Source organism: Pseudoalteromonas ardens, from assembly GCF_030125445.1.
Taxonomy (GTDB): domain Bacteria; phylum Pseudomonadota; class Gammaproteobacteria; order Enterobacterales; family Alteromonadaceae; genus Pseudoalteromonas; species Pseudoalteromonas ardens.
The window spans coordinates 115,343-173,013 of the sequence record NZ_JASJUV010000001.1 but is presented as its reverse complement, the minus strand read 5'-3'; the positions used below and the strand labels follow the sequence as shown (position 1 = coordinate 173,013).

42 protein-coding genes (2 of these 42 running past the window's edge) are annotated in these 57,671 nt (G+C 48.1%); 30 read left to right on the top strand and 12 right to left on the bottom strand.

The window, feature by feature from the left end:
* Both QNM19_RS00690 and QNM19_RS00685 read right to left on the bottom strand, forming a co-directional pair.
* Positions 1–6,832, bottom strand: partial view of a non-ribosomal peptide synthetase gene (locus QNM19_RS00690; RefSeq protein ID WP_284026172.1) — the 5' portion only. Its footprint begins 3,080 nt before the window's first position; only the first 6,832 of its 9,912 coding nucleotides appear in the window; it begins with the start codon at positions 6,830–6,832; the stop codon falls past the left edge of the window.
* A gap of 2 nt (positions 6,833–6,834) precedes the next feature.
* Positions 6,835–16,851, bottom strand: coding sequence for a non-ribosomal peptide synthetase/type I polyketide synthase (locus QNM19_RS00685; protein WP_284026171.1), 10,017 nt, complete (start codon positions 16,849–16,851; stop codon positions 6,835–6,837).
* A gap of 964 nt (positions 16,852–17,815) precedes the next feature.
* Between QNM19_RS00685 and adhP the strand changes: the two genes are divergently transcribed.
* Complete coding sequence (gene adhP, locus QNM19_RS00680; protein WP_049864054.1) at positions 17,816–18,832, top strand: alcohol dehydrogenase AdhP; 1,017 nt, start codon at positions 17,816–17,818, stop codon at positions 18,830–18,832.
* Positions 18,833–18,902: 70 nt separating this feature from the next.
* On the opposite strand, the gene QNM19_RS00675 is transcribed toward adhP, so the two are convergent.
* A complete protein-coding gene (locus QNM19_RS00675) occupies positions 18,903–21,071 on the bottom strand; it encodes a fasciclin domain-containing protein (RefSeq protein ID WP_284026170.1) in 2,169 nt (722 codons plus the stop codon).
* 459 nt (positions 21,072–21,530) lie between these two features.
* On the opposite strand from QNM19_RS00675, the gene QNM19_RS00670 reads away from it, so the two are divergent.
* The 16 genes from QNM19_RS00670 to QNM19_RS00595 all read left to right on the top strand — a co-directional run bounded on the left by QNM19_RS00670 (position 21,531) and on the right by QNM19_RS00595 (position 32,996).
* On the top strand, positions 21,531–22,841 hold the full coding sequence (locus QNM19_RS00670; protein ID WP_049864055.1) for an AAA family ATPase: 1,311 nt from the start codon (positions 21,531–21,533) through the stop codon (positions 22,839–22,841).
* Between the two features lie 111 nt (positions 22,842–22,952).
* Positions 22,953–24,179: an AraC family transcriptional regulator gene (locus tag QNM19_RS00665; RefSeq protein ID WP_049864056.1), complete on the top strand. Its 1,227-nt coding sequence runs from the start codon at positions 22,953–22,955 to the stop codon at positions 24,177–24,179.
* Between the two features lie 229 nt (positions 24,180–24,408).
* Entirely contained in the window at positions 24,409–24,708 is a 300-nt protein-coding gene (locus tag QNM19_RS00660) for a RebB family R body protein (protein WP_049864057.1), read from the top strand.
* Positions 24,709–24,842: 134 nt separating this feature from the next.
* A complete protein-coding gene (locus QNM19_RS00655) occupies positions 24,843–25,109 on the top strand; it encodes a RebB family R body protein (RefSeq protein ID WP_010380819.1) in 267 nt (88 codons plus the stop codon).
* 70 nt (positions 25,110–25,179) lie between these two features.
* On the top strand, positions 25,180–25,446 hold the full coding sequence (locus QNM19_RS00650; protein ID WP_010380817.1) for a RebB family R body protein: 267 nt from the start codon (positions 25,180–25,182) through the stop codon (positions 25,444–25,446).
* Between the two features lie 78 nt (positions 25,447–25,524).
* Positions 25,525–25,716, top strand: coding sequence for a RebB family R body protein (locus QNM19_RS00645; protein ID WP_010380815.1), 192 nt, complete (start codon positions 25,525–25,527; stop codon positions 25,714–25,716).
* A gap of 14 nt (positions 25,717–25,730) precedes the next feature.
* On the top strand, positions 25,731–26,066 hold the full coding sequence (locus tag QNM19_RS00640; protein ID WP_049864058.1) for a RebB family R body protein: 336 nt from the start codon (positions 25,731–25,733) through the stop codon (positions 26,064–26,066).
* A gap of 41 nt (positions 26,067–26,107) precedes the next feature.
* Positions 26,108–26,467, top strand: a complete 360-nt coding sequence (locus QNM19_RS00635; protein ID WP_010380813.1) for a hypothetical protein — start codon at positions 26,108–26,110, stop codon at positions 26,465–26,467.
* Between the two features lie 39 nt (positions 26,468–26,506).
* A complete protein-coding gene (locus QNM19_RS00630; RefSeq protein WP_049864059.1) occupies positions 26,507–27,514 on the top strand; it encodes a hypothetical protein in 1,008 nt (335 codons plus the stop codon).
* A 14-nt stretch (positions 27,515–27,528) separates the two neighbouring features.
* Positions 27,529–28,035 carry a hypothetical protein gene (locus QNM19_RS00625; RefSeq protein WP_284026169.1) on the top strand — a complete coding sequence of 169 codons (507 nt, stop codon included), beginning with the start codon at positions 27,529–27,531 and terminating at the stop codon, positions 28,033–28,035.
* A 25-nt stretch (positions 28,036–28,060) separates the two neighbouring features.
* Complete coding sequence (locus QNM19_RS00620) at positions 28,061–29,494, top strand: hypothetical protein (protein ID WP_049864061.1); 1,434 nt, start codon at positions 28,061–28,063, stop codon at positions 29,492–29,494.
* Positions 29,495–29,521: 27 nt separating this feature from the next.
* Entirely contained in the window at positions 29,522–29,779 is a 258-nt protein-coding gene (locus QNM19_RS00615; RefSeq protein WP_049864062.1) for a hypothetical protein, read from the top strand.
* A gap of 162 nt (positions 29,780–29,941) precedes the next feature.
* Entirely contained in the window at positions 29,942–30,430 is a 489-nt protein-coding gene (locus QNM19_RS00610) for an eCIS core domain-containing protein (protein ID WP_049864063.1), read from the top strand.
* A 51-nt stretch (positions 30,431–30,481) separates the two neighbouring features.
* Complete coding sequence (locus tag QNM19_RS00605; RefSeq protein WP_049864064.1) at positions 30,482–31,243, top strand: DUF4765 family protein; 762 nt, start codon at positions 30,482–30,484, stop codon at positions 31,241–31,243.
* 398 nt (positions 31,244–31,641) lie between these two features.
* Positions 31,642–32,718 (top strand): hypothetical protein, encoded by a 1,077-nt coding sequence (locus QNM19_RS00600; RefSeq protein ID WP_284026168.1) that lies wholly within the window; start codon positions 31,642–31,644, stop codon positions 32,716–32,718.
* Positions 32,719–32,801: 83 nt separating this feature from the next.
* Positions 32,802–32,996, top strand: coding sequence for a hypothetical protein (locus QNM19_RS00595; protein WP_049864067.1), 195 nt, complete (start codon positions 32,802–32,804; stop codon positions 32,994–32,996).
* Positions 32,997–33,878: 882 nt separating this feature from the next.
* Here the strand turns inward: QNM19_RS00595 and QNM19_RS00590 are convergent.
* Entirely contained in the window at positions 33,879–34,340 is a 462-nt protein-coding gene (locus QNM19_RS00590; protein WP_156202232.1) for a hypothetical protein, read from the bottom strand.
* Positions 34,341–34,855: 515 nt separating this feature from the next.
* Between QNM19_RS00590 and QNM19_RS00585 the strand changes: the two genes are divergently transcribed.
* The 9 genes from QNM19_RS00585 to QNM19_RS00545 all read left to right on the top strand — a co-directional run bounded on the left by QNM19_RS00585 (position 34,856) and on the right by QNM19_RS00545 (position 43,980).
* On the top strand, positions 34,856–35,455 hold the full coding sequence (locus tag QNM19_RS00585; RefSeq protein ID WP_156202233.1) for a hypothetical protein: 600 nt from the start codon (positions 34,856–34,858) through the stop codon (positions 35,453–35,455).
* A 481-nt stretch (positions 35,456–35,936) separates the two neighbouring features.
* On the top strand, positions 35,937–36,326 hold the full coding sequence (locus QNM19_RS00580) for a hypothetical protein (protein ID WP_156202234.1): 390 nt from the start codon (positions 35,937–35,939) through the stop codon (positions 36,324–36,326).
* 422 nt (positions 36,327–36,748) lie between these two features.
* Positions 36,749–37,606: a glycosyl hydrolase family 18 protein gene (locus QNM19_RS00575; protein WP_049864072.1), complete on the top strand. Its 858-nt coding sequence runs from the start codon at positions 36,749–36,751 to the stop codon at positions 37,604–37,606.
* Positions 37,607–37,815: 209 nt separating this feature from the next.
* Positions 37,816–38,478, top strand: coding sequence for a hypothetical protein (locus QNM19_RS00570; RefSeq protein ID WP_284026167.1), 663 nt, complete (start codon positions 37,816–37,818; stop codon positions 38,476–38,478).
* Between the two features lie 561 nt (positions 38,479–39,039).
* On the top strand, positions 39,040–40,446 hold the full coding sequence (locus QNM19_RS00565; RefSeq protein WP_049864074.1) for an ATP-binding protein: 1,407 nt from the start codon (positions 39,040–39,042) through the stop codon (positions 40,444–40,446).
* Between the two features lie 404 nt (positions 40,447–40,850).
* Positions 40,851–41,120, top strand: coding sequence for a RebB family R body protein (locus QNM19_RS00560; RefSeq protein WP_049864075.1), 270 nt, complete (start codon positions 40,851–40,853; stop codon positions 41,118–41,120).
* 101 nt (positions 41,121–41,221) lie between these two features.
* Entirely contained in the window at positions 41,222–42,226 is a 1,005-nt protein-coding gene (locus QNM19_RS00555; protein WP_284026166.1) for a cyanobactin maturation protease PatG family protein, read from the top strand.
* A 29-nt stretch (positions 42,227–42,255) separates the two neighbouring features.
* Positions 42,256–43,047 (top strand): hypothetical protein, encoded by a 792-nt coding sequence (locus QNM19_RS00550; protein ID WP_049864076.1) that lies wholly within the window; start codon positions 42,256–42,258, stop codon positions 43,045–43,047.
* Positions 43,048–43,056: 9 nt separating this feature from the next.
* On the top strand, positions 43,057–43,980 hold the full coding sequence (locus QNM19_RS00545; RefSeq protein ID WP_049864077.1) for a cyanobactin maturation protease PatG family protein: 924 nt from the start codon (positions 43,057–43,059) through the stop codon (positions 43,978–43,980).
* A gap of 168 nt (positions 43,981–44,148) precedes the next feature.
* Here the strand turns inward: QNM19_RS00545 and wrbA are convergent, their stop codons facing one another.
* From wrbA to QNM19_RS00510, 7 genes are all read right to left on the bottom strand, one after another.
* Positions 44,149–44,745 (bottom strand): NAD(P)H:quinone oxidoreductase, encoded by a 597-nt coding sequence (gene wrbA / locus QNM19_RS00540; protein ID WP_284026165.1) that lies wholly within the window; start codon positions 44,743–44,745, stop codon positions 44,149–44,151.
* Between the two features lie 203 nt (positions 44,746–44,948).
* Positions 44,949–45,245, bottom strand: coding sequence for a DUF3325 domain-containing protein (locus QNM19_RS00535; protein WP_049866094.1), 297 nt, complete (start codon positions 45,243–45,245; stop codon positions 44,949–44,951).
* Complete coding sequence (locus QNM19_RS00530; protein WP_284026164.1) at positions 45,239–46,807, bottom strand: PepSY-associated TM helix domain-containing protein; 1,569 nt, start codon at positions 46,805–46,807, stop codon at positions 45,239–45,241. Before QNM19_RS00530 ends, QNM19_RS00535 begins: the two co-directional genes overlap by 7 nt.
* Positions 46,804–47,100 (bottom strand): hypothetical protein, encoded by a 297-nt coding sequence (locus QNM19_RS00525; protein WP_156202450.1) that lies wholly within the window; start codon positions 47,098–47,100, stop codon positions 46,804–46,806. Before QNM19_RS00525 ends, QNM19_RS00530 begins: the two co-directional genes overlap by 4 nt.
* A gap of 81 nt (positions 47,101–47,181) precedes the next feature.
* Positions 47,182–49,326: a TonB-dependent receptor gene (locus tag QNM19_RS00520; RefSeq protein ID WP_049866092.1), complete on the bottom strand. Its 2,145-nt coding sequence runs from the start codon at positions 49,324–49,326 to the stop codon at positions 47,182–47,184.
* Between the two features lie 87 nt (positions 49,327–49,413).
* Positions 49,414–50,757, bottom strand: coding sequence for a histidine kinase sensor domain-containing protein (locus tag QNM19_RS00515; RefSeq protein WP_284026163.1), 1,344 nt, complete (start codon positions 50,755–50,757; stop codon positions 49,414–49,416).
* Entirely contained in the window at positions 50,754–51,437 is a 684-nt protein-coding gene (locus QNM19_RS00510; protein ID WP_284026162.1) for a response regulator transcription factor, read from the bottom strand. Before QNM19_RS00510 ends, QNM19_RS00515 begins: the two co-directional genes overlap by 4 nt.
* 208 nt (positions 51,438–51,645) lie before the next feature.
* Here QNM19_RS00510 and QNM19_RS00505 point away from each other — a divergent pair, with 208 nt between their 5' ends.
* The 3 genes from QNM19_RS00505 to QNM19_RS00495 all read left to right on the top strand — a co-directional run bounded on the left by QNM19_RS00505 (position 51,646) and on the right by QNM19_RS00495 (position 54,208).
* Positions 51,646–51,888, top strand: coding sequence for a RebB family R body protein (locus QNM19_RS00505; protein WP_284026161.1), 243 nt, complete (start codon positions 51,646–51,648; stop codon positions 51,886–51,888).
* 37 nt (positions 51,889–51,925) lie between these two features.
* On the top strand, positions 51,926–52,177 hold the full coding sequence (locus QNM19_RS00500) for an alpha/beta hydrolase family protein (RefSeq protein ID WP_284026160.1): 252 nt from the start codon (positions 51,926–51,928) through the stop codon (positions 52,175–52,177).
* 180 nt (positions 52,178–52,357) lie between these two features.
* A complete protein-coding gene (locus QNM19_RS00495) occupies positions 52,358–54,208 on the top strand; it encodes a S41 family peptidase (protein WP_284026159.1) in 1,851 nt (616 codons plus the stop codon).
* A 205-nt stretch (positions 54,209–54,413) separates the two neighbouring features.
* Here the strand turns inward: QNM19_RS00495 and QNM19_RS00490 are convergent, their stop codons facing one another.
* Positions 54,414–55,547 carry an alpha/beta hydrolase gene (locus QNM19_RS00490; protein ID WP_284026158.1) on the bottom strand — a complete coding sequence of 378 codons (1,134 nt, stop codon included), beginning with the start codon at positions 55,545–55,547 and terminating at the stop codon, positions 54,414–54,416.
* Between the two features lie 242 nt (positions 55,548–55,789).
* On the opposite strand from QNM19_RS00490, the gene QNM19_RS00485 reads away from it, so the two are divergent.
* On the top strand, positions 55,790–57,671 hold the 5' portion of the coding sequence (locus tag QNM19_RS00485) for a winged helix-turn-helix domain-containing protein (protein WP_049863588.1). The gene runs 113 nt beyond the window's last position; 1,882 of the gene's 1,995 nt are visible here — the first part of the coding sequence; its start codon is at positions 55,790–55,792; its stop codon lies off the right edge, out of view.

The following is a 57,671-nucleotide window of genomic DNA, read 5'->3' as shown; positions in this document are numbered from 1 at the left end:
GCAACTCGAATTGATCACGCACCTGCTGAACAGGTTCAACTGCCCCCGCCGCTTTAACTATATGCGACCTCAGCACCTCATGACGTGAGATTAGCGCCTTCAGCGCTTCACTGAAAGCGGCCTTATCGAGCGTGCCACTGAATTTAAATCCGGCTGGCATATGGTATTGCGTGCTCGACTCATGAAGCTGTTCAATCAACCACAGCCGCTGCTGAGCAAACGATAACGGCAATGCCTGTTCCCGTGATACAGGCTGAATAGCATGCATAGCTGCGATAGGCTCACAATGCTCCAGTGCCTGCGCCAATGACGCTATGGTCGGTGTTTTAAACAGCTGAGGTAACGTCACCTCAAGGTGTTTTTGTTGACGAATTTGACTGATCAGCTTGATGGCCAGTAAGGAATGACCACCGAGGTCAAAAAAGCTGTCGTGCAGATCGATATGCTCTGTCAGCAATGTGTCGCGATAGAGCTGATACAAATAAGATTGCATGGCTGTCAGCGCTGCCAGATCTATACTTCTGCTGGCTCTGCCTTCTCCTTGTTGCGCCAGGGCTTTTAGGGCTTTGCTATCTACTTTGCCATTGGCGGTAAGCGGGATAGCCTCAACGCGATTGAACTGTCCGGGGATCATATACGGCGGCAGATATTGCGCCAGATGATTACGCAAATGGCTGTCCGGTGGAACATTGCCGTTAAGGTAGAGGAGGTGGGCCTGCAACAACTGCTGCCCTTCATCGACGGTCACCGCACAGTCACGAACACCATCCAGTTCGCGTAGATAATGACAAATCGCATTAAGGTCGATGCGATAACCGCGCAGTTTAATTTGCTCATCGGTACGCCCACAGTATCTTAAATAACTCAGCCTGCCCTGCTCATCGCTTTGCCACTGTACCAAATCCCCACTGCGGTAGAAGCGCATTGGCGGCTGTTCAGCCACACTCAAAGTAACAAACTTGGTTTGATTCAGCTCGTCCAGATTGACGTAACCCGGGCTGACTACTGCCCCTCCAATCAATAACTCACCTGGTGTATTAGCAGGCACCGGCTGATCACACTGGTCAACGACCAGCATTGCAACACCGGGGTTGGGCAGACCGATAGGTACATCCGGATAACGCAGTGCGGCCTGCAGATTCAGATCCGGGGTCAGCGAAAAAACGCTACAACCTACGGTTGCCTCAGTCGGACCATATTCGTTAACCCAGGTACATGCAGGCAACTTAGCGCGCAGCGCAATCAATAAATCGCTATCCAATGCCTCGCCCCCAATCACTAAAGTATGGGGTGCGCTGTTGCTGCCCAGTTCATCCATCAACGCCTGTACAGCCCGCAAATGTGCCGGTGTCAGTTTGAATAAACGCGGTCGGATGGCATTGAACAGGAGCTCAGTAATGGCTGCGAGCTGATGAGGGCCCTGAGTCACGATCTCAACTTCTCCGCCACACAGCAAGGGAGGGACCAGCGCGGTGATCGTGGCGTCAAATGCCAAAGGTGTGCTTACCACCGCAAGCGGTAAGGTCGCGTCGGCATCAAGATACGTATCCATGGCATGAGATAAGTAAACATTCAGATTGCCATGGCTGATCATCACCCCTTTTGGCCGCCCGGTAGAACCCGACGTATAAATGATGTAACACAAGCGCTGGGCATCTGAGACCTGTGATTCCCCTAACTCCTCCATGCCAGGAACAGACACTGGGTAACCGGCAAAATTTGACTCAACGTCAAATAAATCGTCCAGAAACAGAAAGTCGGTGCCGCTGTCGATGAGTTTTTCGGTATCTTCGCTGAGTGCCAAAATCATCACGATATCGGCATCCTCTACGATATACGATAGGGACTTCTCTGGTGTATCGTAATGCAAAGGCACATAGACGTGGCGTGTTTTAAGAATAGCCAGCACCGCAATAACCATGGCAGGGCCTGACGGGAGTAATAAAGCAATCCGGCTTTGCTCGTCAAATCCCATTTCAAGCAGACAGTGCGCCAGCTGATTGGCACGCTGCTCCACTTCCAGGTAACTGTATGATTCACCATTACATCGCAGCGCAATGCTATGAGGCTGGATCTCAGCAATCGCGCTGAAGTGATGATGCCAGCCAATATCACTGCTGTCTTGTTCATTCTGGGGGGCGCTATAGGCCAGTATTTGTGTTAGCTGCTCTGAGTCTATCAAGCTCAGCTCGCTCACACGGCGCTGCGGTGTTTCCAGGCAGGCGCTCAGCAACTGAGTGTACTGACGGGCGAAAGATTCAATGCTGTGCTCCTGCCATAAGGCACTATCGTAGAGCCATTCAACCTGCAAGGTATCGCCACAATCAATCACTGACACTTCCAGATCCAATTTAGCGCTGCGCACGCCGGTGTCATTCACGGTGACATCCAGGCCTTCCAGTTGCAGTGCTTCATTGATCTGGTTGTTGACCCGAAAGACCACCTGAATCAACGGATGAATGCCCAAACTCCGCTCGTTGTTGAGCGCTTCAACCAGTGTATCAAATGGAATATGCTGATGAGTCATCGCACTTTGCAGTGTCTCATTGCTTGTTGTTAACACATCACTGAACGTCATATCAGGCTCTATGCGGTGACGCAGCACCAGCGTATTGATGAAGTTGCCAATAACAGGCTCGAGCTCGCTGAACTCGCGCCCGGCAACCGGCGTACCCAACGCCACGTCTGATTGACCCGACAGGCGGTTCATCCATAACGCAAAGGCACTCTCCAGCACACCAAACAAGGTTTGTCCGCTTGTCGCGACAAACCGGCGCAGTACCCGGGTTAACTCAGCTGGAAGCTCGTAACAGTATAACGCACCACCACTAATCACTCGGTTTTCCCGGGCGTTATCCTGAGGTAATTCATGCACCCGGGGCAAGTCGGCCAACTGACTTTGCCAGTACGCCAAACTCGTTTGCCACTGAGGCTGAGTGGCCATGTTGCGTTGCCAGTGCACATAGTCAATGTAACTGTGCGTGAGCTTTGGCAACCCTGTTTGAGTGCCCTCACAGGCCTGGCGATAAGCGGTTTCCAGTGCGCGGCACAACACCCCGATTGACCAGCCATCCGAAACGATATGGTGCATAGTCACAATAAGCACATACAGTTGTGCATCAAGTTGCAGCAGCTGGCCTCGTAATAGCAGCTCCTGCTTCAGATCGAACCCGGTATGATAATCCTCAGCCAACAGCTGACGCAGAGTGTCTGCCTGCCGTTCATCATCAAAGCCACTTAAATCCCGTTGCTGTAACACAAAGTTCAGGGTGTCATTGAAAGACTGGACCGCTTCGCCCTGCTCGTTTTGGTCATAATTAAATCTTAGAATGGCGTGCTGCTGAACCACCTGTTCAAAGGCCAGAGACAAGGCCGCGATATTCAACGCACCTTTAATCGTGAAAGCGCCCTGTAAATTATACTGTTTGCTGTGGCCCTGCATCTGATCAACAAACCAAATTCTCTGCTGTGCAAAAGACAGTGGATGCGCACCAGATTGGTCGACCGTCACTAAGTTGTGACCTACGTGAATGTCCTGTTCGAGCAGACAACGTTCAAGTTTAGCCACCGTGGGGTTGGCAAAAATGGCTTGCAATGACAATACTCGCTCAAATCTGGTGCGAATGTGATTAGCAAGGCGCATCGCCAATAAAGAATGGCCACCGATAGCAAAAAAGTCATCGTCAGCCGACACCTGTGTAACACCAGTCAGGTCACTGAATAAAGTGGCCAGCTGTTGCTGTAACTCTGTTTTTGGTGGCGTATAATTGCGCCCGTCGCTGAGCGATAAGGCCGCCAGTTGTTTACGGTCGACCTTGCCATTACCGAGCACAGGCAATTTTTCCAGTGCTTTGAAATGGCTGGGGATCATAGCCTGGGGTAAGCGCACACTGAGTGCATCTCGTAACACCTCAGAGGTAATCACTTCTCCCTCTCGGGCTGCGACGTAATAAGCCACTAAGGTATCAATACCAGCCTGTTTGCGGGCTATTACAACCGCACTTTTAACTTGCGGCAGGGCCGTCAGTTTTGCCTCAATTTCACTGATATCAACGCGGTAGCCACGGATCTTGGGTTGGTTATCTAGTCGGCCCAGGTATTCCAGCTCACCCCGATGAGTTAACCTAACTCTGTCACCTGAGCGATAAAAGCGCGCTGGTTTTCCGCTTTGCGTTTCGCAATGAACAAAGTAACGATCTGTCAGTTGTGGTGCACGAAGATAGCCATCGGCCAGGGACGAACCACCGATGTATAGCTCTCCCGGCATACCCAATGGCACTGGCTGAGCCTGTTCATCCAATACCAATACCCGGGTATGTGCCAGCGGCTTACCAATGGGGTAATGTTCAGTGTTGGCATGTCTCTGAGCAGTAACGGTATGCGTTGTCACCCCAATACAGGTTTCACTGGGACCATAGTGATTGACGATATGTGCTGCCGGATAATGCTCCTGAAGCTCGCTCACCAGGGCCACATCCAGTGCTTCACCACCGAGTATCCACTGCTCTATCGCCGGCTGGCTTTCACCCATAGCTGCAATTTGAGGTAATAACTCACGAGCAAATGACGGCGTTATTTTTAGCAAATTGACCTGCTGTACCGTAAGCATCTCTACCAACTGCTGCGGTTCTGGGAGTGTGCGGTTTCCGGGCATAACGACTGTGCCACCCTGCGCAAGCACCGGGTAGATACCAGTCAGGCACAGATCGGTCGCGAGTCCAGTGACAATGCCTGAGCGAGTATGCGACGAAAACTCGATACGATGCGTAATCGAGTCACAATAACTGGCCAGCGCACCATGGTTCATAGCCACACCTTTTGGTTTGCCCGTCGACCCGGAGGTGAAAATCACATAAGCCAGGTCCTGTTCATCGCGCCTCAGCGCAACTTCTGACTCTTCTGATAATGTGCTATTGCGTTTTAACAGCTGATGGTAATCCCAGGCGACAATTTCGCGCTCATTCAGTGCTGCCTGCACCTGCTCTGTCATCGTTTCAGCATCACACACCAGTAGTGTACGACAGCCAGCCTGCACCATAATTTCAATGATCCGCAGCACAGGGGTATCCTGCTCTATGGGCAAATAAGCGGCCCCGGCGCGCATCACGCCTATCAGCGCAACCAGGCTGTGAACCTGGCGATTGACCAGTACGGCAACAATTTCTTCACCCTGTGCAACGTCATTGAGCGCACCAGCCAGATTGGCGCTTTGTTCACCAAGTTCAGCATAGCTCACCGAGTGAGATGGATTGTCAGCATCCACAATTGCCATGTGTTTCGAAGCCGCCTGAGCGTGTGCCAGGATCTGAGGTAACACCAAAGGCGCTGGTGTCGTGTCAGTCGCCTTGTTCAGTTGTTGTCGCACAGCTTCCACTGACGGTAATTTAACCCCGGCAAGTGACTGAGCCAGCTCATCATTTAACGTGCGCAGTAACGCCTCGAAATCACAGGCAACCTGAGCAATCAACTCGGATGAAAACAAGCCAACATTATATTCAAGTTCAGCAAGCATGCCGTTGTCATGCGTCGCCAAATTTAAGGTCAGGTCAAATTTGGCTGTATGGTTATTCAGCGTGAACAGCTGCGCTTCCAGTGCGCCGGAGCGCAATGGCGTGGGTGGCAGCGCATCATAGTTAAACAGCACACTAAACAACTGAGAGGTATCCGCCAGCCTGACAAGTGCGTCCTGAGAGACACTTTGATTTTCCAGCGCCTGTGTCACCTTTAACTGTGTGCTACGCGCCAGCTCGTTAAACAGCATATCGCCATCCAGCTGTTGACGCAGTGGCAGTGTATGGATAAAACAGCCGATCATGGACTCAAACTCACTCTGCTCTCGACCCAGTACGGGGACTCCAACCGTGATGTCCTGTTGCTGGCTGTAGCGATAGAGCAACACATAAAACACACTCAATAGCGCAGAAAATGGGGTGACGCCCAGCTGCTGACAGCTGTATTCAAAACGCTGACACAATGCCTCGTTCAATGTAAATTGATGGCTTGCACCGCGAAACGAGGTCTCAGCCTGCCTGATAAAGCTGGTGGGCATTGAAAAAGGCGAAAAGTCTGTAAGCTGTTGTTGCCAATAGGTATGCTGCTGCAGGTAATCATCCGACTGTAAAAAGCGCTTTTCCCAATGTACATAGTCCAGATATTGTAGCGGTGCCGTCTGTGGCCCCTCCTTTGACTGCAATATATCCAGCAATTCATTCACCAGTAACTGAACCGACCAACCATCGGCTACCAGATGATGCAGCATCAGATAGACCCACTGCCCCTGATTTTCATCCGCTGTGCTAATCAAAGTAGCGCGTATTGGTAACGCTTTTTGCAGATCAAATCCTTGCTGCAATACAGGTTGTAACTCGGTTTCAATCTGTCCCCGGCTCACAGGCTCAGACACAAACAACTGGGTTAAGGTCAATGACAACTCAGTATTCACGCGCTGGCACCCGCCTTGGTCTGTGGCGAAAAATTGGCTACGTAAAATATCATGACGGGCCAGCAAGGTATTCAGGGCGGCTTCAAGCTGCGCTTTACCGACAGGCTGTGATAGCCAGAGTAGTCCAGACATAGTGTAAGCAACATCGCCGCCATGATACTGGTCAATAAGCCAGATCCCCTGCTGGGAGGCGGATAGCATTCCCTGCTTCTGATGGTGCGCCTGCATATAGTCAATCAGCGCCGGCTTGTGCGCTTTAATTTTATTGAGCTGTGCAGCAGGCACAGTTGCAAGGTGAGTACGCAGTTTCAGGCGACCCTCTTGCAGATAAACATAAATACCCTGACCATCCAGTTCGGCCAATAACGCTTCTATCGCTGAATTTTCCATACTTACAAGTCCATCTCCGTCATGGATTGATCATCTAATGCCACGCTGATATCGCGACCACTGACAATATTACTTAGGCGTTCAACGCCTTGTGAGTCTGCCACTGGCCCTGCACTCACCAGCTCATCCACACGCACAGCCAATTGCACGACACTGGGGTTATCAAAGATGTCTCCCACTGTCGCTCTGATGGCAAAGTGTTGGTTTAACCGGGAGACCAGCTGCATGGCCAGCACCGAATTGCCACCACACTCAAAGAAGTTGTGTCGGGTACCCAGCTGCTCGGTGTTTAGCAACTCGAGATAAAAGGTCAGGATCTGAGTTTCTACCGGGTTGTTCGGCGCGCACAAGGTGGTTTGTGTCGCATAGCTGATGTCGGGTACCGTCAGCGCATTACGGTCCAGCTTGCCATTAGCCGTAGTTGGCCACTGCGAGAGCCAGCACAAATACTCCGGCAGCATATAAGCTGGTAGGTGATTGGCCAACGCACTGCGCAGCGCACTGATATTCCATTGCTGTGCCAGCTCGCCGTGTTCAATGGCATAGGCACACAACGCCATCTGATCTTGCGCTGTGGTTTTAATAAATACGCGCACATCGGCTTCACTCAGCACCTTACGCAACTGCGCTTCTATCTCGCCTAGCTCAATCCGGTGACCGTGTAATTTGACTTGATGATCGAGGCGGCCATCGAGCTCAAAGCTACCATCAGCCAACCTGCGCGCTCTGTCACCGGTCCGATAAAGCCGCTCACTGTGTTCACCATCAAACTCATAGGTAATAAAACGTGCGTCGGTCAGCTCAGGTCGTGCCAAATAGCCATTGGCGAGGCCAGCTCCGCCAATCCACAGCTCTCCCCACACGCCAACAGGTTGCATGTCAGCACTCGATGTTGCATCTTCACTTAATACAATCAAGCGAGTATTGGCGACAGGCTTGCCGATAGTGATGTGTTCAGAGTCGAGTATCTGAGTGGTTGCAGACCAAATGGTAGTTTCGGTGGGTCCGTACATGTTCCACAGCGCCTTTGCCTGCGAAAGCAATTGCTCTGCAAGTATCTCAGTCAGGGGCTCACCACCACTCCAAACGGTTAATCCGGCAACACAATCAGGGCGGGCCGAGAGCAGTAATTGCCACAAGGTTGGCGTGGCCTGCATGACAGTCACCGGGTGTTGACCAATGAGCTCAAGCAGCGCATTTGGGTCGCTACAGGCCTGATCGCTGGCCAGCAGCACAGTTGCGCCAACCATCAGAGGTCCGAACAATTCCAACAATGCGATATCGAAGGCAATAGTGGTCACACTCAACAGGCAATCTGTGTGGCACAGGCCGGGTTCTTTCACCATAGTATGTAACAGATTTGCCAGCGCCCCATGACTGATCTCAACCCCTTTGGGCTTGCCTGTGGAGCCTGATGTGTAAATCACATAAGCACGTTGCTGAGGTGAGATTGCCTGGACTTCAAATGTGCTCGGGCATGAAGCTATCTCAGTTTGCCGGGCATCCAGGTCAACAACATCAATATGGGTATTAGCAATGGCGACCGCCGCTTCACTCAGCTCATCGCACAGCAAGAAAGCAGCCTGGCTGTCATTTAGCATATCCTGCAATCTGGCCTGCGGAAAGCTCAAATCAAGTGGTAAAAACGCGGCACCGGTTTTCAACACGGCCAATAAAGCCACCAATAGCTCGGTCCGCCGTGGCAGCGCAATGGCCACCAGAGAGTCACGACCCACGCCCTGTGCAGCCAGATAATTTGCAAGCTGGTTAGCGCGCGCTTGCAATTGCTCATAACTGAGCGAGTGCCCTGAGCAAATCAACGCGGTCTCTTGCGCAGACTGTGTCACTTGATCTGTTAATGCATTCAGCAGCAACGGCAAGGCTGGGCTGTCAGAAACCGGCGCCAGCAACTGTGCCCGAGTCTCGCTGTTCAGCAAGCTTGCATGGCTGCACCCCTGCTCAGGTTCAAGACTCGCAAACAGAGTGATCAGCGACTGCGCATAACTGTTCATCATATCGCTGTCGTAGCGTGCGCTCAGATACTCCAACTCCAGTGTCCACTGGCCATCCACACACAACAGGTTGCAACTTAATTCATACTGACCAAAGCGGGTATCCGTTGTGCAAGTCGACACCTTCAGCCCGGAAAATTCAGGCAAGTGTTGCACTTTATCCAGGTTAAAGAGTGTCTGTGGCAGACACACTGGCTCATGCGTTAGTTCGCTGTATGGCAGGTGCTGATGCTCAAAGGCTTCAAGCAGGCTGGATTGCACCTGCTTAATTAACTCACCCACAGTCAGCGGGCCAGTGAATTGAGCTACGATAGGTAAGATATTGGTGCAATAACCAGGTAAGTGCTCATCCAGGTCATCCGGGTCGTAGTTGTCACTGAGTATGCCCCGATCAGAGACCGGTATGCCCACTGCTATGTGTTTTTGCCCCGTCAGCTTGTGTAACCATAAGGTATAGACAGCCAGTAAGGTAGCAAACTGACCACATCCCTGAGACTGGCTCAGCACCTTAATTTGAGGTAACGCATCCAGTGTAAACACCCGCTTTTCAACGGCAAAGCTTTCCTGATTGTCTGCCCGGGAACGCATTGGCAGAGTCAGCGCTTCGCACGGGGCCAGTTTACCCAGCCAGTAAGCTTTATCCTGCTGATATACTTCACTATTCAGGTAATGTTCCACGCCCTCAACATAGGCACTAAAGTGCACCATTGCAGGCGGGGTTGATTGACTATCCGCTCGGCTATAATTGTCCGCAATGCGACTCATCAACTGTTGCAGGCTGAGCCCATCGTACAGCACGTGGTGGGCGCTAATGCTAAGTACGTACTCATGACTCGCGCCTGACAACAAATCAAAGCGGCACAGAGGCTGGACACCAAACTCAAAGGGTCGATAACGTAATTCCGTAAGCCTGGTCTGAAGTGACTGCGGTTTGTCGTTGAACTCATGCTCAGTTAAAGCCAGAGCCTGTCGTGTAAGCTGTACATGCGACAAGGTGAGTGGATCCACGGTGTAACTCAACAAAGGATAATCGCTAAGCAGCTGAGTAATCGCCTGCGTGAGACGGGTTTTGTCCAAAGGCCCGTTGATACGCAATACCGCCTGTAAGTGATACGCTTGAGCGCCCTGCTCAGATTTGAGCGCCAGCGCCAGTAGCTGCTGCTGCGCCCCCGTTAACGGGAAACGCTCAGGCTGTGTATCTGCCGGGTCCGGTTCTCCAAAATAACCGGCCGCTTTTAGCGCCAGCACACTGTCTTTGACGGTCTGGATAATGGCATTAACGTCTGCTTCAGTATGTGCGGCCGACAGAAAACAATTACGCCCCTCCCAGATAAACACGCCACGATTGAGCATTTCATAAAAGAACACGTCCAGATTCTGACTAAAGCGGAAGCGGAACAAAGAAGCAAAATGCTCTATCTGCATTGGAATTTGCTGCTGCGCAAAAAACGTATTCAGTGTCTGTGCAAGATATTGAGTTTTAGCGGTAATCGCTTCTTGTAGCTGCGCACCTTGCGCTTTAATTTCTCTCAGAACGGCTTTAGCGCTGGCCATCACCAACGGGTGTTTACAGAAAGTACCGGCAAAAAAAGTGGTATCCGCTTGCGGATAAGAGGCATCACCATACTGCCAGATGCCTCCATCAATGCCATCCATATATTCGTGGCTACCTGCTACAACCCCCACAGGCAAACCGCCACCGACAATCTTGCCATAGGTAGCCATGTCCGCTTGGATCCCCAGCATCGCCTGCACACCACCTGGATGCGCCCTGAATCCGGTGATCATCTCATCAAAGATAAGCGCGATCCCCAGCTCGGCAGTCAGCGCTCTGAGTGACTGCAAAAATGCCCAGGGCTGATGCCCCGGATGGCGGCTTTGCACCGGCTCAACCAGCACAGCTGCAATATCGCTGCCCTGCGCTCGGATGACATCCAGCGCCGACTCTGCGCCGTATTCAAGCACCAGATTATCGCTGATCGCCCCCGCTCTGACGCCACTGCACATAGGTTCAACCGACTCCCCGCCCGGCGCGTTTTGCGCCAGCGTGCCGTCATAATGGCCATGATAAGCCCCTTCAAACTGCACGATTTTATTACGCCGGGTTTTGTTGCGTGCCAGGCGTACCGCAGTCATCACCGCCTCAGTACCTGAGTTGCAAAAGGTAACGCGCTCCAGTGCGGTTAACTCACTGATAAGTTCTGCCACATCACACGCTTGTGCACTTGCCAGCCCCAATTGCAAACCATTCTCTATTTGCTGATTCAGCGCCTTGGTGACAAAGTCAGGCTTGTGGCCAAACAAGTTGACCCCAAAGTCCATGGTAATATCAATATATTCATTGCCGTCAATATCCCAGATCCGACTGCCTTCACAGCGTTGTCCAAACACCGGATACAGGAGTTCTTTGCTGGACATGCGGAACCCTGCCGACGCGCGACAGTCCGCCAGGTGTGGGCGATGTTCAGACACCATGGCTTTCGACAACGGTGTTTTGGCGCAATAACGTTCAATCAGTGAAGCCAGATGCTTTTGTACAGATTGGCTGCTGGCAGCCGTGGTTATCTGCTTTTGAGCGAACCCGGGCAAAATCTGAGCGGCTTCACTTTGCTGCGCAACAGACTGCTCAGCTAAAGTCTGTGTGGTTACAGCCTTTGGAGCAGCTGTCGCTGCAAGTGCCGTACTAACTGGCTGTGTGCCAACCTGGCCGCTCATACCTTGTAGCATGGCTAATTGACGCGCTGCGATGGCTTCAACACTGGTTGCTGCACTGGCATTGGTGACTGACGCAGCAGCCTGCAATTGTTCACGACAAATAGTCGCAACCAGATCAGTGGGCGCAGACACTGGCGTTGGCTCAGCTGATGCTGCAACTACGGTGTCGCTGCCGCCTTGTCCTGACAAGGCCGTCGGCGTTGCTTCCTGACATTGGTAATCACCGTGTTCAATGATGTATGCCACCAGTAAATCAACCGTACTAAGCGTTTCATAGAACTGGCGTACACTAAACTCCAATCCGAATTCTCGCTCATAGGTCCGCACAGCATTCATAATCATCAACGAGTCCACACCCATTTCCAATAGCGGCACATGAGTCTGAATGTCACTGACAGGCATAGATAACAAGCGCGACAAAGTACTGAGCACAAAATGACGGATCGCCTCTTCTCGGGTAGTGCTCCCTTGACCTGCCTGCGATTGCGCTCCCTTATTATCGGGCTGCGTGCTTAATGCAGTCGGTAGTTCCGCTATCCAGTAAGGGCTTTGATCGAACGGATACAAAGGTAATGGAACTTTAGATTCGGTGTCATCCGCGTATAACTGATTCCAGTCAAGCGTTACGCCCAACTCAAACAAACGCCCCTGCGCTGATAACAAGCGTGGTAAATCCGCGCCCTTGGCATGCAATACATGTAAAAACTCACACCGTTCAGCAGGGCGATTTTCCTGCAACAGGCCACATAACACTGGTTTAGGCCCCAGCTCAAGGGCACAATAAGCGTCTGACTGAGACAGCTGAGCTAGGCAGGATTCAAACTGTACCGGCGCACAGATCTGCTCAACCCAATAACCAGGATCGCACAGCCGCAGTGCTTCTTGCTGACCCGTAACTGACGAAATAAAGGGGATTGTTGGCTGGTGATAGGTAACTTGCGCGGCCACCTCAGCGAATTCACTGAGCATAGGTTGCATCAGCGGAGAATGGAATGCCCGCGCTGTATTGATAGCTTTGTGCCGTATATCTGCATCATCAAGCGCCTGGCACAAAGTATCCATGGCACTGTTGTGACCGGAAAACACCACACCCGACTCACCATGGTAAGCCGATACCGAGAGCTGACCGGCTATATCAGCCACCAACGCATCAGCCTGAGCACGCTCACAGCGCGCAGTCACCATACGACCATTATCCGGCAGCGCATGCATTAACCGACCACGCTCTGCAATCAGCCTAATTGCATCGGAAAGCGAAAACACGCCTGCTATACAGGCCGCGGCATATTCTCCAACGCTGTGGCTCACCAGACGTGACGGCTTGAGACCCCGGCTGAGCCACAACTGAGCTTGTGCATATTCGATGGCAAATAAACACACCTGAGTCCATTGAGTCTGCGCCAGATACTGCTCGCTCGGATCGCTGTACAAAACTGTAGCCAGTCTTGGTCCCAGTTTATCCCCAAGCAAACGGTCACAGTCATTGATGGCATCACGAAACACCGGCTGCGACTCATACAGAGCTTTGCCCATATCCGGATATTGTGCACCCTGCCCGGTGAACAGGAACACTAACTCCCGCGTTGACGCCAGCACGTCATTTGCAAAACCAGTTAACTGAGCATGATCTTTTAGCGCCGCAACGAGCGCCGCTCGGGTTTCACCGACAAACGCACGACGGGCTTCCTTGAAATGCGGCATGCTCGCGGTCTGACTGATCAGGGCATCGAATGCTTGTGGCGTTGCCGTGCTCAGTGTATCGGCATAACGACTAACAAGCTCAGTCAGTGATTTGGCAGATTTTGCCGACAATGGCAGCACATACCCCGAGTTTTGCGATGAGGTTTTGTTATCCTGAATAGCATAAGCAGGTGCCTGGGCACAGATCACATGGGCATTGGTGCCACCAAACCCAAACGAGCTGACCGCTGCCAGTCTGTGTTGATCCGTCTGGGCAGGCCAGCTCTGTGCTTGTGTCGCAACCCGCACCGGCAGCTTTTGCCATGGAATATGGGTGTTGAGCTGCGCGGTATGTAACTGCGCGGGTACCTGCCCTTTATCAAGGCACAACAGCGTTTTAATCAGCCCGGCAAGACCTGCACCGGACTCCAGGTGACCAATGTTGGCTTTCGCAGAGCCCAGTAGTAAAGGCTGGTTTGGCGCGCGTCCTTCTCCATACACTTTAGCCAGTGCCGATACTTCGATTGGATCACCCAGTTCAGTGCCCGTACCGTGGGTTTCAATATATTGAACATCCCCAGGCGCTACAGCCGCATTGTGCAAAGCCGACTTGATCACCCTTTGTTGCGATGCACCATTAGGTGCCGTAATCCCATTGCTGCGCCCGTCCTGATTCACCGCACTGCCTTTCAGTACTCCGTAAATCGGGTCTTTGTCGGCCATAGCCTGAGTCAGCGGCTTTAGTAACACACAACCCACGCCCTCACTGCGCACATAGCCATCGGCAGCGCGTGAGAATGTCTTGCAGCGACCATCCTGTGCCAGCATTTGTGCATTCTCACAGGCGTCCGTGACCTCATTACTGAGGATCAGGTTAACACCACTCACCAGCGCCATAGGCATATCACCCGCACGGATCCCGGTAAGCGCATGGTGCAAAGCAACCAAAGAGGAAGAGCAGGCCGTATCCACCGATAGACTCGGGCCCGTAAAATTATAGGTGTAGGACAAACGATTGGCCGCAATGCTCAGCGCGGTGCCGGTACCGAGATACGCATTACCCTGCTGTGCCTTATTCGACATATTGAAGTAATCATTTTGAGAAATACCCACATATACGCCGACGGGCTGACCGGCCAATTCAGCGGGCATCATGCCGGCTGACTGAATGGCATGGAAGCTGGTTTCAAGCAGCAAACGATGCTGTGGGTCGATGTATCTGGCTTCTGCCGGTGAAATACCGAATAACCCGGCATCAAACTGCTCAATATTTTCCAGATACCCCCCGAGGCGTGTCTGGCCCAGTTCAGGACACAGCGCCCGTCGCACTGCGTTTGGCACACTAATGGCATCGCGTTTATCCATCAGCAATTGCCAGTATCCAGCGAGATCTGTGGCTTGCGGGTAACGGCATGCCATGCCAATAACTGCCACATCCATATTATCCGTGAGCGCACGCGCTTCACGCTTGTATTGCGTGGCCGTTGAATTTGTTGCTTGCTGCGCCGAGTGTTCAGGCTCTTGTGCACTCAATCGTTCGCGCACTGAGTCAAACTGACTCAGGTGATTAGCAAGCTGGGCAATCGATGGATACTCGTAAAGCACCGTAGCTTCGAGTTCAATATCATGCAGCTCCATCAACTCGCCCGAGATCCGTACCGCTTTCATCGAGTCGACACCCAGAGATAAAAAGGTGGCGTCAACATCCAGACTATTCGGCTGGCGGTCGACTTCGAGTCCCACCACTTCCTGCAAGACAGTGCGTAACGTCGCTTCAATGTCTGAATAATGCGTGTTTTTTGCTGGGTGTGACACTTTGTCTGACGCGCTCTGCTGGCCTCGTGAACGGGCTAACACGTCAAACGTATCTGCCAGATAATGGCGTTTGTTTTCCTGACGCTGAATTTTGCCGCTGGAGGTTTTCAGGATCCGCCCGGGCTTAATCAACACAACCTCATACGGTGTAATGCCATGTTGTTCGGTAATCGCTGACGTAATAGCCGCAAAGATCTCTTGCTCATTCAGTTTGCGTACGGCCGTACGCTTGACCTGCTGCACGATAACCAGACGCTCTTCGCCTTGTTCAGACAAATAGGAAAACGCCGCGCCGCCATTATTGTCCATGGCAGCATGCGCCTCCACCACAGTGAGTTCAATATCCTGAGGGTAATAGTTTTTACCGCGGAAAATCATCACATCTTTGGCACGCCCCGTGACATACAGCTCGTTTTGATGAACAAAGCCCAGGTCGCCAGTACGCAAATAAGGGCCATCATTATCATCGGCAATACGCGCCTGAAAAATCTCTTTCGTCTGCTCAACCTTGCGCCAGTAGCCCTGAGCAACACTGGCGCCTTTTACCCAAATCTCACCAGTATGCCCATCCTCACAACGCTGTTTAGTTTCTGGGTTCACAATCGCCAGGGTGTGGCCATGCCAGGTACTGCCGCATGACACCGCATAATAGGGCTGATTATCTGTGGGCGTGTTATCAGCAACAGTCAGATCGTAAAACAACTCTGTGCGCGCCGCAGGTTCAGTCAGTAATGATGCTTTCCCCTGATGCATCTCTTTACTGTCCAGCTGCAGCACCGACGGCGTTTTCATTAAACGTCCGCCCGTGGCAAATAAGGTGGTTTCAGCCATGCCATAACAAGGCGCAGTTGCCTCACGACGAAAACCGCAGCGTTTGAATTTCTGATAAAAGCGCTCAAGTGTACTGGCCCGAACAGGCTCAGCGCCATTCAGTGCGCTTTGCCAATGCGATAAGTCTAAGTTTGCCAGCTCTTCTTCTTTGATTGTGTCAACACACAGGTCATAGGCAAAATTTGGAGCACTGGAAGTCACGGCTTTAGTCTCGCTCAGTAACTTCAGCCATCGCAAAGGTTTTTGCAAAAACGATGTCGGGTTCATCAGCGCCGCAGGGGCACCAATGTAAATGGGATGCAAGATGCCAAAGATGAGCCCCATATCATGGAAATGCGGCAGCCAGCTGACGATGGGGGTTTGTGCACTGTGACCGAAGGCCAGCTTCATCATTTCTTCGTTGTCCATGATGTTCGCATGACTCACCATCACCCCTTTGGGGCTGCCCGTCGAACCTGAGGTATATTGCAAAAAAGCCAGGTCTTGCGGTGCGATGTGGATGTCCTGCCAGGCCATAGGCTCAACCTGCTCGACCCCTGCACTGTCAGTGGCAATGATAGACACATTGCTGAGGCTAGTTTCAGCTTCAAATAACGGCTGAGCGATTTCGTAAATTTTGCTGCTGGTCAGCGCACCCGTTGCGCCGGCATCTTCTATGATGCTTCTCAATCTATCGGTATTTTGATTCTTCTTTGGTGGGTATACAGGCACCGCCACAATGCCGGCGTACAGGCAGGCAAAAAAGGCTTCAACAAACTCAAACCCTGAGTTGTACAGAAGCAAAGCTCTGTCGCCTCTGTCAAAGTAAGTGAGCAAACGTGCTGCAATTTTTCTGGATTTTAAGTCGAGCTCCGCGTAGCTCAGGGAAACTGCCGGTTGGTTATCTTCGAAGAAATACTGATATGCAATGTCATCGCCACGTGTCCGGGCCAATGTCACTAATGTAGCCACTAAGTCGTTATTCATGCCATACCCATACAAGGTTTATTGAGTAAGTTCCTTTGATCAGAACATCTGACTCAATGACCCAGCATGGGCGATATTAGCTAGCACCACGGTTGGTATTAAGCACAGTTGTCTGAACCGTAAAATTGGAAAAAACCAATTAATTACATAAACACAATGACAAAGTGCGAACTCTATGGCTGCTGATAACCGCAAAGTCGTATCAACCTGTCATTATGGTTTAAAGGTTAACTAACCGCTTAAAACCGCAAGCCTCGCTAATCAACTACACCTTTAACACCTGAAGAGCACAAACTTATGATTAATAATAAAATTAACCAAGACGCACTGTATTCAATCAGGTTCAAATTCTTTGTTAGTGTTAATCTGGCGGGACGACTACTGAACTAAAAATACCATTCCCTAACGTTGTTTTTATTTGCTTGTAGCCATTTTAAAAACAGCTATAACGTTTCCTGTTTGGTGGTTTTCATACTGATGCTATCACAACGCACTAAAAAATAAAGCAAAACAGAATACAAATTTAACAAATATGCAACCACATTCATCTTGAATGTTAAGTCGGGGTAAGCGCCAACCCCTTGTGTTGCCTGCGTTGAACGCCATATAATCAGCGATGAATGACAAGACAGGCTATATGCCAAATTTAACGCAGCAGATTGCTTTGGTAAATTACAGCCGCTTACGTACCTATATAAGGATTAACTTAACCTCTGCGACATCACTCGCTTAGTGACAGGAAGTTAATACAAGCTGCTATTTTGCATGAAGTTTAGTTGCTATTTTTGAAAACGCACAGATATCTTGAGCCGGGTGTATGACAATCGTTACATTCTAACCAAAAGTTAGCGACGCTATGACGGACCTAAAATGAATACACAGTCGCTGGCGAGTTTGCGCCGGATCAAAATATGTCAGTTTTAAATCTCTATACTCGTGGCTAACCCCTTGAGGAGAGACCCTTATGAAAGCCGCACTCGTTCACGCATTTAAACAACCTTTAGAAATTCAAACAGTACCCAAGCCGTCACTGACCCCGGGGTCAGTACTGGTTGAAATTGCTGCATGTGGTGTATGCCATACAGATCTACATGCCTGTCACGGGGACTGGCCCGTAAAACCTAAACTCCCTCTGATCCCAGGTCATGAAGGCGTGGGCACAGTCGTGGCAAAGGCCGACGATGTGACCCATTTGTCCCTCGGAGACAGAGTTGGCGTGCCCTGGCTGCACAGTGCCTGTGGCCATTGCGAACACTGCTTAAAAGGAGAAGAAAACCTCTGTCCGCAGCAGCAAAATAGTGGCTATTCGGTCGATGGTGGTTATGCGCAATTTACTAAAGCTGATGCCAATTATGTAGTTAAAATCCCCGAAAATGTGCCTTTTGTCGAAGCAGCACCGTTATTCTGCGCTGGCGTAACAACCTACAAAGCACTTAAAGTTTCAGGGGCAAAACCGGGTGATTGGGTATCGATTGTTGGTGCGGGCGGTTTAGGCCATCTGGCGATTCAATATGCCAAAGCCATGGGCCTTAATGTCGTGGCCGTAGACAGCGGCGACGATAAGCTGGCTCTGGCTCGCTCTCTGGGTGCCGATATGGTCGTGGATTATACACAGCAAGATCCTGCCACCACGATACAAGAACAACTTGGCGGCGTTCAGGCGGTAGTATGTACAGCAGTTTCTAAATCAGCTTTTACGGCTTCTTTTTATAGCGTTAAACGTGGTGGAGTCTGTGTGCTGGTTGGCCTGCCACCGGAGGAAATGCCAATTCCCATTTTTGATACTGTGCTCAAGGGCGTCAGTGTCGTTGGCAGTATCGTCGGTACCCGTCAGGACCTGGTTGAATGTCTGCAATTTGCAGCAGAAGGTAAAGTTAAAGCCATTGTTGAAACCAAACCACTCGAAGCCATCAACGAAGTCTTTGATAACATGCTCAATAATGACATCACTGGCAGAATTGTTCTGACGCTTGATGAATAATCACCAGATAAAAAAGGCGCAACAGTAAGGTCGTTGCGCCAAAGCCTCATAGGAAAGGTGAGGAAGGGAATTAATCTACCGCAGTGATAACGGTATCAATCAGGTGTACTACGCCATTCGCAGTGTAAATATCAACCTGGGTAATATTGCTACCTTCAACCTGTAAACCAGACGTGGGTAGGCTCACCTGCCACCATTTTCCGCCCACCCCCTGGCCTGTTGCATCACCCGGGTTAACGTCTTGTGCGAACATATACAGTGGGCGACCTAAATAGGCGGCCTGCATACTTCCATCCAATCTGGCGATCAGTGACAAGCCCGGAATATTCGCGACCTGCTCCTGCGTTGCAATCACAGGTGGCCAGTTGGTCGCACACGTATCAACACATTGGCTGTTAGCAAAAGTCAGGTCATCATCGAACACGTACAATGTTTTACCTGCCATAGCTGCACCGGCACCAGATATCAATCTTTGGTTGGTTGCATCATAAGCCACCATGTCGTTCTCAGTGTTGCCCGTTGAGACAAAATCAACCACTTTCAGGTCCAGCATATTGGTCGCCAGTGTTTCAACTTGCTTGCCATTTAGGCTGTAAGCCAGTGAAGACGATGCTTCCAGCGGTAGCACATGCTGGGTCAGCACTTGCGTTAAACCAGCCTGGTTAGCCAACAATGCAGTCAGATCTGCCGCCGGGATTTTCTGGAATGCACGATTAGTTGGCGCAAAAACGGTGAACTGCTTAGTGGTATCGGATAGCGCTTCAACCAGATTTGCCGTCTGAAGTGCTGTGACCAACGTTGACAGGTCATCTGTTTCAACCGCGACATCTACAATGGTTTTTTCGCTGGCCATTTTGTCCATAGGAGGCATGATCACTTTGTCGAGTACATGAATAACGCCATTGTCTGCTTTCACATTGGCGGTGCGAATAACAGCGTCATCAATGAACAGCATGCTATCCACTATGCTCAAAGCACTTTTGTCGGCATTTGCCATAGCCACCATATTATCTGTTGACGAGGCAATCCCCGCTGCGGCATCTGACATTACACTCTGCCCTGCCACGACATGATAAAGTAGAATATCTTTTAGCTTGTCGGTGTCTGCGGCCAGCGCATCTAGTGTTTCCTGACCTAGCGCAGCGAAGGCAGCGTCAGTGGGCGCAAAGACAGTAAATTTGGTAGTCGGATCTCCGAGTGTTGCATCCAGCCCTGTCGCGGTTACTAAACTCAGTAAAGTGTTAAATGAACCAGCACCTGCTGCGACCTCAGGAATGAGACCCAAAGATTCAGGTACGCTAATATCGCCAACGACCACGGCATCCAGCACATGAATCACCCCGTTAGAAGCCGGAATGTCGGTTTGCGTTACCGTTACACCAGCAAATTTCAGCATATCAGTTGCTGCATCAATCGCGACGCTTTGTTGGTTTTGCTCCAGTGTCGTAGCATTTTTGCCGTTCAACGACATAGCGGTCACAGAGTCTACTTTACCCGACACAATATGCTGCTTGAGTATACTGCCCAACACATCAGGATTTGCCAGTAAGGTGTTTATGGTTGCCGTGCCCAATGCAGCAAAAGCGGCATCGGTTGGAGCAAAGACGGTCAGCTCGTCACTGCCAGTGAGTGCGCTGGTCAATCCCGCTGTTTCGACCGCTTTCAGAAGGGTTGTAAAATTGCCCGCCTGTGTCGCGACCTGTGCAATATTCGCTGTTGACGTTGCGTCACTGGGTGGCATCAAGACAGCATCAATGACATGGATCACGCCATTGTCTGTCATGATGTCGGTTTGTGTGACTGTCGCCGTATTAATAAGCAGATTCTCACCCGACAGCGACAAAGCGAGCTTAGCGCCGTTCACAGTTTCAGTTGTCTGCCCGGCCAGGGTAAGCGCTGTTTCCGCTTTTACTTCTGACGCAAGGACATGATAGGTCAGTATTTTACTCAGGGTATCCGGGTCTGCGAGCAGGCCATTGATGGCCTCTTCTCCTAGTACAGCAAAGGCTGCATCAGTCGGTGCAAACACAGTGAAGGTGTTCGAGGTATTGTCTAACGTTGACGTCAGACCCGCAGCGTCAATCGCCGCTACCAGCGTATTAAAACTACCAGCAGCCTTTGCAGCATCATAAACCGAGTTCTCTTCTGGTGGTGTAATGACGACTTCGTTATCGTCGTCGGAACAAGCCGCGAGCAAGGCCAGGCTACTTATAAACATTATTTTTATCAGTGCTTTCACGTTCTTCTCCATCAAAGGTGGTCAACAATCGAGCAATACGCACCCTTGTGAAACAAAGATCAAGAAAATTTAAAAATCTTTAAACATGTCGTTTTTATTTGCGGTTAAAGCGCGTGCAAAAATACATAAGACAGGCAAATACTCCCATTTAAATTGCTTCAAACGAGCCTTCGAGAGCACCCACCAGCAAGCAAAAATACCTATTCGCCTATAAACACCCTAAAAGTAGGTGTAATAACTTGTAATACCAAAGCTATTAACATAAAAATAAAATTAAAGACATGGGTAGTAAATAATTTGATAGTAATAATGTCGTAATAATTAAATACATGCCAAAGGAGCTAACTATGAACACTTCCAGCCACGGAAGAATTGCAGTAAATAAAACAACTCTGCGTTTGCTGAGAAAAAAAAGCACTTAGCCGGGAGAAGCTTGCCCAAGAGTGCAGTAATAGACGATTGCCTGTTTCGGTTTCCACAATAAAGCGTGCTGAAGCTGGAAAACAAGTACTCGGTCGCACTATACAGAGCCTTGCCAATTACTTTCAGGTCAGTATTGACACACTCATTAACGATACCGATGCGCCCCCCTGGATTTATCGTCATTTAGTAAAAGATATGCCCAATCCCTGCTATGGCAGAGACTGGGAGCTCAATCACCTCCACTCTGTACTCAATCTGGCGCTCAACCGCTGTGCGTTGCAAACGCTTTATTTGCAAGGGATGACAGGCGCCGGGAAAACCAGCTTGCTGACTACTTTTGCCACACAACTGACCACAGCGGGTAAACGCAGCCTTATTTTTTCATGTGATGCTTCGACTGAAAACGCGCAATCCCCTTTCTCTATGCCGTCTTTTATCAAAGCACTCATGTCTGTCAATGATACAACGCCCAGCCATGACATTCGCCACAAAATAGACCTGATAGCCAGCAGTGCACTTTGCACATTGCGCTTACGTCAATGGCTGGGCAACAACTTAACTCAGTGTGAAACTGATACGCTTACTCTGTTATCTCAAACTCGAGTTAAACAATTAGATAAACAGGTTGCGCGGAACCTGCTCGCTTATGCACACCACAAAGGAGTGGCAGTGATTGTAATTGATGGTGCACACAACTTGCCAGCCAATGCACTCCAGTTCATTCAATTATTCACCTCGTGTGACGCTCAACAAGCGATCGCATTTATTATTTCGGCGCAGCAAAAACACGCCTTTATTCACCCACCAAAATGGCTTAGCCATGCCCACACCATCATCCTTAAACCGTTAGACCCGGACACCATGGTGCAGATTGCCAATCACACGTTACTCTGCCAGGGCAAAGTGCCTGATAAACACAGGGAACAGACAGCTGATGCCATAACGCGTGCGCAAGGTAACCCCTACTTCCTGAAGCAACTTTTATCTGACCTGGATCCCGTTGTCACTCTGCCTGATGCACTACAACATTTTGCCCGCACTTGCTTAAACTCAATGCCCTGTGAAGTAGCCAGCACGCTTAAGTTTGCAGCCAGCCTTGGGCTATGTTTCAACACCCACCAACTACAACAATTCAATGACAATGAAAAAATCCGCGCGCCGCTATGTGTATTACACAAAATGCTCTGCAGCGGGCTGGTTAAACAAAGTGATGAACACTTTTGCTTTGTACATCCGCTTGTTCAGGAAGCACTCAAGAGCCAGACAACACACAGTGAATTCAGCTGGTACACCTACCCCAGGCACCATCATCCCAATCAATGCCCGAATCAAGTGACCAGTAACTGACCCAATATCGGGGCACATAAAAAAATACATTTTCCTTGACCACACGGCATGCGCTTCCAGCCCCCGCTGGAAGCGCCTGTTTTTCATACACTCTGAAAACAAGGAAATACCATGTCAACACTTATAAAAGTAACACCCGAGACACAGCCCTGGATTGGCAGTAGTGACGCTCTTTTTAGTTTAAAACAGCAAATCAGCCTGCTCGCTCAATGCAATCTGCCTGTCCATATCATTGGCCAGCCAGGCAGCGGTAAACACTTAGCAGTCAGTCATCTGCATCAAATGGGCAAGACCGAATCACAGCCACTGATAATTTCATGTGTGAACCATTGGGACGGCAGGTGTGCAGTCACACAACTGGATGCGCTTATTTCACAATCACTGAGAGGCACGCTATACCTGAAAAACATAGATGCGTTAACTAATGACCAGGCAGAAGCTATCAAAGACTACTGGCTTAACCTCAACACCAATGCCCAGGCACCGAGGTTGATAACGTCAACAACAATACAAAAGCACCAACAAGCACTAACACAGACACAGCAAAGTTCATTTTTAAACTGGCTACATTATCATTGCCTTGAGCTGAGTATCCCCACGCTGGCACAGCGACGGGAAGACATACCGGCGCTGTTCAACCACTACAAATCAACCTGCCAGCACATCGCAAAGCTTCAATTAGATGAACAAGCCATGGCGCTGCTGACAAACTACTGCTGGCCACACAATGCAAAACAACTTAAGCGTTGCCTGGATAAGCTGTCTTTTTTGAGTCATCAGCAGGAAATCACCAAACCGACATTGGTTAAGATCTTTCCCGCTATGAATGATGCACAAAATCAATATTCAGAGACACTAGAGCCCGTCTCAGCAAAGCAAGTAAACGATGAATTCAGCGCATTAATTCAATCTCTGACGGCCTGCGAAGACCCACATGAATTTGAATCTCAGCATACAGACTCAGATCTGTATCCCGCCCCGGTTATTCAATTGCAAGCGGCCAGTAAACCTCATCCGGCGCTCGCCCGGGCGCTGGAATATATAGATGAAAATTTCAAAAAGCCACTTAGCCTGAGCGAGGTTGCCAGCTATGCGTGTGTCAGCCCTTCTCACCTGTCATTTTTATTCAAACGCTACGTAGGTCAGTCATTCAAACAAACTTTGTTGAGGATCAGAATCAAAACGGCAATGGCCCTGTTACGGGAAGATCCATACAGCCAGGTAACTGAAGTGTGTGATGATGTTGGCTTTTCTGATCTAAGCTTTTTTGTCAGAAAGTTCAAATCGGTCGTGGGTGTCAGCCCCGGTGTTTACCGTGACCAGAGGACTAAACACTAGCAGCCCAACGAACCTGGTGCTGATGATATCTATTGTCAGCACTAACAGACATCAACAAATCTACCAACTTGTCACGCAGATATACCAATCAGGTTAAGCGTTACTGCCAATTCCCACTAGTGGGCTTTGATTATACTGATTTCAGTGTTTGGACGACTCCATGAAGACCCCATGAGCCGAACACAAGAATCGTATTTTCAATCAAAACTCAAAGCAAATAGGTGAAATTATGGCATTTCCAACCGCAGTTAACGACCAAATTACGGACTCCGTCACTCAAGCCAATGTCAAAGTACTGGGTGATGCGCCCGCTATGTCTATGGGCAACCTGTTTCAGGCAACATCTCAGGCATTAGCCAATGCGGCGCACAACGCAACTTCTGCGCAGCAACAAGCTGCAATGACAGCCCAGGCAGCAACTACGATGGGCGTGACAACGCTTTACTCTATCGATACAGCTGCAACCGGAAGCGCCACCAAGCGTATTTTGCAACCGCAAAGACAACCCGTAGCTGGGTTAGGTAACTAAGATCCTATGTCCGGGCTTGCTCACGACCATTAAACACGTTGGCATACGGGTAAATACCGGATAACAGTTCACCTACACCGATTATGACAGCCGGAACACAGGCTGAATTTGTAAACACTAATAAGGACGACACTATGGCTTTTCCAACCGCGGTAAACAGTCAAATAACAGACTCTGTTACACAAGCCAATGTACAGGTGCTGGGCGATGCCCCATCCATTGCGATGGGTAACTTGTTCCAGGCAACCTCACAAGCGCTGGCTAATGCAGCACACAATGCAACCGCTGCACAACAACAGGCAAATATTACCGCGCAAGCGGTAACAACAATGGGTGTGAATATTCTTTACTCCATTGACACTGCAACGACTGGCGTCGCCACCAGCAAGATCTTTGCGTAACAAAGTCGACTCAGTCAACAACAACCGGGCTGTGTTGCCCATTATATAAAACTCTAAAAGGAAAATAGTTATGGCATTTCCAACCGCTGTAAACAGTCAAATTACCGATTCAGTCTCACAAGTGAACACTAAAGTACTGGGGGACGCACCTGCTGTCGCCACAGGTAACTTTATGATTGCGACCAGCCAGGCGTTATCAAATGCCGCACACAATGCGACATCTGGCCAGCAAAACAATAGCGTAACTGCTCAGGCTGCGCTTGTGCAAGGCGTAGATACCTTACTGGGCCTTAACACAGCGACGACGGCGGAAGGCATTTCACGCGTATTCCGTTAAGTCGGTCAGGGTACTGATACTGGCTATCAGTACCTCTTTCGTCTGGTTCACACCCGCTACATATAAGGGGGACATATAGTGCTAAATACCTTTAATGCACAAGCCTTTTCGCTGGCGGCGGCGTCAACTTCAATGGGCCATTCAATTTCGTTGCTGATGGAAAATGCAGTTCAAAACGAAGCAAGAAGCCAGGTTACATCCAGCGCGGCTGTCGCGCAATGCTGTGCACTCATGATAGCTGTGGGCACTGCTGCAATTAAACCAGGATAACGAGGAAAGTCTTTATGAGTACAGTCAATGACCAAATTACCGACTCGGTAAACCAAGTAAATACGCTGCTGATGGGCTCTGCCCCCGTGCAGTCAATGGGTATGCTTAATGTCGCCGCAACTGAAACCATAGGTATGTCGATGTTTAACGCCATTTCCACGCAGCAAAATGCGCAAACATCTGCCTCAGCAGCAGTGGCGGCCAGTTGCGCAAAGATGCTGCAACAATCACCACCCATGCCCGAGAAAAAACAGGCGCCCGATGAAAAGGCAGATCTGAGTCAAATAGAAGCACTCGTTCAGGAGCTGCTTAAACAACACACCGATGCGAAAGATAATCCACAATCTTAGGGGCGCTAACGGCACAAGATTAATCTAAAGAGGCACAGCATATGAACGAGTTAACCAATGTCGGGCCATCGACACAGGCATCACTGGATATTATAAAAAATGCCAGTCTGAGCGGTGAGCTAAACAAGCTCTCGGGTGCGGGGAAAGCCTATCAGTCGGTCTCGCAATCGACGGCCATAGCAATCCAGGACGCCACAGATAACCTTAGGAATATCAACACAATGGCAACTACAGCTATGGGTGTGGCCATTTCCCAGATGCTCGCGACCGGGAATGTACAAGAGTTCACAGGCATTATTGAAGCCGCAAATAAAATGGTTGAAAATGGCACCAAAAACTTTGGCGAAGTAGGTAGCTCAGCAAGCGATTTGCTGGAAAAGTTTCCAAGTGGCGGTAGCTAGGTAGACGCCGACAGTACAGTGTCGGCTAAAGAGGCAATTATGACGATCATAGTAAATAATAAAGAGATCGAGCAATTAGATCAGTTTTCGGACAAGATTCAGACACTGATCCAGTTTCTCAGTCAGGGAGAGCAAAGCGTCAACGCATTAATCCAGCAAAGTGATACCCTGTCATTTTCTTCTGAAGCACAGTTTGTTGAGCAGCTCTATCTGGGGCTGATGAACTCAACTTTGATATATCTGCATAAAATCCCCTTGTCGGTAGATGTTAAAAAGTTGCTCGAACTAAGCACCAATGACCTGAGGGATTTAGCAGTATTCAGTAGTCATGAGTCAGATATAGACAAAGCAAGATTGACGGGGGTCCTAAGCAAATATCGTTTAGTAGACAGCGCTAATCTAAACAAGATTGCGTTATTTTACCGACGCTACAACCTGAATTACCACGCGCTTGGCTGGGGTGCCTCTTTCAAAGATCAGCTAACACTGTACAGCGTAATATGTTTTAGCGAAGAAACCTACGAATTGTCTAATCAGCTCGTGATCGCAGCCTGTCAATGGGCAACCAAACAAGCGCAGAACCTCAGCGAGTTTGCCCACTACTTTTGTGTCTACCTGGCCTGGAAGAACAGTCGACACGGGCATACGGGCTCCCCTGATGATTTGGTCGCAATGCTCGCCCCGGTTGTTATCAATAACCTGGATTCGCCGGTTGTCACATATGAACTGCAAGCCATAGATTTACACAATGCAATCAAGCAATGGCATGAAGGCGGTAAAAACCTTGGGTTTAGCAGTTTTAGCGCTGGTTTACTCAATGTAGTGCTCAATATTGACCTGGATAAAGCCGATGTAGTACAGGCAGCAAACGACTACCTCACCGCATTGCAAAGTGCATTGATAAATACGCTGGCCAGCGACAGCTATATCTGTCAGGCAGGGGAATGTCGGCATTACCTGTTTAACCTGCACCACAGTGAAGCCGTACTCAATGTGGATAGTCAGGGGTGTTTAAGCCTGTTTAATCATTGGCCAGTAGCCGCTTAATTAAAGGAACTACCATGAACTCGACGCAACCAAAGAAAGCCGCATTTCAACAGCTGTCTCAGGCAGTGATGCCAACGCAATTAAATACCATTTTGTCAGACATAGATACCATGCTGGCCAGTGCCAGACAAACAATAGATCAGTCATTGCAACAGTCATCACAACTTGTTGACCAATCCCGTCAACACCTGTCCCTGATTAGTCAGGCGCTCGAAAACACGGTTTCACATACACAAACTGCTGAGAGCGAAGATCAAAATCTGGCTGAGGGCACTTTAAATACATATCAGGACGACCAGATACAATCGCAATTACAACAGCAAGCTGATCACCTGGAGGCGCAAAATGCGCATATGAAACAGGTCTTTACTGAGCAGGAGCTGGCCGCAAAAAAAAGTGCAGAAGCCGCACAACAAGCCATGGAAGCAACCCTTAAAAACATGGAACAACAATTAATGCAGCAAAACCAAGCCTTTGAGCAAGAGGTAACACAACCAGCCGCTGAGCCCGGGGGCGAATAGCCCTTCGCAACAGGAATAGCATGCGATGATCAAAATCAACTTTAAACCTGTGGCCTGGTTACCTGATGAGAAAGTAAAAACCGCTGCCGCAACCCGGCAAATGAAAGAGCTAATCACTCGCCTGGTTGATGCACCTATTTACCATACCCTGACGACAGAGGACCGCCAGCAACTCATTGAAGAAGGTTACGCTCCTGACTTAGTAGACAACCTGGTGTTAATCACACTCAGAGCGGGTGACCAACCCAATGATACGGTTCAGACCGGATTTAATTACGGCGCATTTGATACGGCGTTGTTCTCAGCAGAACACCTTAAGTCACATTTTCAGCATTTAAATCAAGGGTGCTGTGGCTACTGTGAGAGCTACTTATCAGCAACCAATGCCGGTAAAATAGGTCATATCAGGCCTGTTGAATTACTGGAAAAAAGCGCCTCTGCACAACAAACCCCGGTTGTCACATGCTCGCCCTACTACTCGCTGGCCTATCAACAGGAAAACCTGATCTATGTCTGCGATGCTTGCAACGACAAATACAAAGGTGGTCGATTTCCGCTCATTGGCCAACGCCTCCCGGCGGTGAGTATTGACCAGGAGCAACCTCTGCTCGTCAGCCCTTATTCGGATGAGCCCAGACACTACATTCGCTTCGACCCCGTTACAGCTCGCGCCTACCCCTTCGATTTACTCTGTGCTTATCTGATGGATACAGGCGCGATGAGTTTTGCCGAGGCTGAAAAAAAGATCTGGTCTCACCCTGAGATTTTACAACACGCCCCTGACTTATCTCAATTACCGGGCTTTGCTGAGTGGTTTCAGTCTTTAGGCCAGGAAAAAATCGCACAGCTAAGTAAGGGGTATACCAGCATTGAGATGTTTGGGCTAAACCGGCCAGAGTTGGTCGTTGCACGGCTCGCGACGCTGGGCCAACTACACCGGGTCTATGCTCAGTTTAAACGCAGTGAAAACCATGATTTGCCAGCGTTTATCGATAAACTGCCCATATTGCAATATAGGAGTATGAGCATAGATGCGCTGCACACCTGGCATCATCAAACCAGCACACTATCGGCAGGTGAAAACAAAACAAAATCAATAACCCACCAAAGTGATTTAGGGCAAAGCACGGCCGCAGGCGAGGCTTTTCCTAACTGGTTTAGAGCGTCATTACGCTATTGTGTTGAAGAATCCCAGCTCGCGCAAACCCAACGACGTAACCTCGTATTTTTGTCTGCCAAAGACAAACTATATGGACAAAAAGCCAAGGAGAAGTGCGTCTTCCTGCCACTTAACTGGCAACAGGACAAACACAGGCTAATTAAAGTACGCTCCCATCGAAATATCTGGGAAACCTCTTTTTCCGAGCTCGCCAGTTCCAGACCCATGGAGTTACTTAACCTGTTTACCCATAATCAGGTCTGGGTTGAAGGGCCATTTGACGCACTCGAAAGTGCATAACTCTACCATTAGTAAGGAAAATCCATCATGACCAATACGACAGAACAAGAAGTATCAAACGCCGAGCAACAAGCAATGCAGGCTGTAGCCCAGGCCGATGCCGACACCGCAGCACAATCTACAGGCTATACCACTTCAACCCCTGAACAAGCAGAGCAGGTTGCAACTAACGCAGTAGTTGCCGCCGATCAGAGCGTAGCCCAGCAAGCTTTCACTCCTCCTTCTGCAGTGACACCAGAAGAGGCAGAGCGAGAAGCTACACAGGCAGTCGCTGCAACCGAATAAAACCTGTAGTAATCGCAACCAAAGTACCCGACCCGATCGGGTCTTTTTTACTCGCTCAAAACCTCTTTTTTGTAAGACACTCCATAGTAAATACCAATCAGACCCGACTTAATACCAATCCCCTACTCCCCTGTCGTCCTATAGTAAGAGCAGGAAACGGAGATGGACGAACACACTATGGCGCATTATCAATACCTGACCAAACACAGTCATTTGGCACTGCAAAGATCTGGTTTAGTGCAACTTCGTCAGGCAACCGCATCGGGCAAGTATCTGAGCAGTCCACATAGCAGTGCCCTGCCGCCGCGTCTGAGACGAGGCATGGAAAAACTCACCGGTTTGAACCTGGCTAATGTGCGGGTGCACTACAACTCACCCAAACCGGCTCTGGTTCAAGCTCACGCATATGCACAAGGACGTGATATCTATCTGTCGCCCGGCCAGGAGAAACATCTGCCCCATGAACTGGGGCATATTGCTCAGCAGGCGCTCGGCATGGTGCAACCCACCACAGAGGTCAATGGTGTGGCGGTGAATGATGATCCAAAGCTTGAGCAACAGGCTACAGATTGGGGCGAGATGGCAGTGAACTTAGGCAGAACTGATATGGCAGGCCAAACCATAAGACAAGAGTTCGTCCGTCACCGGTAATGCAGAGGTTTCCATAGCAATGGTTAAAATCTAACAAAAGGAAACTGGTATATGTATTTACAAGTAAAGAAAAGCGAATTAACAGAAAAAAACCAATATGGTCGGTCAGGAAGTAAGCATTTAAAAAAGCCAGCAGGTGAAAATGAGAATAGATCAGTAATACAGCGTAATTTTTGGGTTGAAAACAGTGATGGCTCTTTTACTTGGGTTAATGGCAACCCTGATCCCAGAGTATATGAAGATACGGGAGTAAAGCGTAAACGAGGTTATTTTTGTTTCAAGAAAAGCTCAAATGTTTTTAGAAAATATCAAGAAACAGAAAATGATGAAAACATTGGGATAAATAGCACCTCCGACTACATGAAGATGGAACACGATAGCCTCCTGCCGCTATTAACCAGCAGTACAAAAATAAGGGAAGCTGGCAAAGAAGATTATGTAAAGCTAGCCCGCGGCATGCATTCAATGAAAGAATATGAATCTGTTTTGAAAAACAAAAGCGCTGGAGGTAGAAAAGTAAACCCGAAAGTAGCTGCACCTACTACAGAGATGGTTGTCGCAACCGTTGGAATGGATGAAACAATACCGTTAATCGATCAGGAAAGTAGAGAAAAAAGAAAAAACTGGGTTGAGTATACCAATGACCTAAATATAGCAGAGCAATTTAACAGAGGTGGCATCGTAATAGTAAAGATAAAAAAGAAATATCTCACTGAAGGCTCTAAATCTGAAAATGGATGGGTAATACGGGATGAGGCTCCTGTCACTATTCTTTATAGTAACCCTGAATCAAGACAATATACTTTCCTATAAAACGACGATTAACAGAGTCAATTGAAACAATGCGGCCGTAACTTATTAAACGGCCGTCAGGCTAATGTGGAAAAAGGCACAGGTGTCAACCTAGGCACTAGGGATCTGCCAATGGGGCCAGCCCTGACACTGTGCAAAAATCACACAAACCAACTTCTTCAAGCCAAAAAGTGCATGAGTACATCACAGCTGGTTTGGGTAAAGTACATCAGTACACTGTTTATAAGCTGCACTAAATTCATGTGGTATTCACCACCGGTAACCCTGAGGCGACCATAGCGTAGGTCCACTCCACTTCAAACAGGTCATTAGACATGTATATATTCGATTCACAATCAAAAAAGAGAAAAAGTAGGACGGCTGCACATTCAAACCAACTTCAAAGCAATAGGTTAGCCATGCAACGCAGACTGGTTCACCTGGACGGTTCTCCGCTGACACCTCAGCAGGTCAGTGAGTTAAAGCAACGTGGAGATCACACGCAAATTGAAGAAGCACAAGCCAGTGAAACAGATTACGTTGCACGCGCAACACGAAGTGGGGTGAGCATTACTGCGTTTCGCCCCCCCTCTTCAGGCAGCTGGCGATGGCAAATGCCCGAAGGGCATCATACGTCCCATGGTGGTGGAAACGTATATGAAGAAGCAAAAAACAGTGGACTGGGTATGGGACTTAAACGAACACCGATGAAACCGAGCTTAACTGACCATATTCTTGAAAATCAGCAATTCACAGGTATGAATTTCAAAGGCGCCAGTGCGTTGGCAAACGGCAAAGGATTAAAAGAAAGCGGTTTGGCCCGAACACACCATGTTTCAGACTCTTCCGTGCGGGCAATCATTGAATACCTGCATCAACACAGAGAATGGACAACCTACCAGGGCGGCTTAAACAAAGTTTCGAACTGGATAAAATCACTCACTCACGGGTTAGGTACGGCTGATGACTTATTCCAATTACTGTTACATCCAACTGGCGCAAGAGACTTAGAAGCAGTTATCAATGGCCTGTCTAATAACCCCTGGAATGTCGGTATTGGTGGTGCAAAAACCAATGAGCAAGTTGGGCCAATGCGTGATGCCTCTGTGACAACCCTCGGAAACCCCTCCCCCCAAACCTTTGCTACAGATTTTGGTTTGCAATATCTCAGAGGCATTGTCCCGGACAATATCTTAAACGGTGCTGGCGGACAACTGGTCAATGATGAAACAAGTAATGCTTTGAACTCGATGGAAGTGGAAACCCATTTTTACGAAGTACCCAACCCGGGTGTTTACAATGCCCCTGAGCTGACTGATGGCCAACTGCTGGCAATGATTAACCAGGAATTAACTCACAACAGAAGGTGGGCCATACAATTAGCGCAACATTTTAGGGGAAATGAGCAAGAGATGATTAACAGCCTCCGTGAAGAAAATGTCCGTTTCAGAGTAACAGCGCTGGGCGAAGTTCTCCTTATGTACAGAGGGGGATGACAAAAAGCCAATATATCAACTGAAGTTAATGTTAGTTAACTCAGCCTATATGTGGTTAACACCACAATATAAAAGGAAAATATATGTATAAACAGGCAAAGAAAAAAACAGCGAGATTGCCAAATCTGCTGCTCAAAATGCGATTACAGACCACAGAACCTGTTACTCAGGAAGCGTTGGACACAACAATTTATACAGGTGAGTTAGAACGAAAGAAAGGTGCAAATATAGTGTTTACTTGTTGCTATTTACGCCGTGCACAGTTTCCACTTAAATAGTATAAACACCCAAACACAAAAAAATAACAAATAATAAAATAGCGAATTTTCATTATAGCTTTGCCACTCTGCTATAGACAGAAAGGCGACCAAAAAATGATAGAGTCAATATCAAGAGGATTGATATATGTATACACAAAAAACGAAACCCAAGCATTATACAAGTAGCATAGTTGCAAGTTCGATTTTACCCAGACAAATGCAGAAACCAAGGTTTGAAATTACAGATAAAGGGCAAACGAACAAAACCATGATAAATAGCAGACCAACCTCCACAAGCACCATACAGAGGTATATTAAAACTCTAGACTGGGACTCCAGAGAAGGGAACCACACCGGCGAACAACAAATGAGTATGGCTTTTAGTCTGTTGAACGATGACCCCGCACTAAAAGCATGGGCACGCAGTCATCCACATGCAAGGGCTGTCACGAGACAGTGCCTAGACGACAACACTTGGCACTCAAGGGCTCAATATAGACACTTAATTCGAAACTTATACCTGGAGTATCTTGACCAAGAGCAGGATATGCTGGACGCTCAGCTGGACGACAATGATAGCACACCAAATATCTCAGCTGCCGAAGGTGTTAGCTCTGACGGAACTTCTACAATACGTAGCATGCGCCCGGAACCTTCAAAGTTCTCTATTTAGTTTAAATAACCTATAGCAATTGAAACAGACTGGGCCGCAGGCGTATGGTACACCTGCCCCGATTCAGGCTTAAGTTAAGCCTCCTTCAAAACATACGCTGACCGGATAATGAGCTGGCAAATCTAAGTCAGAACTCGCTGTGATGAGTTTCCACTTCGAAAGTACTGATAATTGCATACAAGGATAACCGCTGTTGCAGGATCTTGAAACGCAACTATGTTCTATGCTCATGAAGACTGTAAATCATGTAATTTCCCACTGTATGCCTGACTATGGTGTGCGCGACTATAACGCGCCAGCGTACCATTTATCAGCGTCAGACATTCTTCTATCTCTCCGACCATCCAACGTCCGAATGTGCCTCCCGGTTTGACAGTGTGTAAGCCTCTGTTTGCATACCATTTTATCAACTCAGTCTGTCCCGGCCTGCCATAGAGCCCCGAAGATTCTGCGATCAGGCGCACGATACTACACCCCGCTTCTTTGCCAATTTCCATTACTTTTTTCAATACACGCACCCCGGCCCCTTGTGTGAACCGATCAGATATAAGGTCCATTATTTCCAGTATTCTTGCTCCCTCATATTCAAAGACTTTGTACTTTAGCCGCCCTTCTTTAACCTGTAATATTTTCCCCTCACCCGTCAAGTCACTAGATAGTTCTTCGGCATATTTGGCGTATTTATGCATTGATTTTTGTATGCTTCCGTTTGGTATAATTCTACTTTTTTTTTGCATGAAACAACTTAATGCCCTCCTGTGGCCATTCCCTTTCAGAATCTTACATTGTGCATACATACCTGCGTCCTTTTATAGTTTATATTGCTTTTGACATGATTTAACTTACAACTTGGTTTTCGACTTCAAACGATTCTGGCCGCTCCCCCAAGCCATAACACTGTGCCATATGCTGTTATTATAAATTTCTGAGGAGGGTAAAATTGGTATTTAATCTGAAATAATTGAACTTTTCTCTGACTTTCTCTACCATTCTTTCAAGAAAAGCACAGTGTCAAATATCAGTTTCGACAACACAAAATTATGACCTCCATATCTACTCAATACGCACATAAACTAACGCTTCATTGTCGAGAACACATTGCTCCGTGTTTGCTTCCTAATAAATACCAATCAATACAGATGATTAACCAATCCCATCTTGCAAAATCGATTTAAAGTAAGAAAAAATGCAATGGGACAACATCATGAGACTTTACCAACCTAAGCCCGGCAAAGGTGCCCGACCTCAAAATGCCAGGCTGACATTTCGTAATCGCGCAATCAAAAATGTAACACCTGACACAGATGATATTTCAACGATAAAACCGACAACACAGTGTATGTTTCTCGATCTTAATTTGGAAAAAGCCACGAAGATAAGCGAAGCACTCAACAAAGGCCAAAAGTTCTATCATGCAACCAGCAAGTATAATGCGCTATCCATCATCCAAAATGGCATTCAAACAAACAAGTACCGGGGATTTTATACAAGCTTGAACGAGGCCGATGCGATTGCGTGGGGTAAACAGACAGACGGTAATGAAACTCAACATCAGGTCAATGCGAAGTTCGTTAAGCGCGCAGGCATGAATAAGTACGAGCAAAACTTGATCAAAAATTATCTCACAGTCATGGAGTTTACTCTGACATCAGATGCAACAGGTCAAGATGGCGGTTTGCCAATCAAACAGGACTTCACAACATGGTCGTCTGTGTATGGAAAAGAAGTCTCGTGGTCTCCCAAAGGCGCAACCAAATTAAAATTAACAAACATCAGAGAAATTAAGGATAAGGTGTTTGATTAAGTCCCAATAATCAAACTGCCAATACAAGCCACCCTAAAAGATACCAATGAAACCCTATCTAATACCAAGCCCCGCTCTTACCTTCTGCCTATAGTAAAAAACACCAAACAGACAGGAGGTTAAATGACACGATAACGCTTTATCGATCCCTGAATTAGCCACAGCCTGGCCTGACATCGCAGATCCCCATGAAGCCAACAGGTTTCAAAGTGTTGTGTTGGAAAATGGGGCTGACAAAGTATGGGCTGATTAAATAGCTCACAGGCAATCACAACAATCACTTGTATCTACTTTAAACAGGATTAAAGACATGTATAAACATGCAATGAAACAGAACAGCGTGATTATTAACTCTGTTGCTCAGAACGTGCTTAAAAATAAAAGAAGAACCAGACTTTTAAACAATCCGTCTCTCACAGAGATATCCGCAAAGGCAAGAGACAGCAACACTAATACCCCCTTGCAAAAAACAGCACAAAGAATGCTAAACGGATTTTCACTGGGGCCAGACACGGGCGCAGATCGTCTCGGGCAGTCTAACCTGGATGACATGCGTGAAGAACAGAGGCAGCTTGAAGCGCAGCGCGCCGCTGAGCGACAGAGGATTGAGGCACTGCGCCTTGCAGAATTGCAAAGACAAGCAGCAAGAAGAACAGCAGCCGAAAACGCGTTTGCTCAGATGAGGTATCAACTCAGTGGCAATGCAAGAGGTGCCTGGAATGCAATTGAAGCCGAATTAGCGCTCGGTGGTGATGAGCCAGGCGCTGCGCTGGCATACCGCATTGTTAACGAGTACTTAGACACGGTTGACGGCTCAGTGAACGCTGACCGAGAACAATATGGCGGCGCGCTGGGATACTACAGAAGATAAGTTATATGCAACTATTGCATACACCAAGTGCGATAGAACAAGGGCTCAGAAGCTATCAGGGCCCTCTGTAATTAAGCTGTAATAACTCACAGCACCAAATTCCTCTAGCCTTTTGGGGTCATTTATCGTCAACCCCGTACAGATTAAGGATCAAAGTCAGATGAGGGCCGTGTTTTATCCAGATAACATCGCATCGTTTACACCAATCTGGCTACTCCTCAGTGTACAGCAACAGTCGTCACTAACCCTGTTCGTAATGTCAATAAAATCGGGGCCTTTGGAGGACATAAATCGACCTGCCGAGCGGCACGCAAAAAACGATATCGACGCCAATTCAGGTTCAATAAACGCGTTCGGCCACGCTGGACATCACTCATCACCATTTATCAAAAGTATATAATGTACGCCAAAAGGAGCTTATCATGAGCACAAAACAAGTTGTCGGATATTTTAATGGCTGGGTCACCCAGGATGAATTGAGTAGTAGAATTGAAGGGTACACCCACGTTTTATTTTCATTCTGGGTTGACCCAGAACAAGGTGTCGCCGGCGCTGCCGAAGCCGCAGTAGCTAACAACAACGCACTCATCAAGTATGTTCAGTCACAAGGCAAGAAGTGCATGCTTGCTGCGGGTGGCGGTACCTATACACCGGATTTCGGTAATACAGATAACGCCCGGGAATATGGACTTGCATTGGCTAAATATGCACTGGATCATGGCTATGATGGCGTCGACTTTGACATCGAAAACATCTACGACTTTGCTACCAGCTTACCCTGGCTCGCAGCTGCTACCAATGCAGCCAGTCAATACGCCAGTGAAAATCAAAAATCACTGATTATTAGTCACGCACCTCAGGCTCCATACTTCCATGCACAGGGCCAAGCTGGCTATGGTCAGCTGGAGGCCATGACTCAGGGTTGTATTAACTTTTATAATATTCAGTACTACAACCAGGGCAATGATGCTTATCAGGCCTATGATACATTTAACAAAATTTTCCCGGAAACCTACGATGGTGCTGCTAATAATACCGCCATCGAAAGTATCTCGGCGAACGGCATTCCTGGCGAAAAACTCATAGTTGGAAAACCAATCACCAGCGCCGATGTAGGTAGCGCTGGTGCTACCGGCTATATCAGCGAAGATAAACTGGCCGCCATTCTGTTTGAGGCTCAGAAACAAGGTATTTCATTCGGTGGCGTAATGGGCTGGAAGATTGACAGCGATATCGATGGTCAATGGGGTAAAGCAATGAACAAGACCCTGAATAGCTAAACTTAACTTATTCGATAGTCGAGTAAGTCATGGGTCTCCCGTGTATTTGGAGACCCTTTTTATTTTGGGGTCGAATGAGGCTTTCTACCGATCGAAAAGCGGCTTTTACCAAGTTGGTAAAACCAGCCTCTCGTATAGTTAAAACAACCAATCAGGTTACTTGGTTTTTTCATCGTTATTCCCAACCAACTTAATAAAGAGAATTTAATATGAGCACGAATAAACCTACGGGGTCCAAAGACGATCCCAGCTATGTCAGAGTGACCAACTTACCCGATCCAGACCTGGCGTTTTCGATGCAGGCGACGGCCCACGCCAAAGGCTTTATCTATAATGGTACCATCACGCCTGGTATCGCTGAAAAGTACAAAAGTGAAGGTAACAGCTTTTGCATGCGAAACCTGAATACAGGAGACAGTGATTGGGATGTACCACTGAGTGCGCAAGAAACCAATCGAATTACCGGCCCCAGCAGCAAGCATGGATACGGCTTGGCGTTAATGCCTGTGTACAACCTAGATGTATCCAAAATTCCTGCTTCTAACGATGCCGCATCCGTCATTGCCACACAAGTACTCGATAAACTCAGTGCAGCCTTGATCCCAATCGGCACCACAGTGTGGTTACAATTGCTCAGTAGTGAGAATGGCGCGAAATCGGACCAAATCCGCAATATCGAGCATCAAATCTTTCAGTCCGGCTATTCTGTTGGCATTCTGGGAGACGAAGTTCAACAGCAACAGCAAACCAACGGACGCGTGCTGGAGTCCACTTATACCCCCTTTGAAGATGCCAGCAATGGTACTTCTGTTCGTTCAATTTCGATAGGGGACAATACGGGTGCCAACCCCATTTACTGGGCCATTCAGTAAACTTTGCTCTAACTCGCTGAGCAGGAAGGAACAGCCTTTCCTGCTCTTAGCGCAGGCAATAAAGCGTGAATATAGCTTTAAAGTATGTTGTTCAACCGGGTGATTCAGTGGCCACCATTTGTATGTCAATTCGGGGCAGCGCAGGCATAACCCCTGCCGACATAACACATCTTAACCCTGCCCTCTCAACTCAACCATTAGTGTCAAACATCACTATCAGGATCCCTTTTTATAGAGCAAAGGGGAGCTATCCGATGAGAATTACAAAGGGCGTTACATTGCAAAGCATTTGTGACGGGCTGATACAGGGCGCTGGTGTGCAACCTATGGACTTAATTGAACACAATCAACATCTCGGGCTTTACCCATTATTGCCCGATAGTGTGATACTGATCCCATCCATTACTCGTGATACAAGTTGGGCAAATCCAGCCAATGTAATGCATAAATCACTATCAATTCAGTCAGTTTTACCAAAAAAAACCTGATAGCTACTGAGCCCGGAATCAGCAGTTACCGCTAAAGTATGACACGCTTTGTGATACTTATGAGGAATATGCTATGTGGCAACCCGCGATCAATGATTCAGAAAACACAATGTCTCTTGCACAACTCAATGCCATGACCTTAGAACAGGAATGTAACTGGCTGGAACGCATGATTCAGTATCGGGTTACTCAATATTTTGGCCCCCTGGAAAAAAATGCAGAGACAGCACGTACCATATTGCCCAATGCCATTCACGAGACACTGCCAGTACCGCCCTCATGGAGCAACACAGAGACGCCTTTCTCAGGCTTTATGCATTCAAAGCACCCTAACACCACTGAACGACTGTTAATCATTCTGGCGCTGGTTCCGATAGTGAAACCTCTGCTGTTTGATGTATTCATGTCAGTGAATGAGCAAACTAACCGGCCCTTTACTGAATTTGGTGTTGTAGAGACTCAGGGCAGCCTATTGGCTACGGGGGCCACCGCCGCTTTTTTGCTAAGCGGGACCCAACTGAGCACACAATTAGAGGTTCTGGAGCAGCTAAATACCAGCACACTCCTCAAAAGCATATTGCGCCCGGAGCCAGATCAGGCTGAACGCCCTGTGTTACATACCGCACTCACACTGAAGCCCGAATATGTGCAACTGTTTACCACAGGTGAGCCTTACCAGCCAGAAACCAGTCATCACTTTCCGGCCAGCCTTGTAAATACTGTGCTTGAATGGACCGATTTAAAACTCCCCGAGACCACCAGTGCACAGCTCAATGAAATCGTAGATTGGGTGCAGCATGGCGAGACGCTGCGTTCACACTGGAAAATTGGCCGACAGATCAGACCCGGGTATCGGGCACTTTTCCATGGTCCACCAGGCACAGGTAAAACCCTCACCGCCAGTGTACTGGGTAAGGCACTGAATAAAAAAGTGTATAAAGTAGACCTGTCGCTCACTACCTCAAAATACATAGGCGAAACAGAAAAAAACCTCGAACAGTTATTCAGCCTGGCAGAGCACCGAGATTGGATCCTGTTTTTTGATGAAGCCGATGCACTGTTTGGTAAACGTCTGCAAACCAGCTCATCAAACGACCAGTTTGCCAACCAAAACGTTGCCTACTTATTGCAACGTATCGAACACTTTAACGGCGTTGTGATCCTTGCTTCCAATTACAAAGACAACATAGACGATGCGTTTTTCCGTCGTTTTGAGTCCATTGTGGAGTTTCAGGCTCCAAAAGCAGAGCAACGCTTAGAAATATGGCAAAGCGGACTGTGCGCCAAATCTCGTTTGTCACCAGATGTATGTCTGTCCAAGCTCTCGCAGCAATATCCGCTCAGTGGCGCCGACATCATTAATGTGCTGCGCTTTGTCTCGCTCAGACTGTTAGCACAGAACCGTAACGAGATACAGCTTGAAGATATCAAAGACGGGGTGGCTCGCCTGTCAGATCATCAAACCCAGTTAAGATGGTAAGAGTGTGAGCAAGGTCCACATTGAGAGATGCGCATCGTGATCTCAATACACGACGCCTCTTTTGCACTAATCGTAACTTTTACCAAGTTGGTAAAAGCACCCAGAGGTATAGTTAGAAACGCCAACACCTGTTGGAAATGTCAATTGAGTTGCTAGCCCTGTTGCGTGGAAATATGGAGCCCCGTATCAGGGCTACTTTACTTCTCTGTCAATATTCATAAATACTCAACCCGGACAAGCCTGGTAATAAAAACCGACGATACACTGTTAAAACAGAGTGCCTGAAATGTCATGAAATATACCATTAGCTCAATAAGTTAAACCAAAACAAGCGCATCACAACAGGCTAAATTATTCCTTACTTATTAACGCAAAACAGCAACTAACCATTAAGGAATAAATCAATGGCATTTCCAACTTCAGTTAACGACCAAATCACAGATTCTGTTACTCAGGCTAATGTAAAAGTGCTTGGTGATGCGCCAGCAATGTCAATGGGTAACCTGTTTCAGGCCACCTCTCAGGCACTCGCCAACGCAGCACATAATGCAACCACTGCACAGCAACAAATGGCTGTAACCGCACAGGCCGCGACAACCATGGGCGTCACCACTCTATATTCAATTGACACCGCAACAACAGGGATTGCGACTACAAAGATCCTGGGCAGTTAATCATTCTCAAGACCTGTATTTAACCGATTGAATGTAGTGACATTGTCACTCAGTGAAGTGCTGAGCTCCATCAGCACTTCTGCACTCCCAGAGAGAAGATTATGAATGAATTGAATACTGACGGCGCAGCTGTTGACCCACCTTCCCAGCCTGAAAATAACTCAGTTGTGCAGCAAAGCAATCCAGAGGTTGAGCTAGACACTCAGTTGGGCGCAGAGCAAACGCATGACACAATGAGCGAACCATCACAAAACAACGAACTGCCTGTTCAGCGCCAGCCAGATGAACAGCAGGCAGAGAAAACACTGCAAGGTAACTCCTATGACTACATTTATGCACTGGGCCAGGTAGACATAGTATTTCCCAACGAAGGGATAAAGCGACAATTTCTCAGTGCAGCGATGGAGTTAGGTGTTGACGAAAAAGCCTACTACGCGGTATTTACCAACCTCTCGCAACCGATTGATAGCCCCTCAAGAAACAAGTATTTATATCTGGCAGAGCAAGTAGACTGGGTATTGTCAGTCAAGCAAGTGCACAGCTATGTGTTAAACCCGGCTGCGCCCGCCGAGTTACAAGCGCTGATTGAGGCATTGCAGCCCCCCAAAAATACGCTGGAACCAGTTTATACCTGTGTGATTGGCCATATCACCAGCAGCCATAGCGCGTTGGACTTACCAGAAGTTGTCTGTCAGCAAATCTATCATCACACCTTATCTGAGCTACACCATACCATTCAAAAAATATCGAGGGCTGAGACCAACGCCATTCAGGACGTCATCAGAGAGCTGGAAGTGGAACCGAATCCGGGTCGTAACGATTTCGACAGAGCCAAAAACTTCATTGCCTTTCGATACCCCGATATCTATGCACAAACGCATAAAATGCACGCTGGGTCCAATTCGCTCCCCAGTGCATCTCTTGTCAGTATCACGTTCAGCCGGTTTGATGCGTTGTCTGATCACCGGATAGTAGATATCACTCTGACTTACAAAGAAAATACCTCAACCAAACACCATTATTATTTCTGTCGGGTCGATGTCAGTGGCCTGTATCCATTTATCAATACAGAAATACAGTCATTCCTGCCGCTTCAGACTATATAGCGACAGATTTTCGGCTAAGGAAACCCATAATGAATACGCCTACTAACCATTTAGCCCCTGTGCAGCGCATTGCAGAGTATGATAGCGGTGAGCTTGTCTATGCAATTGGCAAAATACAGCCCAGCTTCCCAACCTTAAACCTCGAAAAACAATATGAAGCTGCGGCACAATCAATCAAAGCCAACCCGGACGATTTTCACACCGTATTTAATTACCAGGTAAAGACTGACAATCAGCCACAACTGACCTATCGGCCATTTTTATACCTGGCACAACAGGCAACCTGGGTACTGACAATTAACCTGGTCGATACTTACGTCCTCATCCCCGATACGCCAACCCAGCTGGATGCGCTCATCAATACCACCAGCCAGACGCAAACAGCCTACATTGTTAATGGCCAAATGACCGGGATCGATGTCCCTTATTACGGCGATGGCACCGCCTTGCCTATGGTCTGTGTTAAGCACCTGATTAACAGTGCAGATATCACAGCACCGACATTAACGGACGGCCAACACGCTAACAGCCAATTGCCATTACCCGCCCTGAAACCCAATGTGGGTTTAAGTGCTAAAGACAGGGCCAGTAACTATTTTTTAAGTCATTTCTATCAGATTGTGGTCACTAACGAGCGGACTTTATTGTTGAAGGATGTGCAAGCTATTCATGTTCAGCCTTCAAATGCAGAACCTGTGCGGCAGAGTTTTGAGTTTATCCTGACCAATTCAGAGCGTATGCGTTACGCCTGTAGCATTGACGTCACCAATCAGTATCCTTTTGTCTCATCGCGGCTTTCGCCGTTTGCAAAAAGTAATTAAGGAGGCCATATGACTCTCACTATTACAGAACAGCAAAATACGCCATTACTTCACACTCAGACAGCGCAGCGTATGTTTGTAGCAGATCCCAATACACACACGCCACTACAAAGTACCCAGTTTGCCTATGCCGTTGGATTTATAAACGCCAAGTTCCCCAATCTAAACCTGGAAAAAGAACTCTATCAGAATAGCCTGATGGGCAATAACGAAACCCAGTTACCTATGCTCGAGAACATCAATGATGACATCGCATTACAACGATTAAACCGAAATAACCAGCTATACCAAACACTGTTTAAAGGGCTGAGCCTGGCAAAAAACCGTTATATTGCCTCTGGCATGCAGTGGCTGTTAGACAATCGGTACAATGAACAAATGTATACCCTGCTCATCCCAACCGATGAACTGCTTACACAGTGCATTACAGCACTTGGGCGGACACAAAATGATGAAGCGGCGCAAGTAGTGGTTATTGGGCAAGTGCAGCCCCTCAACACCATACTGGTACAGGCCATAGTGCCAGTCAGTGCACTCCCATTTGGTGAGCTGTCGCATGGAGATAACCATGGCAAAGAACAATTTCAAAATCTGGTAACAGAGATCACGTCGCTCGATATATCCGCCGGCGATACCGATGCAGCGCGCGCACTCAATTATACGCTATACAACAATCCGACTATCTATCAGCAATCTTACCATTTATGCTATCAAAGCCGCCGGGACGGCCCAAACCCCAATGGCTACCAGTTAGTCAATGTGAATGTAGAAACCAGCCAAAGTGGCGACAGATTAGTCGCGGACGTGATTTTTACCTATCAGGGTATTAACACAGGCGCGATGCAATTCTGGCGCAGCAGGGTTGATGTTACCGGAGAATATCCGTTTATGGTGTCATCCTGGGAGCAATACTTGCCCAGTGACACAAATTGAATACAATATGATAAATCGAGTGACAGGAAAGCGTGCAACGATGAGGCAGGTGCTCTCCTGCGCTTTAGAGCAAAACTGCGGGTGTTTTCAGCCTGGCAACGACAGCCTGTTCACACCGAACTATCAGCAAAATGCGCAGCGGCTTTTTGCTGCGCCATGTTTTTTGCCTTAGGCTAATTTGGCAGCAATACCCGCTACATGCTGCCCCTGGAACTTAGCCAGGGCGAGTTCTTTATCTGAAGGTTGACGACTGCCATCAGCCCCCGCAATACAGGCAGCCCCCAATGGTGAGCCGCCTCTGACTTCTGAGATATCCGTTAACTCAACCGCTGCATAAGGTAACCCAACCACCACCATACCGTGATGGAACAAAGTGGTATGAAATGACTGTATGGTAGTTTCGTTACCGCCACCAGTGCCCGTTGAAGTAAACACACTGCCCACCTTCCCAATCAGTTTGCCTGCCGCCCACAAACCTCCGGTTTGATCCAGAAAGTTGCGCATTTGCGACGCCATATTGCCAAATCGCGTGGGGGTACCAAAAATAATGGCATCATAACCTTCGAGTTCTGCTGGAGTGGCAATCTCAGCCGCCTGATCCAACTTAACCCCGGCATTCTTAGCTACCTCTTCCGGCATTAACTCAGCAACACGTTTAACGGTTACCTCAACACCATCGACCGATCCAGCTCCCTCTGCAACGGCATTTGCCATGGTTTCGATGTGGCCATAGCTTGAATAATATAAAACCAGTACTTTTGTCATCTTCATTTCTCCATGTGCTGTTGAAGGGCTCCCCAACAACCATTGTTTTAACCAACTAAACATGTTTGATTACTTCTTTCGTTAAGTATAGGCATGCAGGCCTGTAGACCAATGACATGATTACATAGCTGATTAAGAACGTAATTACGTAAAAAGTGATAGGTTTGTTCTAATAAAAAGAATGTTTTGTCGCATCCCGCCACTTATCTACAAAGCCATCTAAGCAGCCTGGGACGATATGTCAAAATCACAACAAGCGTAAACACGACCATAGTTGCACTCCCAAACCAGTACACAAGTCCCCGTGACACGCCCCAGACAAAAACACAGACAAACAAAGCGATCAGGTTTAAACCCGTGCCACTGATGCGCAATAACCACAACCGCTGCTTAGACAAGTGTACAGATGGAGCGGCAACCCGACTAAAGTTACGCTGCATTGCCACGCAGAGCAGCGCAAAACCGAGCAACAATATCATCAGTATCGAAGTGATCAGCATACTAACGGCTCCTTTTTAGCCACAGTGGAGCTTCTATGTTTTCGAGAAACGACGGTCGCCGCCAATCCAAAGCAGCCCGCAAACAACCACATACTGAGATCAAAACCGAGCATCAACCAGTCTGCGTTCAACAGACTGGTTATGACACTGTGGTGTGTAGTGAGCATATTGACTAGAGGAATAGCAAAATAAACCAGTGCTGCGCTCCAAAGCAAAGTTGACCACTGCTCCGGGCTCCGATTGATTAAACAATACAGACAGCACAGCCCCCATGCTGCAAACAACACATGCATCTCCCAGGCAGCCCGGTCTGGCATATCAGGCGCAAGCAGTCGATTGCTTAGAAAATAACAGCCAATCGCAATTGGCAGACCCAGCAAAGCGCCTCTGTTTAGTCTGACGATTAAAGTAATGAGTAATGAAGGTGTGACCTCTTTCATCACCTGCTTTTTTAGCCAGATGATCATTCCGGAGGCAATCATCGCCGCACCAAATAACCCACAGAGAAAATACACCCAGCGCAAATAAATATCGGCAAACAGGCCTTCGTGAAGATGCTCAAGCAGGTCATACACAGCCGCAGCCCGTCCGGCTTTGCCGGTAGCTATCTCAACTTCAACCCGCTCTGCGCGGGCGTGGTACTTGAGCAATGAGGCAAACTCAACCCCTTCACTGGTTTCAAACCAGATCTCTATGTGTTCAGTGTCAGTACCCCTGCCAATGACACCGACAAAGTTGACCGCCTGATCGGTCACTCGCCGTTTTGCATCAGACAGTGCCGTATCTACAGTTAACTGGGCTGGCAAAATCTCAGTGTTTAGGGTGGTGTAATCCTCCAGCTGAGAAGCATCATAAAACTGACGATGCATTTGCCTGCCTTCACCATACTGGCTATCAATGACCTTGGACATGGTCACTCCCATGAGCAACATAACGCCGCTGTAGGTGATCATTAAATGAAACGGCAATGGCAACACACTGAAGACATTGTGAATATCCAGCCAGGAACGCAGGCCTTTTGCACTTCGAAAAGTAAAAAACTCAGCAAAAATCTTCCTGTGAATGATCACCCCGGTCACCAAACCAATTAACATGAGCATGCCTGCCAGGCTGGTCAGGATATAACCCACCAGCGGCGGCACGTAATGCAAGTTATAGTGCAGCCGGTACAGAGTTTCTCCGCCACTAGTATCCCGGATAGACGTAATGTCTCCCGTATATGGGTCAAGCGGCTTCTCATACCATTGACGACGGACCTGTTTCTCTGGGTCGCCGGGCTGTAACCAGGAGATTTCGATGTAAGGATCCCGCGAGGTAGGCAGGCTCACATACCACTGAGATGCATCATCAGCGTGTTCGCCAAGCTGTGCCATCGCCAAATCAATGGCTTGTTTGTCCGAAACATCATTGCTTATGACAATTTCGGGCTTCATCCAGCGGTCAATTTCGTTTTCGAAATAACCGACGCTGCCAGTCACAAAGATAAAATACAATAACCAGGCAAACACCACGCCGCTCCAGGTGTGCAGCCAGCCCATGGACTGTCTAAACCTTGCTTTCATAGTGCCTCCGATACAGAAAGTAAGTGGATTAGGCCATACAGCAAGGCTATTAGCGTCGATACCAGCAAAGTTGCACGCCATGCCGTTCTGACTGTAAATACACTGATCACGACCAGTGTATAAACAACAAAACTCCACATCATACCGGCAACGATGCCATCCACTTTGTTATCCCCGGGTAATTGAGAAATGGCTATGGCGGCGAGGTTAGCAATCGCAAATCCGCCAACCAGGGCAAGTAATACCCGCCAGCCAAGCGCAAAGGCTTGAACAGGCTTTGCTGATAAGCTCATGATATTAAAACCATAATATAAAGAAATAGGTGCCATCTCAGCCACAGTCTAAACGAGCACTATGGCTGAGATGATTTGAGGTTAGAACTGATAGGTCAACGTCAAACGAATATCACGACCGGCTTCTTTGATACCAACCACGTTTTCATAGCCAGGGATATGACCATAGTCGGCGACACTGCCGTGACTGCGATATGACTCATCGAGTAGGTTCTGAACAGACAAGTCTACTTTTAATGCCTCAAACGGCGCATAGCTGATATAAGCATCAACCAGTTGATAGCTTGGCTTGCTGATGGTTTCCAGTTCAGTGACCCAGCCCAGCTCCATAGAGCGATGGAAAACCTCGATATCATTGAGGCTTGCGACATAGTTATAATTCCAGCCCAGTTTGATCTGTTCATTCAGGTGGTAGTTAAAATTAACATTGACCGAATCGCCAACCGCATTCCCCAACCCGCCATATTCATAAGCGGCCATATCGATACCATTGATTGTAACGGGTTTAGTCGAATCCGGGGCTGCCGGATCTGGCAAGTTAAATACGGCATTATTCAGTTCAACATCATTGTTGTTGTAGCTGATAATCACATCAAAATTATCCGCCTGATATCCGGCAACCAGCTCAAATCCTTTGCTTTCTAACTCACCGATGTTTTCATAAAAAACGCCCTCTCGGCCTTTAAACTTGTCAAACACCACATCATCTATGGTGCTGACATACAGTGACGCTTCCAGCATCCAGGTGCCATCGTTGTATTGTAAGCCCAGTTCAGTATTTTCAACCTCTTCAGGATTCAGGTTTTCATTGGGTGTTAACTCACCGACTGTAAAGGCATCAGCCACCTGCCTGCCACGCAGGGCTTCGGCGTAACCCACCGACAGCTTGAGGTTGTCAGCAAGCTCGTACACAAGGCCGACGTTTTTACTGATCCCATCCTGTTTTTCCGTTGAAAATGCGTTGCTGGTTGTCACTGGGTTGCCATTGGCATCTTTTTCGATAACCCAGACACCATCCACTTTCACCCAGTTAGCATCAATACCGCTGTGATCGAGTTCATAACTGTCATGACGCAAGCCAAAACTCAACAGTAAATCGTCGCGCAATTGCCAGTGATCCTGCACATAGAGCCCAGTCACTGTGCCATCTTCGTCATAAATGCCGCCAAAATCGCCATAAGACTCAGAGTCTACTTTGTCATTTTTGCGCTCGATACCATATGTCACGGTGTGCATACCGATATCACTGGTATTGCGAATATCAAAGCCGGTCGTTTCAATCGACGCATCCCAAGTATATAACTCACGTTTAAATGATGACTCGGTCTGATAAACTGTGGTTTCTAAATTGACCAAAGCGCTGTGATACCAGGTATGGTTCAGAACCAAAGTTTCGCGCTCCCCCCAGGATGAAAACAAAGGATCGGTTTGTAGCGGTGCCCAGTTGGTTTGCTTACCAAATTTACCTTCTTCTTTGCGGCGCTCAAAACTAACAACCAACTCCTGATTGTCAGTCAGTTGCGTGTTAACTTTCACAAAACCCAGGGTCTGATCAGCAGCAGTGCCCGGAATTTCCTGACCATCTCCATCTTCCATGTTCTCCCGGCTAACAGTGACATACGAGGCCAGCACACCTATCGAATCGGTGACTTTACCGTAGAAAGACACACTTTCTTTGTGACCATCATTGGTGAAATAACTCGCTTTAACTGTACCGCCAAATCGTTCACTGGCCTTGAGTAAATCATCAGCACTTTTGGTTTTAAAACGAATCGCACCGCCTACGGCGCCTGAACCTGCCGTTGCCTCACCAGCACCCGCTTGCACTTCAACGCTACGCAACAACTCAGGCTCTATTGCAACCCGGCCAATATGGTGGAACAAGGTACTGGTTTGCGGCGCACCATCCACCGTGACATTCACCATGGAATCTTCCAGACCCCGGACAAAAATCTTTTGTGCAATCCCCAAGGATCCGCCGACCGTAACCGACGGAGTATGGCGAAAAACGTCTTCCAAGTCGTTCGCCTGATAATTTTCTAACACCTCAGGCGTGATCTCTGAATTGGTTGTGGCACCAACGACCGCGATCCGCTCTATTTTCTGCTCGTCCGTGTCATCGCTAGTCTGCGCAGCATAAACGCTGGTTCCAAAACAGCTCAGGGCAACCGAACAGGCTAATAAACTTTTCTTAAACAAATGATTTTTATGTGGGGCAAATGGCATGATTTACATCTCAGTCAAACAACAAGTTAAAAGTCTAAATCGGAATTATTGTCATTTAGACTTTTCAGGCAATCACTTTTACAACTGTTACATTTGAGAAATGGGAATCATTATCGTAACCAAAAGACCACCAGTGCTGGGGTTATGTGCCGAGATACTGGCCCCCACACTCGCCAGATGGCGCTTTGCCAACGCCAGACCCAGACCAAAACTGTCATTTTCTGCAAGACGGGCATTATCAACACGAAAAAATGGTTCAAAGACTTTCTCAAGAAACACCTCTGGGATACCAGGCCCCTGATCCTGAATTTGAATGCAATACTGCTCAGTTTGCTGTGTCAGCGTGACCTGCACATGCTTGCCCACCGGTGTGTAACGTAGCGCATTGCGAATGACGTTTTCTACGGCAGGACACAAAGCACGGTGACAGCTGTTTTGTACAATGGCATTAGCGGGTGGATCGAAAATAATACACCTGTCGGGAAACTCGAACCTGGCATCCTCCACCAGCACATCGAGCAAATCCACTAGGTCGACGTTCTCTCTTTTTAGTACTGGTTTTTCATTTTCCAACCAGGCCAGTGTCAATGAATCTTCGACGAGTTTACGGATCTGAGCAGACTCGCGCGCGATCCGCGCAAGGTGTGTCTGAGCATCATCCACATCAAAACTCTCTACCGCAATGTCGAGACGAGTAAGCGGCGTGCGTAACTCATGAGACAGATCGGCAATGAGCTGTCGCTGACTGGCAATCAACTCACCAATTTTCGCCGCCATCTGGTCAAAGGTGGCAGCCAGGTGGGCAAACTCATCGTTGCGTTTTCCCAAATATCTGCCCAGCCTGACCTTAAAGTTACCCCGACTAAACGCCGATGTGGCACTGTCCAGCTTACGTAGTGGAGTAATAATGTGCTGATAAAGTAATACTGACAGCACAGCTAATACCCCCATCGGGATCAGGACCTGAAGCAAAAACTTGGTAGTTGCCCAGTAAGTACCGGGGCGCATCCTGCTCGGTAGCTTTATCAGCAAGCTGGCATTGCTGTGCTCAAAGGGCAACTCCATCACCGGATTTGCGGAAAAATAGAGATGAATCTTCCACTCTATACTGCGCCCAAAATGGTAAGTACCGACAATGTCTTTGTCTATTGGTTCGCCAGCAAGATGGATCGCCCTGAAACTGGCGACTGATGCCCAGGTCGATTCTTCCACCATTAGTTGCGCTAACCAGGCATTCAGTGCCTGGGTATCATCTGCCATATAGAGTTGTTCGGACTTGATGCGCCACTGTGTCAGCTCTGCACGATCCGCTTTTGCAATCATGCTCATGCTTTCTTCTGTTTTTAATGTCAGTGCATGTAACAGATAGAAAAATGCCACTAAGCCCGTTGCCACAATAATGCATAACTTCCAGAGAAATGTGCGCTTCATTTAAAACAGTACCCTTGACCATGTACCGTTTGCAGCCGCTCGCCAAACCAGTTGGCATCATTGAGTTTTCTGCGTACCCGGCTTAAATGCATATCCAGGCTACGATCGTATGCGCCAAGCTTTTTGTTCAGTACCGACAGATAAAGGTCAGCTTTAGGGACTATGGTATTTTGCTGTGACATGAGTGCCCACAGCAGTTTGAACTGGATCGGCGTAAAATCCAGCGGCTTGCCATGCAGCGTTATAGACTGCGTTTGCAGTGCGAGCCTGAGACCATCCACAGTAATTTCAGACTCAGTGATGGGTGCAGTATTACCGTGACTGCGCTTTAACAGGCGCTCAATTCTCAATAATAATTCTGTTGCGTTAAACGGCTTTGCTACATAGTCATCCGCACCGTGACTGAGGCCCACAATTCGTTCTTCTTCTGCACCTTTAGCAGAGACCATGATCACTGGCTGCTGGCTCGATTCGCGTAGTTTTTGTAGCAAAGTCACCCCATCAAGTTTAGGTAGCATTTTATCCAGCAGGATCAAATGGTGCTGCTGAGTCCTTGCCACTTCAAGTCCGCGTTCACCGTCAAAGCATTGATCTATGTGATAGCCCGCCTTACGCAATAAACCAGCCAGGTAGGCGCTTAACGTACTGTCGTCTTCAATTAAGAGTATTTTATGTACCAAACAACTCCTCCCGATAATAAAAATGATAATCAGTTGCAGGTGGCTATCATAAGGACTGAAACTATAAATGTAAATTGTACGCACATGAGGAATAGTGATGTTTGCGCAACTAGCAGATGCGCTTAGCTGTAATAGGATGTAATCGTGCAGAAGTTAAGACTGAACCATAATAACAAGGCACTTTACAACCCCGACAAGGAGTAAGCTCATGGCATTTCCTACCGCAGTAAACAATCAAATCACAGATTCCGTCTCTCAGGTTAATACCAAGGTACTAGGAGACACCCCGGCTGTCGCGACAGGCAACTTTATGATGGCTACAAGCCAGGCACAAACCAATGCTGCGCTCCCACAAAGGTTCTCCAGGACCCCAGTTGCTCGGGGGGTGAACATGTTGTATAGCATAGACACGGCTACGACAGCAGTAGGCACTAGCAGGATATTCAGATAAAATAACTATGTGATACAGAGACAGCATCAGGATAACGGTGGAAACAACCAACGGGCTAACCCTCCTGGTCTCAGCTGAACAAGATGAGATTTGGCCGTCTCACGCGATGGCAAACGAAATCACCGAGTCACTCGAACAGGTTAAATTTTCTTATCCATATCAACACATAGCACTACCCGGTGGCCACGATAGTTTTACCCGTGAGACCCAAAACCAGGTCAATCAGTTTCTAACCAGTGTCTGTAGCCAGGCTTTACAATTGGCTTTCGCACAGGTCCATATATCGTAACTAATTGGCTTTTTAGGCCAGTACGCTGAAGGAGATTGTTAGTCAATAGCGCAATCTCCTTGTCCACAACCCCCTTTTCTATTTAAACAAGCATATAGATCCCCCCTGCCAGTGGGGTTTACAGCTGAACAAATTAACGCTAGCTTCGTACCTGATAATGATAAAAAAAGGAAATGTGTGATGCGAAATCAGTTGCTTTTAATATGCGTAAGCGTGTGTTTGACGGCCTGTGGCGGCAGTGGGGGTAACAATGGCAATGAGAACACCCAACCACCGGGTTCAAGCCCTGTGTCTCCTCCAGATAATAACCGCTTACCAAACTCTCCCCAGGCGCGTCCCGATATCACATTTAATGAAGCACTGATTGAAGACGTAGAACACTTTGTCACGCTGGCACATTCAGTACAGTACTTTTATCCCTCTGAAGAAGTAAGCGCATCAGACTGGCCACTCTTTATTGCCGAAAGTATTGTCGAGCTAAGCCAGACAGAAGAGACAGCTCGTTCAGACAAGGGCATAGAGTTACTGAGACAAATCGCCCCCTATGTCACAACACAACAAGACCACTTGCCCACACTAGAGCAGCAAACACAAGTCATGGCCTGGCAACAAAATGCGCCTTTTTCTCAGCGTTTCTATGAAAGAGACCTGCGCTCAGGCAACTACGCCTCACTCAGTAACCAGCCGTATTTGCCCAACAACCGATATGCGACGCTGGACTACGGCCAGCAAAGAGTTTATGTCCCGTTGTACCTGCCCGCACAAACTCAGTTAACGGGCGATACGTTTTCTCAGGTCGGGCGCTGGCAACTGACAGAAAACTTTGAACATCCTGAAATATGTATGGCAACCGTCTCTGGCATGTGGGCCATGATCCAGCACTTTTGGCCTTATTTTCACCAGGTCGAACTGAACTGGACGCAAAGCCTTAAGCCATTATTAAATGCCTGTACTGAGTCGGACCTTACGCAAAGAAACACGCGCATTTATAGCGAATTTACAAAGCTCAATGACAATCACCTCAGTATTGTCTTACCAGACCCTCAGTTACCCCCGTTTGATTATTACATGCCCTTTTTCTTCGAAATTGTTGAAGGAAAAGCCATTGTTACGCGCACGGAGCAAAATAATCCGTCGGAAATCGAGATAGGCGACGAGATAATCTCCATTGACGGTGAAGCGGTGCAGGCTTATCTGCAAAACCGAACTGCTAGTTCTTTCTACAACCAACTACAAGGGGTTAACCGGGTTGCACGCATGCACTTTTACCAAACCTCTTCAACACCCGTTCGCTACGAGATAAAAAAGCCAGATGAGCGTGTGATCCAGCAAACCGTAACCCCGCTTAAGAGCGAGAGCTCTCTCAATTTCAGCGGTCTCAGATATGTGCCTCACAGCCCTGATGTGCTGGAGCCTTTAGGTGACAACATTTATCGTATTAACGTTTATAATGTCGAGCAGCAAGCCCTCAGCTCACTCAAGTCACAGTTGGCAGATGCCAAAGCCGTCGTGCTGGATATGCGCCATTACCCAACCAGTTGGCAAGGCTGGCAGGGGGTACTCAGTTGGTTTATTGAAACGGATGCCGTTAACAACACGCTTGCCCACTACTGGCAAGGCGCCCCTAATCAAACTGACGTGCAGATACAAAACCTGCCACAGACAATCCGCATCGCACAAGACGCACTGAATATTCCGGCAATTGCACTGGCCTCCAGGGAAAGCCAAAGTCAGAATGAGCATGCACTTGTGTTTGCCCGCGCTGGCGGAATAAAAGTCCTGGGTGAAGCCACATCAGGGATCAACGGGGAAATCTTCAAAGCGGATTTCTTTAACTTCTCGGATAACTTGTCTCGGGATAGTATTTTTGTCTTCACCAATATGCTTGCAAACCGACTCAATGGTGATCCCTTGATCAACGCGGGCGTCGAAATTGATATATGGGTACCCAGGACGATAGAAAGCGTCATAACACATCAAGATAACCAGCTGGAAGCTGCTGTGGAGTACTTAAAAGCGCAGCTTGAGTAAAACAACTTATTCAACAAGCTCAGTGCAGTCATCAAACCTTAAGATGAAAGCACTGAGCTTGATAGCTATCGGCTCACTTGAGCTGGATTACTGCCCGAGAGCGTTTACAGCACCAGCGCTGGCAGATAATACCGCTTTGATCAGACTTATTTATCATGCCCGCCAGATAGCTGAACCAGGTAGATCCCCATCTGCTCTTTTTACATCAAAGTGCGTATTGGATCTTATCTTTTTGTCTCTTTAGCCTGTCCAGCTGACGCGTATCATTCACTGACAGTTTAATGGCTTCGTTCACCGCTTCCAGTGCCCGCTGTGGTGACTCCTTGGCCATAAACACCCGGCTCAGCATAGCGTAAGGCTCTGCCGTATGCGGATAATATTGGATCCACTTATTTACGATGTATTCTGCCTCTTCAAGGTACGCTTTGACGACCAGGTAATTAGTCAGCCCCCACATTTCATTAAACTCAGGCACGACTTCATAGCCAAGGCGCTCGGACAACCCCTGGTAATGCGCATCAAATTTAAGTTTGTCTCCCTTTATCCGCTCACCTGTGATCCACCAATTACGAAATACGTAACGTACAGCATCATACAAACCAATATGCGCTATCGTCATATGATCCTCAGCCTCATAAAGACTGGCTTGCCAATTTAGCTGAGGACCAGCGTGCGCGTCCAGGCTCTTTCTGAGACGAATAAAATTAGGTATTTGTTGTTCAAATGGTGTATCCGCTTCGGTCGCTATGATGAGTGTTTTATCCAGCTTTAGTCGCGCAGGGTGTTGCTCAATAAAAGGCAGTAAGTTTTTGCTCCCCCACCCCATTGCCGGTGATAACGCAATATAGACATCAAAAAGTTCGGGAGCTGTCAGCATACTGTACAAAGTAAATAAACCGCCCAGCGAATGACCACTGAGTAGAGCAAAAGAGTTCGTTCGATAACGTCGCGCTACAAGCGGCTTAACTTCTGTACGAATAAAATTTAGCAGCGAGTGCTCAGCTGGGTTAACGATAACCTGACCGTCCGCGTCATACGGGCTAAAATCCCGGCTTCGTGAAGGCGTCTCTATTCCAACAACAATCATTTCAGAGATGCCCCCTTGCAGATAATGGATCATGCTTGCGGTATGCGTCATCTGTGCTCGTGCATCAGTCAGATACAATACCGGATAACGCCGATCCTGGTTTACCCTGTCAAAATAACCTGTTGGCAAAGAGATGTGCACCTTACGCTTTTCTTCGAATACGGTAGAGGTGATCTCTATCTCAACTTCTCTTTCATTACTCCAGCCTATGCCAGATACTAGTAACAATATCACCAGCCAAACTTGCTTCATTTTTGTTTACTCCATTGTGTTTATTATTAAAAAGCGCTTAAATACTCTCCCCGTGAGTATCCAAAGACGTTCAGTAGTGAGCACGCTAATGAATACAAGCGCCCAATGGGTGGCCTATTCGGGTTAGGTACTCCCAATGACTGCGCCAAGTAAAACAACACGAAGCAAGCTGGTTAGGCCATGCAGTTACCCCAATTTTTACCTTAGGAATTTCTTAGGTTCTATAATTCAATAAGTTAGGCATGGAAAAATTAACGCAGGCTTTTGTAATAAACGACATAGTTATTGATCCCCACCGCAACCAGGTGCAGCACCCGGATGAGATTTGCACGCTAGAACCAAAAGCAATGACCCTATTATGTATTCTTGCGGGACAACCCAATACCGTAATTAAACAAGAGTCCCTGTTTGACGCAATCTGGCCTGGGCGTGTTTTTTCGCCCAGTTCATTGCAACGGCTGATTGCGCTGGTTAGAAAAGCTCTCAGGGACAGTGCGAAATCACCTCAGCTCATTTTTACCCATGCCAAGCAAGGCTATAGCTTAGAAGCAACTATTTCACGGTCAAAGCCACGCTCTGAGAAAACGCGTAAATTACTTATACCTGCACTCTCAATGATAGTTTTAGCTATTGTTTTTATTGCTTATAATTACTTTAGGCCGAGTACAGCACTCACATCTACCGTGCCATTTACCTTTACCTCACTGACTGAATTTAATGGCCAGTTTGCACCCGATGGGAAGGCGATTGCATTCTTACGTCACAATGCTGATAAGCAAACCGAATTAGTGGTGCGACAAGAAGGAAAATCGGATCTCAGCCTGCATGTTGACAATGCACAGATCCGCAACTTTACCTGGTTAACTAACCAACAGCTGTTGGTTGCAGTGAAAGACCCCGCAGGGGTTAAGCTACATCGATACAAACTGACAAGCTCGGGGATTCAGGCCCGGCAAAGTCTTCCGGTACCCAAACACCTGAGGGACATTAAGCACCTGCTCAGAGGGCCGGGCTCCTCTGTTTACTTTGTTTCATATCAATCAAGTCAGGCTCAGGACCAAACCCACCTTCGGCACAGTGCCATCATGCAGCTGGACTTAGTCAGTTTTGAGCATAAAACCTTGATAAACCTGCCCGATACACAAGATATCATTGACCTGGCCGCAACACCTGATGGCCTTTATGTTTCGCTGTTTGAAAATAAAAAGAGCAACAAGCTACTTAGAATTGAGCCCGATTCACGGACAGTCACCATGATTAACGCTGAACTCGGCGGGCGCTATAAGCTTGCCTGGTCTAATTACATTGACCGCCTTATCGTGCTGGACAGTTTAAAACCGGGCGTTTTCACACTAGACACACATAATCAGCTGGTGCCGTTTCAACATGATCTTACGGCAGGTGTCACTGGTGCGGACCTATATCAAAACAAGCTTCTCACCAGTCAGGCTCATCAAACCATTAATGTATTCAGCAGCCAAGATTCTGGCACAGCGCTAATTGACAGTAAGTATGAAGACTATCTTGCCTCTGTTTCGCCAGATGGCCGAAGTATGACATTTGTTTCGAATCGCAGTGGTTACCCGCAACTTTATCTGTCAGAGCACGGTAAACAACCCGAGGTTATTTTCACCAATCCCGGGAGGGAAGACTTTATTTCACGTGCTATCTGGCACCGTACTGCACAACACCTGGTCTTTGCAGCGGATCAAAAAGTTTATCGCTTTGACGTCGCAACCCGCCAGCTGATTGAGTTACCAATAACTCAGCCAATAGCACGCGTCGAGTACTGGCAAACATCTGAATTATCAGGGCAAGACGTGCTTTACCTGGCCCACGCAGGACAGGCAAATATAGTGAAGTATCACATCGGCTCCGGGAAGGCAGAGTTGTTATCAGGCTCCGAACACCTTATCTATGCAAGCGAGACACACAGAGTTGACTGGCAGGACAATACGCTTATTACATCCGCGGGGCTGAGCTGGCAGCCCGACACCGGTAAGATACGCAACGCCTTTAGTGTTGATGAGCGTATCCTGGTGCAGATAGGAACACAGGATGCCCAGCGCCTGCTTGAGTTTGACCGCAATCTAACCCTGTTGTCTGAGCAGCCGCTACCCGAGT

What these genes read in the sequence shown, in the direction of transcription:
- QNM19_RS00685 (WP_284026171.1), bottom strand. Translation starts at nt 16,851, where the DNA reads ATGAATAACGACTTAGTGGCTACATTAGTGACATTGGCCCGGACACGT.
- adhP (WP_049864054.1), top strand. Translation starts at nt 17,816, where the DNA reads ATGAAAGCCGCACTCGTTCACGCATTTAAACAACCTTTAGAAATTCAA.
- QNM19_RS00665 (WP_049864056.1), top strand. Translation starts at nt 22,953, where the DNA reads ATGTCAACACTTATAAAAGTAACACCCGAGACACAGCCCTGGATTGGC.
- QNM19_RS00660 (WP_049864057.1), top strand. Translation starts at nt 24,409, where the DNA reads ATGGCATTTCCAACCGCAGTTAACGACCAAATTACGGACTCCGTCACT.
- QNM19_RS00655 (WP_010380819.1), top strand. Translation starts at nt 24,843, where the DNA reads ATGGCTTTTCCAACCGCGGTAAACAGTCAAATAACAGACTCTGTTACA.
- QNM19_RS00650 (WP_010380817.1), top strand. Translation starts at nt 25,180, where the DNA reads ATGGCATTTCCAACCGCTGTAAACAGTCAAATTACCGATTCAGTCTCA.
- QNM19_RS00640 (WP_049864058.1), top strand. Translation starts at nt 25,731, where the DNA reads ATGAGTACAGTCAATGACCAAATTACCGACTCGGTAAACCAAGTAAAT.
- QNM19_RS00635 (WP_010380813.1), top strand. Translation starts at nt 26,108, where the DNA reads ATGAACGAGTTAACCAATGTCGGGCCATCGACACAGGCATCACTGGAT.
- QNM19_RS00630 (WP_049864059.1), top strand. Translation starts at nt 26,507, where the DNA reads ATGACGATCATAGTAAATAATAAAGAGATCGAGCAATTAGATCAGTTT.
- QNM19_RS00625 (WP_284026169.1), top strand. Translation starts at nt 27,529, where the DNA reads ATGAACTCGACGCAACCAAAGAAAGCCGCATTTCAACAGCTGTCTCAG.
- QNM19_RS00620 (WP_049864061.1), top strand. Translation starts at nt 28,061, where the DNA reads ATGATCAAAATCAACTTTAAACCTGTGGCCTGGTTACCTGATGAGAAA.
- QNM19_RS00615 (WP_049864062.1), top strand. Translation starts at nt 29,522, where the DNA reads ATGACCAATACGACAGAACAAGAAGTATCAAACGCCGAGCAACAAGCA.
- QNM19_RS00610 (WP_049864063.1), top strand. Translation starts at nt 29,942, where the DNA reads ATGGACGAACACACTATGGCGCATTATCAATACCTGACCAAACACAGT.
- QNM19_RS00605 (WP_049864064.1), top strand. Translation starts at nt 30,482, where the DNA reads ATGTATTTACAAGTAAAGAAAAGCGAATTAACAGAAAAAAACCAATAT.
- QNM19_RS00600 (WP_284026168.1), top strand. Translation starts at nt 31,642, where the DNA reads ATGCAACGCAGACTGGTTCACCTGGACGGTTCTCCGCTGACACCTCAG.
- QNM19_RS00595 (WP_049864067.1), top strand. Translation starts at nt 32,802, where the DNA reads ATGTATAAACAGGCAAAGAAAAAAACAGCGAGATTGCCAAATCTGCTG.
- QNM19_RS00590 (WP_156202232.1), bottom strand. Translation starts at nt 34,340, where the DNA reads ATGCATAAATACGCCAAATATGCCGAAGAACTATCTAGTGACTTGACG.
- QNM19_RS00585 (WP_156202233.1), top strand. Translation starts at nt 34,856, where the DNA reads ATGAGACTTTACCAACCTAAGCCCGGCAAAGGTGCCCGACCTCAAAAT.
- QNM19_RS00580 (WP_156202234.1), top strand. Translation starts at nt 35,937, where the DNA reads ATGCTAAACGGATTTTCACTGGGGCCAGACACGGGCGCAGATCGTCTC.
- QNM19_RS00575 (WP_049864072.1), top strand. Translation starts at nt 36,749, where the DNA reads ATGAGCACAAAACAAGTTGTCGGATATTTTAATGGCTGGGTCACCCAG.
- QNM19_RS00570 (WP_284026167.1), top strand. Translation starts at nt 37,816, where the DNA reads ATGAGCACGAATAAACCTACGGGGTCCAAAGACGATCCCAGCTATGTC.
- QNM19_RS00565 (WP_049864074.1), top strand. Translation starts at nt 39,040, where the DNA reads ATGTGGCAACCCGCGATCAATGATTCAGAAAACACAATGTCTCTTGCA.
- QNM19_RS00560 (WP_049864075.1), top strand. Translation starts at nt 40,851, where the DNA reads ATGGCATTTCCAACTTCAGTTAACGACCAAATCACAGATTCTGTTACT.
- QNM19_RS00555 (WP_284026166.1), top strand. Translation starts at nt 41,222, where the DNA reads ATGAATGAATTGAATACTGACGGCGCAGCTGTTGACCCACCTTCCCAG.
- QNM19_RS00550 (WP_049864076.1), top strand. Translation starts at nt 42,256, where the DNA reads ATGAATACGCCTACTAACCATTTAGCCCCTGTGCAGCGCATTGCAGAG.
- QNM19_RS00545 (WP_049864077.1), top strand. Translation starts at nt 43,057, where the DNA reads ATGACTCTCACTATTACAGAACAGCAAAATACGCCATTACTTCACACT.
- wrbA (WP_284026165.1), bottom strand. Translation starts at nt 44,745, where the DNA reads ATGACAAAAGTACTGGTTTTATATTATTCAAGCTATGGCCACATCGAA.
- QNM19_RS00535 (WP_049866094.1), bottom strand. Translation starts at nt 45,245, where the DNA reads ATGCTGATCACTTCGATACTGATGATATTGTTGCTCGGTTTTGCGCTG.
- QNM19_RS00530 (WP_284026164.1), bottom strand. Translation starts at nt 46,807, where the DNA reads ATGAAAGCAAGGTTTAGACAGTCCATGGGCTGGCTGCACACCTGGAGC.
- QNM19_RS00525 (WP_156202450.1), bottom strand. Translation starts at nt 47,100, where the DNA reads ATGAGCTTATCAGCAAAGCCTGTTCAAGCCTTTGCGCTTGGCTGGCGG.
- QNM19_RS00520 (WP_049866092.1), bottom strand. Translation starts at nt 49,326, where the DNA reads ATGCCATTTGCCCCACATAAAAATCATTTGTTTAAGAAAAGTTTATTA.
- QNM19_RS00515 (WP_284026163.1), bottom strand. Translation starts at nt 50,757, where the DNA reads ATGAAGCGCACATTTCTCTGGAAGTTATGCATTATTGTGGCAACGGGC.
- QNM19_RS00505 (WP_284026161.1), top strand. Translation starts at nt 51,646, where the DNA reads ATGGCATTTCCTACCGCAGTAAACAATCAAATCACAGATTCCGTCTCT.
- QNM19_RS00495 (WP_284026159.1), top strand. Translation starts at nt 52,358, where the DNA reads ATGCGAAATCAGTTGCTTTTAATATGCGTAAGCGTGTGTTTGACGGCC.
- QNM19_RS00490 (WP_284026158.1), bottom strand. Translation starts at nt 55,547, where the DNA reads ATGAAGCAAGTTTGGCTGGTGATATTGTTACTAGTATCTGGCATAGGC.